The organism is Serratia sp. NPDC087055 (assembly GCF_044900985.1).
Taxonomy (GTDB): domain Bacteria; phylum Pseudomonadota; class Gammaproteobacteria; order Enterobacterales; family Enterobacteriaceae; genus Serratia.
This window is the reverse complement of sequence record NZ_JBJDOG010000001.1, coordinates 2,810,757-2,866,422: the sequence shown is the minus strand read 5'-3', so window position 1 is coordinate 2,866,422 and position 55,666 is coordinate 2,810,757. Positions and strand designations below refer to the sequence as shown.

Annotated in this window: 56 protein-coding genes and 1 tRNA gene (2 of these 57 only partly in view); 34 read left to right on the top strand and 23 right to left on the bottom strand. The window is 55.4% G+C overall.

Annotated features, from left to right (window positions below; genetic code table 11):
- On the bottom strand, window positions 1–676 hold the 5' portion of the coding sequence (yafC, locus tag ACI2J2_RS13610) for a DNA-binding transcriptional regulator YafC (protein WP_209636859.1). It extends 212 nt beyond the left edge of the window; the window shows 676 of its 888 coding nt (coding positions 1–676); the start codon lies at window positions 674–676; its stop codon lies beyond the left edge, outside the window.
- A gap of 105 nt (window positions 677–781) precedes the next feature.
- On the opposite strand from yafC, the gene ACI2J2_RS13605 reads away from it, so the two are divergent.
- Window positions 782–1,957 carry an MFS transporter gene (locus tag ACI2J2_RS13605; protein WP_404760248.1) on the top strand — a complete coding sequence of 392 codons (1,176 nt, stop codon included), beginning with the start codon at window positions 782–784 and terminating at the stop codon, window positions 1,955–1,957.
- Between the two features lie 234 nt (window positions 1,958–2,191).
- On the top strand, window positions 2,192–2,986 hold the full coding sequence (locus tag ACI2J2_RS13600) for an endonuclease/exonuclease/phosphatase family protein (protein WP_073963495.1): 795 nt from the start codon (window positions 2,192–2,194) through the stop codon (window positions 2,984–2,986).
- Between the two features lie 64 nt (window positions 2,987–3,050).
- On the opposite strand, the gene mltD is transcribed toward ACI2J2_RS13600, so the two are convergent.
- Together mltD and gloB are read right to left on the bottom strand one after the other, a co-directional pair.
- Window positions 3,051–4,439: a murein transglycosylase D gene (gene mltD, locus ACI2J2_RS13595; protein WP_209636928.1), complete on the bottom strand. Its 1,389-nt coding sequence runs from the start codon at window positions 4,437–4,439 to the stop codon at window positions 3,051–3,053.
- Between the two features lie 71 nt (window positions 4,440–4,510).
- Entirely contained in the window at window positions 4,511–5,266 is a 756-nt protein-coding gene (gene gloB, locus ACI2J2_RS13590; RefSeq protein ID WP_209636926.1) for a hydroxyacylglutathione hydrolase, read from the bottom strand.
- 170 nt (window positions 5,267–5,436) lie between these two features.
- Here gloB and ACI2J2_RS13585 point away from each other — a divergent pair, with 170 nt between their 5' ends.
- A complete protein-coding gene (locus ACI2J2_RS13585) occupies window positions 5,437–6,156 on the top strand; it encodes a class I SAM-dependent methyltransferase (RefSeq protein ID WP_265554833.1) in 720 nt (239 codons plus the stop codon).
- On the opposite strand, the gene rnhA is transcribed toward ACI2J2_RS13585, so the two are convergent.
- Window positions 6,153–6,620: a ribonuclease HI gene (gene rnhA, locus ACI2J2_RS13580; RefSeq protein WP_209636853.1), complete on the bottom strand. Its 468-nt coding sequence runs from the start codon at window positions 6,618–6,620 to the stop codon at window positions 6,153–6,155. The genes ACI2J2_RS13585 and rnhA overlap by 4 nt on opposite strands.
- A 72-nt stretch (window positions 6,621–6,692) precedes the next feature.
- Here rnhA and dnaQ point away from each other — a divergent pair, with 72 nt between their 5' ends.
- Window positions 6,693–7,433, top strand: coding sequence for a DNA polymerase III subunit epsilon (dnaQ, locus tag ACI2J2_RS13575; RefSeq protein ID WP_209636851.1), 741 nt, complete (start codon window positions 6,693–6,695; stop codon window positions 7,431–7,433).
- A 157-nt stretch (window positions 7,434–7,590) separates the two neighbouring features.
- Window positions 7,591–7,667, top strand: a tRNA-Asp gene (locus ACI2J2_RS13570).
- Between the two features lie 46 nt (window positions 7,668–7,713).
- Here ACI2J2_RS13570 and ACI2J2_RS13565 read toward each other — a convergent pair.
- Complete coding sequence (locus ACI2J2_RS13565) at window positions 7,714–9,174, bottom strand: NCS1 family nucleobase:cation symporter-1 (RefSeq protein WP_404760247.1); 1,461 nt, start codon at window positions 9,172–9,174, stop codon at window positions 7,714–7,716.
- 165 nt (window positions 9,175–9,339) lie between these two features.
- Between ACI2J2_RS13565 and ACI2J2_RS13560 the strand changes: the two genes are divergently transcribed.
- Genes ACI2J2_RS13560 through puuE form a run of 3 tightly spaced genes read left to right on the top strand, consistent with a single transcriptional unit; the run spans window position 9,340 to window position 11,787 of the window.
- Window positions 9,340–10,089: a GntR family transcriptional regulator gene (locus ACI2J2_RS13560; RefSeq protein ID WP_404760246.1), complete on the top strand. Its 750-nt coding sequence runs from the start codon at window positions 9,340–9,342 to the stop codon at window positions 10,087–10,089.
- Window positions 10,086–10,829, top strand: coding sequence for an allantoin racemase (gene hpxA / locus ACI2J2_RS13555; protein WP_404760245.1), 744 nt, complete (start codon window positions 10,086–10,088; stop codon window positions 10,827–10,829). Before ACI2J2_RS13560 ends, hpxA begins: the two co-directional genes overlap by 4 nt.
- A 19-nt stretch (window positions 10,830–10,848) precedes the next feature.
- On the top strand, window positions 10,849–11,787 hold the full coding sequence (gene puuE / locus ACI2J2_RS13550; RefSeq protein WP_404760244.1) for an allantoinase PuuE: 939 nt from the start codon (window positions 10,849–10,851) through the stop codon (window positions 11,785–11,787).
- Between the two features lie 60 nt (window positions 11,788–11,847).
- Here the strand turns inward: puuE and ACI2J2_RS13545 are convergent, their stop codons facing one another.
- The 5 genes from ACI2J2_RS13545 to ACI2J2_RS13525 form a co-directional block, all read right to left on the bottom strand.
- Complete coding sequence (locus ACI2J2_RS13545) at window positions 11,848–14,085, bottom strand: TonB-dependent siderophore receptor (protein ID WP_404760243.1); 2,238 nt, start codon at window positions 14,083–14,085, stop codon at window positions 11,848–11,850.
- A gap of 161 nt (window positions 14,086–14,246) precedes the next feature.
- Window positions 14,247–15,575 (bottom strand): lysine N(6)-hydroxylase/L-ornithine N(5)-oxygenase family protein, encoded by a 1,329-nt coding sequence (locus ACI2J2_RS13540; RefSeq protein WP_404760242.1) that lies wholly within the window; start codon window positions 15,573–15,575, stop codon window positions 14,247–14,249.
- Window positions 15,572–17,320 (bottom strand): aerobactin synthase IucC, encoded by a 1,749-nt coding sequence (gene iucC, locus ACI2J2_RS13535; RefSeq protein WP_404760241.1) that lies wholly within the window; start codon window positions 17,318–17,320, stop codon window positions 15,572–15,574. The genes ACI2J2_RS13540 and iucC overlap by 4 nt, the downstream gene beginning before the upstream one ends.
- Entirely contained in the window at window positions 17,317–18,267 is a 951-nt protein-coding gene (locus ACI2J2_RS13530) for a GNAT family N-acetyltransferase (protein ID WP_404760240.1), read from the bottom strand. The genes iucC and ACI2J2_RS13530 overlap by 4 nt, the downstream gene beginning before the upstream one ends.
- Window positions 18,264–20,009, bottom strand: a complete 1,746-nt coding sequence (locus ACI2J2_RS13525; protein ID WP_404760239.1) for an IucA/IucC family protein — start codon at window positions 20,007–20,009, stop codon at window positions 18,264–18,266. The genes ACI2J2_RS13530 and ACI2J2_RS13525 overlap by 4 nt, the downstream gene beginning before the upstream one ends.
- A 138-nt stretch (window positions 20,010–20,147) precedes the next feature.
- Between ACI2J2_RS13525 and ACI2J2_RS13520 the strand changes: the two genes are divergently transcribed.
- Together ACI2J2_RS13520 and ACI2J2_RS13515 are read left to right on the top strand one after the other, a co-directional pair.
- A complete protein-coding gene (locus ACI2J2_RS13520) occupies window positions 20,148–21,371 on the top strand; it encodes an MFS transporter (protein ID WP_209636832.1) in 1,224 nt (407 codons plus the stop codon).
- 4 nt (window positions 21,372–21,375) lie between these two features.
- Window positions 21,376–22,260 (top strand): siderophore-interacting protein, encoded by an 885-nt coding sequence (locus ACI2J2_RS13515; protein ID WP_265554811.1) that lies wholly within the window; start codon window positions 21,376–21,378, stop codon window positions 22,258–22,260.
- Window positions 22,261–22,269: 9 nt separating this feature from the next.
- Here ACI2J2_RS13515 and ACI2J2_RS13510 read toward each other — a convergent pair whose 3' ends face one another.
- The 7 genes from ACI2J2_RS13510 to ACI2J2_RS13480 all read right to left on the bottom strand — a co-directional run bounded on the left by ACI2J2_RS13510 (window position 22,270) and on the right by ACI2J2_RS13480 (window position 27,376).
- Window positions 22,270–22,437 (bottom strand): hypothetical protein, encoded by a 168-nt coding sequence (locus ACI2J2_RS13510; RefSeq protein ID WP_404760238.1) that lies wholly within the window; start codon window positions 22,435–22,437, stop codon window positions 22,270–22,272.
- Window positions 22,438–22,440: 3 nt separating this feature from the next.
- Window positions 22,441–22,812, bottom strand: coding sequence for a helix-turn-helix domain-containing protein (locus tag ACI2J2_RS13505; protein WP_404760237.1), 372 nt, complete (start codon window positions 22,810–22,812; stop codon window positions 22,441–22,443).
- Between the two features lie 104 nt (window positions 22,813–22,916).
- Window positions 22,917–23,177: a type II toxin-antitoxin system RelE/ParE family toxin gene (locus ACI2J2_RS13500; RefSeq protein ID WP_404760236.1), complete on the bottom strand. Its 261-nt coding sequence runs from the start codon at window positions 23,175–23,177 to the stop codon at window positions 22,917–22,919.
- A gap of 609 nt (window positions 23,178–23,786) precedes the next feature.
- A complete protein-coding gene (hpxZ, locus tag ACI2J2_RS13495; protein WP_265554807.1) occupies window positions 23,787–24,173 on the bottom strand; it encodes an oxalurate catabolism protein HpxZ in 387 nt (128 codons plus the stop codon).
- Between the two features lie 3 nt (window positions 24,174–24,176).
- Window positions 24,177–25,577 carry an AtzE family amidohydrolase gene (locus ACI2J2_RS13490; protein WP_404760235.1) on the bottom strand — a complete coding sequence of 467 codons (1,401 nt, stop codon included), beginning with the start codon at window positions 25,575–25,577 and terminating at the stop codon, window positions 24,177–24,179.
- Window positions 25,574–25,765, bottom strand: a complete 192-nt coding sequence (gene hpxX, locus ACI2J2_RS13485; RefSeq protein ID WP_209636814.1) for an oxalurate catabolism protein HpxX — start codon at window positions 25,763–25,765, stop codon at window positions 25,574–25,576. Before hpxX ends, ACI2J2_RS13490 begins: the two co-directional genes overlap by 4 nt.
- A gap of 24 nt (window positions 25,766–25,789) precedes the next feature.
- Entirely contained in the window at window positions 25,790–27,376 is a 1,587-nt protein-coding gene (locus tag ACI2J2_RS13480) for a gamma-glutamyltransferase family protein (RefSeq protein WP_404760234.1), read from the bottom strand.
- Window positions 27,377–27,646: 270 nt separating this feature from the next.
- Between ACI2J2_RS13480 and ACI2J2_RS13475 the strand changes: the two genes are divergently transcribed.
- The 10 genes from ACI2J2_RS13475 (at window position 27,647) to ACI2J2_RS13430 (ending at window position 36,536) form a co-directional block, all read left to right on the top strand.
- Window positions 27,647–28,486 (top strand): MurR/RpiR family transcriptional regulator, encoded by an 840-nt coding sequence (locus ACI2J2_RS13475; RefSeq protein ID WP_404760233.1) that lies wholly within the window; start codon window positions 27,647–27,649, stop codon window positions 28,484–28,486.
- Window positions 28,487–28,704: 218 nt separating this feature from the next.
- Entirely contained in the window at window positions 28,705–29,496 is a 792-nt protein-coding gene (locus ACI2J2_RS13470) for a transporter substrate-binding domain-containing protein (RefSeq protein WP_404760232.1), read from the top strand.
- 12 nt (window positions 29,497–29,508) lie between these two features.
- Window positions 29,509–30,174 carry an amino acid ABC transporter permease gene (locus ACI2J2_RS13465; RefSeq protein WP_404760231.1) on the top strand — a complete coding sequence of 222 codons (666 nt, stop codon included), beginning with the start codon at window positions 29,509–29,511 and terminating at the stop codon, window positions 30,172–30,174.
- Window positions 30,174–30,830 carry an amino acid ABC transporter permease gene (locus ACI2J2_RS13460; protein ID WP_404760230.1) on the top strand — a complete coding sequence of 219 codons (657 nt, stop codon included), beginning with the start codon at window positions 30,174–30,176 and terminating at the stop codon, window positions 30,828–30,830. Before ACI2J2_RS13465 ends, ACI2J2_RS13460 begins: the two co-directional genes overlap by 1 nt.
- Window positions 30,811–31,557 (top strand): amino acid ABC transporter ATP-binding protein, encoded by a 747-nt coding sequence (locus ACI2J2_RS13455; RefSeq protein ID WP_209636803.1) that lies wholly within the window; start codon window positions 30,811–30,813, stop codon window positions 31,555–31,557. Before ACI2J2_RS13460 ends, ACI2J2_RS13455 begins: the two co-directional genes overlap by 20 nt.
- 158 nt (window positions 31,558–31,715) lie before the next feature.
- Window positions 31,716–32,957, top strand: a complete 1,242-nt coding sequence (locus ACI2J2_RS13450) for an alanine--glyoxylate aminotransferase family protein (protein WP_265554791.1) — start codon at window positions 31,716–31,718, stop codon at window positions 32,955–32,957.
- Entirely contained in the window at window positions 32,957–34,231 is a 1,275-nt protein-coding gene (hpxK, locus tag ACI2J2_RS13445) for an allantoate amidohydrolase (RefSeq protein ID WP_404760229.1), read from the top strand. The genes ACI2J2_RS13450 and hpxK overlap by 1 nt, the downstream gene beginning before the upstream one ends.
- Window positions 34,212–34,712: a 2-oxo-4-hydroxy-4-carboxy-5-ureidoimidazoline decarboxylase gene (gene uraD / locus ACI2J2_RS13440; protein ID WP_404760228.1), complete on the top strand. Its 501-nt coding sequence runs from the start codon at window positions 34,212–34,214 to the stop codon at window positions 34,710–34,712. The genes hpxK and uraD overlap by 20 nt, the downstream gene beginning before the upstream one ends.
- Window positions 34,705–35,040, top strand: coding sequence for a hydroxyisourate hydrolase (gene uraH, locus ACI2J2_RS13435; RefSeq protein ID WP_209636794.1), 336 nt, complete (start codon window positions 34,705–34,707; stop codon window positions 35,038–35,040). The genes uraD and uraH overlap by 8 nt, the downstream gene beginning before the upstream one ends.
- Window positions 35,041–35,183: 143 nt before the next feature.
- Complete coding sequence (locus ACI2J2_RS13430; RefSeq protein WP_404760227.1) at window positions 35,184–36,536, top strand: nucleobase:cation symporter-2 family protein; 1,353 nt, start codon at window positions 35,184–35,186, stop codon at window positions 36,534–36,536.
- 33 nt (window positions 36,537–36,569) lie between these two features.
- Here ACI2J2_RS13430 and ACI2J2_RS13425 read toward each other — a convergent pair whose 3' ends face one another.
- Together ACI2J2_RS13425 and ACI2J2_RS13420 are read right to left on the bottom strand one after the other, a co-directional pair.
- The gene (locus ACI2J2_RS13425; RefSeq protein ID WP_265554779.1) at window positions 36,570–37,343 is read right to left on the bottom strand and encodes an amidohydrolase; all 774 of its coding nucleotides are present in this window, start codon (window positions 37,341–37,343) and stop codon (window positions 36,570–36,572) included.
- Complete coding sequence (locus ACI2J2_RS13420; protein ID WP_265554777.1) at window positions 37,331–38,491, bottom strand: pyridoxal phosphate-dependent aminotransferase; 1,161 nt, start codon at window positions 38,489–38,491, stop codon at window positions 37,331–37,333. Before ACI2J2_RS13420 ends, ACI2J2_RS13425 begins: the two co-directional genes overlap by 13 nt.
- 162 nt (window positions 38,492–38,653) lie before the next feature.
- Here ACI2J2_RS13420 and ACI2J2_RS13415 point away from each other — a divergent pair, with 162 nt between their 5' ends.
- Genes ACI2J2_RS13415 through ACI2J2_RS13405 form a run of 3 tightly spaced genes read left to right on the top strand, consistent with a single transcriptional unit; the run spans window position 38,654 to window position 40,493 of the window.
- Window positions 38,654–39,268: a methylthioribulose 1-phosphate dehydratase gene (locus tag ACI2J2_RS13415; RefSeq protein ID WP_209636786.1), complete on the top strand. Its 615-nt coding sequence runs from the start codon at window positions 38,654–38,656 to the stop codon at window positions 39,266–39,268.
- Window positions 39,265–39,954 carry an acireductone synthase gene (gene mtnC / locus ACI2J2_RS13410; protein WP_209636784.1) on the top strand — a complete coding sequence of 230 codons (690 nt, stop codon included), beginning with the start codon at window positions 39,265–39,267 and terminating at the stop codon, window positions 39,952–39,954. Before ACI2J2_RS13415 ends, mtnC begins: the two co-directional genes overlap by 4 nt.
- Entirely contained in the window at window positions 39,951–40,493 is a 543-nt protein-coding gene (locus ACI2J2_RS13405; RefSeq protein WP_209636782.1) for an acireductone dioxygenase, read from the top strand. The genes mtnC and ACI2J2_RS13405 overlap by 4 nt, the downstream gene beginning before the upstream one ends.
- A gap of 17 nt (window positions 40,494–40,510) precedes the next feature.
- Here ACI2J2_RS13405 and mtnA read toward each other — a convergent pair whose 3' ends face one another.
- Window positions 40,511–41,539 carry an S-methyl-5-thioribose-1-phosphate isomerase gene (gene mtnA / locus ACI2J2_RS13400; protein WP_404760226.1) on the bottom strand — a complete coding sequence of 343 codons (1,029 nt, stop codon included), beginning with the start codon at window positions 41,537–41,539 and terminating at the stop codon, window positions 40,511–40,513.
- A gap of 144 nt (window positions 41,540–41,683) precedes the next feature.
- Here mtnA and mtnK point away from each other — a divergent pair, with 144 nt between their 5' ends.
- Window positions 41,684–42,883 carry an S-methyl-5-thioribose kinase gene (mtnK, locus tag ACI2J2_RS13395; protein ID WP_404760225.1) on the top strand — a complete coding sequence of 400 codons (1,200 nt, stop codon included), beginning with the start codon at window positions 41,684–41,686 and terminating at the stop codon, window positions 42,881–42,883.
- 86 nt (window positions 42,884–42,969) lie between these two features.
- Here the strand turns inward: mtnK and ACI2J2_RS13390 are convergent, their stop codons facing one another.
- A complete protein-coding gene (locus ACI2J2_RS13390) occupies window positions 42,970–43,122 on the bottom strand; it encodes a Hok/Gef family protein (RefSeq protein WP_404760224.1) in 153 nt (50 codons plus the stop codon).
- Between the two features lie 408 nt (window positions 43,123–43,530).
- Entirely contained in the window at window positions 43,531–45,987 is a 2,457-nt protein-coding gene (fadE, locus tag ACI2J2_RS13385) for an acyl-CoA dehydrogenase FadE (RefSeq protein WP_209636777.1), read from the bottom strand.
- Window positions 45,988–46,232: 245 nt separating this feature from the next.
- Between fadE and lpcA the strand changes: the two genes are divergently transcribed.
- Together lpcA and ACI2J2_RS13375 are read left to right on the top strand one after the other, a co-directional pair.
- Window positions 46,233–46,814 (top strand): D-sedoheptulose 7-phosphate isomerase, encoded by a 582-nt coding sequence (gene lpcA, locus ACI2J2_RS13380; protein WP_404760223.1) that lies wholly within the window; start codon window positions 46,233–46,235, stop codon window positions 46,812–46,814.
- A 102-nt stretch (window positions 46,815–46,916) separates the two neighbouring features.
- Entirely contained in the window at window positions 46,917–47,723 is an 807-nt protein-coding gene (locus ACI2J2_RS13375) for a class II glutamine amidotransferase (protein ID WP_209636775.1), read from the top strand.
- Here ACI2J2_RS13375 and dpaA read toward each other — a convergent pair.
- Window positions 47,655–48,425 (bottom strand): peptidoglycan meso-diaminopimelic acid protein amidase, encoded by a 771-nt coding sequence (dpaA, locus tag ACI2J2_RS13370; protein WP_209636773.1) that lies wholly within the window; start codon window positions 48,423–48,425, stop codon window positions 47,655–47,657. The genes ACI2J2_RS13375 and dpaA overlap by 69 nt on opposite strands.
- Before the next feature lie 253 nt (window positions 48,426–48,678).
- On the opposite strand from dpaA, the gene ACI2J2_RS13365 reads away from it, so the two are divergent.
- The 8 genes in view from ACI2J2_RS13365 to ACI2J2_RS13330 are tightly spaced (at most 15 nt apart) and all read left to right on the top strand, a layout consistent with a single transcriptional unit that may run on beyond the window.
- Window positions 48,679–48,999: a hypothetical protein gene (locus ACI2J2_RS13365; protein WP_404760222.1), complete on the top strand. Its 321-nt coding sequence runs from the start codon at window positions 48,679–48,681 to the stop codon at window positions 48,997–48,999.
- A 5-nt stretch (window positions 49,000–49,004) separates the two neighbouring features.
- The gene (locus ACI2J2_RS13360) at window positions 49,005–50,354 is read left to right on the top strand and encodes a Na(+)-translocating NADH-quinone reductase subunit A (protein WP_404760221.1); all 1,350 of its coding nucleotides are present in this window, start codon (window positions 49,005–49,007) and stop codon (window positions 50,352–50,354) included.
- A gap of 3 nt (window positions 50,355–50,357) precedes the next feature.
- A complete protein-coding gene (locus ACI2J2_RS13355; RefSeq protein WP_209636769.1) occupies window positions 50,358–51,599 on the top strand; it encodes an NADH:ubiquinone reductase (Na(+)-transporting) subunit B in 1,242 nt (413 codons plus the stop codon).
- Entirely contained in the window at window positions 51,589–52,383 is a 795-nt protein-coding gene (locus ACI2J2_RS13350; protein ID WP_404760220.1) for a Na(+)-translocating NADH-quinone reductase subunit C, read from the top strand. Before ACI2J2_RS13355 ends, ACI2J2_RS13350 begins: the two co-directional genes overlap by 11 nt.
- The gene (locus ACI2J2_RS13345) at window positions 52,376–53,005 is read left to right on the top strand and encodes an NADH:ubiquinone reductase (Na(+)-transporting) subunit D (RefSeq protein ID WP_020825369.1); all 630 of its coding nucleotides are present in this window, start codon (window positions 52,376–52,378) and stop codon (window positions 53,003–53,005) included. Before ACI2J2_RS13350 ends, ACI2J2_RS13345 begins: the two co-directional genes overlap by 8 nt.
- Before the next feature lie 6 nt (window positions 53,006–53,011).
- On the top strand, window positions 53,012–53,608 hold the full coding sequence (nqrE, locus tag ACI2J2_RS13340; protein ID WP_012005400.1) for an NADH:ubiquinone reductase (Na(+)-transporting) subunit E: 597 nt from the start codon (window positions 53,012–53,014) through the stop codon (window positions 53,606–53,608).
- A gap of 15 nt (window positions 53,609–53,623) precedes the next feature.
- Window positions 53,624–54,847, top strand: coding sequence for an NADH:ubiquinone reductase (Na(+)-transporting) subunit F (nqrF, locus tag ACI2J2_RS13335; protein ID WP_037423058.1), 1,224 nt, complete (start codon window positions 53,624–53,626; stop codon window positions 54,845–54,847).
- Window positions 54,848–55,666, top strand: the 5' portion of a protein-coding gene (locus ACI2J2_RS13330) for an FAD:protein FMN transferase (protein ID WP_209636765.1). 213 nt of this gene lie beyond the right edge of the window; 819 of the gene's 1,032 nt are visible here — the first part of the coding sequence; it begins with the start codon at window positions 54,848–54,850; its stop codon lies beyond the right edge, outside the window.

Below are 55,666 nucleotides of genomic sequence, written 5' to 3'. Positions count from 1 at the left end.
GGGTTTCACCGCTGTTGGTGGTCAGACTCGGCGTAATTTCTAGCTGTCGACCGTCGGCGCAAGCGAGCGGCCAGCGGTTCAGGCTGGGCAGGTCGTTAAAACCTATGCAGCAGTGCTGCGCCAGATCCTCTACGGATTTTGGCGTGCCGTGTTGCGCTAAATAGGCAGGGGAGGCCAGTATGTGCCGATAGCTGGTCATCAGTTTACGTGCTTTCAGGCTGGAGTCGGTCAATTCGCCGACGCGAATAGCAATATCTACCTTACGTTCTATCAGATTGATAAAGTTTTCTGAGGACACCAGCGACAAGGACATTTCCGGGTAGAGCGCCCGAAACTCAGCCACCAACGGCGTTAATACGTGTAACACCACCGGTGTTGCGGCATCAACGCGCAGTAACCCTTGAGGGCGCTGGCGGCTTTCCATTAAGGCGTTTTCTGCCGCAGCCATATCACTCAGTACCTTCTGCACCTGGCGGAAATAGTTTTCCCCTTCCTGTGTCAGGCTGATCTGGCGCGTAGTGCGATTGAGCAACGTGACGCCCAGCTTGGTCTCCAGCTTCTTGACCGTACGACTGACGACCGAGTTAGCTTGGTCCAGCCGCTCCGCCGCTCGGCTGAAACTGCCGCTTTCAACCACGGTAACGAAGGTGATGAGCTCATCCGAGTTCGCTTTCACTATTGCTCCTTTGGCAAAATTAATTTGATATTTTGAGCATTTTTATCATTTAAGCACGGGCCGATAATAGCCGTCATCAACTGGAACGCTATTTGGAGTAAAAAGATGCCTCTCGCATTACTTGCATTGACCATCAGTGCCTTTGCTATCGGCACGACGGAGTTCGTGATTGTTGGGTTAATCCCGACGATTGCAGAACAACTTGGGGTGACAGTCCCTTCTGCCGGACTGTTAGTGACTATTTACGCTATCGGTGTGGCCATTGGTGCGCCGGTCCTGACGGCATTAACGGGTCGGGTTCCGCGCAAGCTGTTGCTGATCAGCCTGATGGTGTTGTTTACCTTGGGTAACTTATTGGCCTGGCAGTCACCAAGCTATGAGTCGCTGGTGGTGGCACGTCTGCTGACGGGGCTGGCCCATGGGGTGTTTTTCTCCATTGGTTCCACTATTGCCACCAGCCTGGTGGCGAAAGAGAAAGCGGCGTCGGCGATTGCCATCATGTTTGGTGGCCTGACTGTCGCGCTGGTGACCGGGGTGCCGTTGGGGACTTTTATCGGCCAGCACTTCGGTTGGCGTGAAACCTTCCTGGCGGTGTCGTTTATCGGTGTGATTGCGACCATCGCCAGCATTATTCTGGTGCCAAACACGATTAAAAATCAGGCCAGTGCCAGTATTGGTGAGCAGTTTAAAGTACTGACCCATCCGCGCCTGCTGCTGATTTACGCGATTACTGCATTGGGTTACGGCGGTGTGTTCACAACCTTTACCTTCCTGGCGCCAATGATGCAGGAACTGGCGGGCTTTTCCGCACCGGCGGTCAGTTGGATCCTGCTGGCCTACGGTATTGCAGTGGCGATGGGTAATATTTGGGGGGGCAAACTGGCGGATCGACACGGGGCGGTGCGCGCACTCAGCTTTATTTTTGCCGCACTGGCCGCGTTGCTGTTGGTGTTTCAGTTCACCGCTAGCCACAGCGTTGCTGCGTTGATGACGGTGATCGTGATGGGCGTATTTGCCTTTGGTAACGTTCCAGGCCTACAGGTGTATGTCGTGCAGAAGGCAGAGCAGTACACGCCAAATGCCGTAGATGTTGCTTCCGGTCTGAATATCGCGGCCTTTAACGTGGGTATTGCACTGGGTTCGGTGATTGGCGGCCAAACAGTCGCAAGCCTGGGATTGGCGCAAACGCCGTGGATTGGTGCGCTGATTGTGTTGGCGGCACTGTTACTGGTTGGCATTAGCGGACGCTTGGATAAGAAATACCGGCAGAAACTGGCCTAATCTCCCTTTCCATGGCCCGCATTTTGCGGGCCTTTTTGCATTTATGCGCCACCGTCACCAACCTTTACACACATATACTGTCAGAAGATTGAATTCCCCGCCTTACGCCCCTATAACTGAAAAGGGTATGCCCCGTAAAAGCCATGCCGTCATGTCAGGGCAGGCGTATAATCGAATTATTGTTGGCGGGAATGTCACCGCCAGTTTCATCCTAATGGGAAATAGGCGAATAGCGTGCCGAAACGAACTTATGCAATGAGGTATGTTGCAGGCCAGCCAGTTGAGCGAATTTTCCCTGGCGCCATTAATCAACCGCTGCCACCCGGGGCTGCATTGCCCACATCTGGTGCGTTACGGGTGATGGTGTGGAATATCTTTAAACAGCAACGGGCAGATTGGCTTTCGGTGCTGAAAAGTTATGGTAAGGATGCGCAACTGGTATTGTTGCAGGAAGCGCAAACGACGCCTGAACTGGTGAGTTTTGCCACCTCAAATTATCTGGCTGCCGATCAGGTTCCTGCTTTTGTGTTGCCACAGCACCCGTCCGGCGTAATGACGCTGGCGGCGGCGCATCCGGTCTATTGTTGCCCGTTGCGCGAGCGTGAACCCCTGCTGCGATTAGCCAAGTCGGCGTTGATCACCGTCTATCCGTTATTTAATGGCCAGCTATTGATGGTCGTGAATATCCATGCGGTGAACTTCAGCCTGGGTGTGGACGTTTATAGCAAGCAGCTGGGGCCGATAGGTGAACAAATTGCCAATCATCATGGACCGGTCATCATGGCCGGTGATTTTAATGCCTGGAGCCGTAAACGTATTAATGCGCTGTACCAGTTTGCCAGTGATATGGCATTGCGTGAGGTGAGCTTCACGGATGATCACCGCCGTAAGGCCTTTGGGCGTCCGTTAGACTTTGTATTTTATCGCAATATGGGTGTGGCTGAGGCTTCGGTGCTGGTGACCAGTGCGTCGGATCATAACCCGCTGCTGGTGGAGTTTCATCCTGAAGCCGATAAACCGCACTGGTAGGGCAGGGCCCAATATTCAGACAATAAAAAAGCACCCCGAAGGGTGCTTTTTTTGTGCCGGAAATTTAGGTGTCCGGCGACGTTTTATCGCTGACAAACAAGGTCAATTTCAGACCTGGTTGCAGACTGTTGTTGGCTTTTGCAAGCGTTGAGTTCCAACGCATCACGTCGTTAATATCGACGCCGTGACGACGTGCAATACTGGCAAGCGAATCACCTTTACGAACCTGATAGGTGATACTGCTGTTATTGCCAGTGTTGCTGGCCACTTGCAGGGTTTGCCCAACTTTTAAGGTGCTCTTGGCACGTAAGTTGTTCCAACTCTGCAAATCGCTGGACTTGATGTTCAACCGTTTTGCAATGCCCGATACCGTGTCGCCGGAGCGCACTTTATACGAACTTCCGCCTGTCAAACCGCTGTTCTTTGCCAACTGGGTTGTTGGCTGAGTCACTGCGATTTGGCCGTCGGCCAACGAGTCTTTCAGCTGATCGGCATGGCCTTTGGGAACCATAATGTAATGGGGCCCGTTGGGTGCCGTAACGCCTTTTTTGTAGCCTGGGTTGTAAGCTTTCATCTTGGTAAGTGAAAGCCCAGCCATCTCAGCCGCCTGAGTTAACTGTATCTGCTGCCCAACATCAATACGCGCCAGTGCACGGGTGTTATCAGTCTTAGGTAGATTGATACCGTACTTCTTGCTGTTTTTAATGATGTCGCTCAGTGCCAGCATTTTCGGGACATAAATTGACGTTTCACGTGGAAGCGACAATGCCCAGAAATTGGTTGGCTTACCCTGGCGTTTATTCGCCTTAACCGCCTGCATGACACGGCCTTCACCACTGTTATAAGCGGCAATGGTCAGTAACCAGTCACCGTTAAACATGCGGTTCAAATACTGCATCATATCAAGCGCAGCGGTCGTCGAGGCTACAACATCGCGTCGCCCGTCATACCACTGATTGTTTTTCAAACCATAGTTCCGACCCGTTTGCGGCACGATTTGCCATAGCCCTGCGGCGTTGGCATTTGACGTGGCGTGTGGGTCAAAAGCGCTCTCCACTATGGGTAGCAGTACCAGTTCCATCGGCATATTACGTTTCTTAATCTGCCCGACTATCCAGTACATGTACGGCTCTGCCCGTAATGTTACATCGTGGAGATAGCTCTTACTTTTTAGGTACTTTCTTTTTTGATCACGGATCCGGGAATTTTCCGGAACCTCCATCTTCAGCTCGTCGCTAATGAAGTTCCACAGGTTCTGTTGCGCGGCACCACTATTGTTATCTAGCCACCGCGCCGAGCTCGCTCGACCATTCGCTGTGTACTCTCCTGCTTCACCATCTTGACCTGCCGAAGACAAACTCTGTGCATGCTGTTCTGGGGCCGGTGCGTCCTGCCTGGACGACTGGCACCCCACTAGCAAGACTGAGGCGAGAAATATCGCTTTAGCCTTCATGTGTGTGTCAATGTAGTTGCTTAAAAGACGAGCAATCATACTTTGCTTCGTCAAATAACACAACTAAAAGCTCAGAAGTTGTCTTTCCGCAGGCGTAATTCGGAAAAAACTGAATGAAGGTGTTGCGGTGGCGTATGAAAGCCTAATTTCCTTTGTAAATCAGCGTCATGACAGCGTAAAAATACGTTAATTTTACGCTCTAATTGTAGCGTGGTGGGCACGCTGGGTTGGCCTTTTGCCCGTAACGCAGTGACTTGTTGCTGATATGTTTCAATCTCTCGATCTTCCGGCAAAATAGCCCTCGCAAACTTAAGATTTGAAAGCGTATATTCATGCGCGCAACAAATTAAGGTGTTATCGGGAAGTTGCGCGAGTTGTTGAAATGAGTCGAACATTTGCTCGGCGGTCCCTTCGAACAGCCTGCCGCAGCCAGCAGAGAAAATAGTGTCTCCGCAGAACAGATAAGGGGCGCTATAGAATGCCACATGTCCCAATGTATGTCCGGGAACGGCGATTGTGGCGAATTTTAGGCCGTCTATTTCGATGGTTTCGCCGTCATGAACGACGTGGTTGGCGCCTTTGTCGGCCGTTTCTTGTGGGCCATAGACTTTCAGCTCAGGATAGCGCGCCGTGATTTGCGCTACGCCGCCAACGTGATCGTGATGATGATGGGTAAGCAGAATGGCGTCAGGTACCAGATGCAGGCGATCAAGCGCGTCGAGCACCGGTTGCGCTTCGCCGGGGTCGACAATAATGCAATGGCCTTTCTGGTTATCCAATAACCAAATGTAATTGTCCTGGAAGGCGGGAATGCTGATAAGATTCATGTAAGACCTCTTGTTGGTAACGGCTTGATTTACCCGTCGTCTTTCAAAACGCAGCGTTATTTGTTGCTGCACGCGCTCCCCCAGTGACTGACGGGCATTCGCGCTTGAGGACGCACAAGTTAGCCGCCTGGCTGCAATTTGAATCCATTGGGTAGAGAAGACACTAAATCATGAAACCAGCCCATACTCTACAAAAGCTTACCGGCCCACAGTCTTGGGCAGAGTTGCCGTGGGGGGAATACTATCGTGAGGCGCTAGAGCGACAGTTGCAACCCTGGTGGCCGAAGCTGTTTGGTTTCCATCTGCTTAAGCTCGGTAATCTCAGCGCTAGCCTGGCCACCGACAAGTGCGCTATTTCGCATCAGGTGAATGTGAGTCTGGAAGGTGAAAACCTGCAGGTGATCGCGGACGCCTACCAGTTGCCCTTTGCCGCTAAATCCGTGGATGCCTGCTTATTGGCGCATACGTTGTCTTATGCTGACGATCCGCACCGTATGCTGCGTGAAGTCGATCGCGTGTTGATTGATGACGGTTGGCTGGTGATCAGCAGTTTCAACCCGTTCAGTTTGCTGGGCTTAGGCAAGCTGGTGCCTGGATTGCGTCGTCGTCAGCCCTATGTCAGCCGGATGTTCACCCAGATGCGCTTGCTGGACTGGCTGAGCCTGTTGAATTATGAAGTGTTATATCAGTCGCGTTTTCATGTGCTGCCGTGGCAGCGCAAAGGCGGGAAGTTTCTGTGTACACATTTACCGGCGCTGGGGTGCATGAGCGTGATCGTTGCGCGTAAACGCACTTTGCCGTTGACGCCAACGCCGATGAAGCTCGGGGCGAGAAAGCCTTCTCTCAGCCGCGCGGTTGGCGCGACCAAGAGTTATCGCAAGCTGCCTTAGTTTTCCGGCTTGTAACCCACGTCATCTTGGGTTGGGTTACCTGCCGCATCACGTGCCAGCACGTCACAACGTTCGTTTTCCGGGTGGCCGGCGTGGCCTTTAACCCACTCCCATTTGACGCTGTGGCGCTGAATAGCCAAATCCAGCCGTTGCCACAGATCGACATTCTTAACCGGTTTTTTGTCGGCAGTTTTCCAGCCGCGTTTTTTCCAGTTGTGGATCCAACTGGTGATGCCCTGGCGCACATATTGGCTGTCGGTACTGAGGATCACTTCACAAGGCGTTGTCAGAGCTTCCAGTGCGACAATGGCCGCCATCATCTCCATACGGTTGTTGGTGGTCAGGCGGAAGCCCGCGCTAAAGGTTTTCTCAGTTTGTTTATAACGCAATATTGCGCCATAACCACCGGGACCCGGATTGCCAAGGCAGGAGCCGTCGGTGAAAATTTCTACCTGTTTGAGCATCTCTGGTAGACTCTTCCTATCAGTTTTATAAAAGCCAAGTCTGACATAAACGAGCGCTGTGAGCACTGCAATATGATCTCTACAACCACCAGACAGATTGTCCTCGATACCGAAACCACCGGTATGAACAAACTCGGGGTGCATTACGAAGGCCACCGCATCATTGAAATTGGTGCCGTTGAGGTGATTAACCGTCGCCCGACGGGCCGTCACTACCATGTTTATATCAAGCCTGATCGCTTGGTCGATCCTGAAGCCTATGGCGTTCATGGTATCAGCGATGAATTCTTGGCAGATAAACCGACGTTTGACCAAATTGCCGATGAGTTTATCGACTTTATCCGTGGCGGTGAGTTAGTCATCCATAACGCAGCGTTCGACATCGGCTTTATGGATCACGAATTCCGCATGTTGCAGCAGGGCATTCCGAAGACCGATACCTTCTGCACCATCACCGACAGCCTGTTAATGGCGCGTCGTCTGTTTCCGGGCAAACGCAATAACCTCGATGCCTTATGCAGCCGTTATGAGATAGACAACAGCAAGCGTACGTTGCACGGCGCATTGCTCGATGCCGAGATCCTGGCGGAAGTGTATCTGGCGATGACCGGTGGTCAGACGTCGATCGCGTTCCAGATGGAAGGTGATACCCAGAATAACAACTCAACGCAGGACATTCAGCGTATTGTTCGCCCGGCGACAACGATGAAAGTGGTTTACGCCAGCGAGGCAGAAGTAGCCGCACACGAAGCTCGCCTGGATCTGGTGGCGAAAAAAGGTGGCAGTTGTCTGTGGCGTACTGACGTGGAGTAACGCTGTTTTTTGCGTATAAAAAGGCGGTTGAGTAGCCTTTGCGTCGTGTTAGCTGAAAAACTGCGCAAACGGTTCATTTGGTAAGAAAAAGGCATTGACGCAATACTGACTCAACCGTAATATGCGCCTCGTTCCTCTCGAAAGAGAAGAACGGCGCGGAGCGGTAGTTCAGTTGGTTAGAATACCTGCCTGTCACGCAGGGGGTCGCGGGTTCGAGCCCCGTCCGTTCCGCCAACATTCAGAAGCCCTGAGTTAGCAATAACTCAGGGCTTCGTTGTTTTTACTCTTTGCTCAATTCGGCTTTGGCAAAGGTGACCGCCTGATTGGCCGCCCATTCGCGGCGGGCAATGATTCGATAACATCCCCCACCCAATGCAGCACCAATAAACCAACTGAAGTTTGCCACCTCATGCAAACCCGGTGTGAAGCTGATCGCCAGTCCAATTATCACTGCGGGTACCAGCGCCCAGATAGCATTTGGATTGAACCCATTTTTGTACCAGTAGCGGCCCGTCGGTGTGGCGTTATACAAGTCATCGACATGCAATTCCCCCCGCTTGATGATGTAAAAATCCACCAACAAAATACCGAACAACGGGCCGATAAAGGCCGCCAGAACATCCAGCGTGTAATGAATCAACTCGGGCGACTGGAACAAATTCCACGGCGTGAGCAGGAATGAACCGACAGCGGCAATCATCCCGCCAGTACGGAAGCTGATCTTCTGCGGTGAGCAGTTAGAGAAATCAAACGCCGGTGACACAAAGTTGGCCACAATATTAATGCCAATAGTGGCCACTATCATGGTCAGCAACCCAAGGGCGACGGCAATATCACTGTCGAGGCGGGTGACCGTTTCGATGGGATCGGTGATGAGCTGCCCGAACAGCGGCAAGGTGCCGGAAACAATCACCACCGTCACCAGCGAAAATAACAGATAGTTGAACGGCAGCCCCCAACGGTTACCGCGTTGCACCTCGGCAAAGCTTTTGCCGTAGCGGGTAAAATCGCCAAAGTTAAGCAGTGGACCGGAAAAATACGATACCACCAGCGCAGTAGCCGTCAGCATTAGCCAGCCTTGTTCGCCGGCACTCAGGCTTTTACTTGTTAGCGTGAGGGAAAGGTTGGAAAAACCAACGCGGTAAATAATCCAGCCCGCCAGCGCGAACATCACCACATAAACGGCCGGCCCGGCGATATCGATAAAGCGCTTAATGGCCTGCATGCCATGCCAAAACACCATTGCCTGCAATAGCCACATGGTGATGTAACAAAACCATCCAAGTTGCGATAGCCCAAGAAAATGCGGCAGAGTCATTGGCTCCAGCGACGGGAAGAATTTAAGCAGCGTCAGCATCAGCGCGTTGGACGCCAGGTAGGTTTGGATGCCATACCAGGCGAAGGCAATCATGCCGCGGATTACCGCGGGAATATTGGCGCCAAACACGCCAAACGCCTGACGGCTTAATACGGCGTAAGGCACGCCGCCAAGTTGGCTGGGTTTGGCCACCAGATTAGCGCAAAACTGTACGATGCAAATTCCCGCCAACAGGCAAATCAATACCTGCCAGCTCGACAGACCCAGAGCAAAGAAGCTGGCTGCCACCACATAGCCGCCCATACTGTGTACATCCGACATCCAGAAAGAAAAGATGTTGTACCAGCTCCAGTTCTGGTCACGCGTGGGTGCCAGGTCATCGTTGCACAGCTTGGGACTGTAGTTTTCATTAGGGTTTGGCATAAATCGTGCTCCTCTCAAGAACGTCACCCGGATGTCGTTATCTGTTTTTGGTAAAGCGTGCTGAGAGGGCTTTTGCAGGATCCAGGCCAAACTGTGCTTTCTTGTATACAAAATATCTGTTTTTTGTATACGATTTGACTATCGAAGGGGACGAGGGGCAGAAAAATGATCGGTATGACGAAGGACGCCAGCGCCGTGTGGCACGGGCAACAGGCCACGTATTTCATTGAAGATAAAGACGATCATATTTATAACTCGCTGGTGAAAGCCATCGTCGAACACCGGTTGCTGCCCGGCAGTAAACTGCCGGAAGAGGCGCTGGCAGAAACCTTTGGTGTCAGCCGGACCGGCATTCGGCGGGTATTACAGCGCCTTGCCGCAGTGCAACTGGTTACCCAACTGCCCAAACGTGGTGCACAGGTGGCAACGCCGGGGCAGGACGAAGCCGCTCACGTTTTCCAAACGCGAAAAATGTTGGAGTGTGCCAACCTGCCGCAGGTGATTGCGCACTGCGGTGAAGCTCATGTGTTGGCGATGGAAGAGATCGTGGCACAGGAACAGCAGGCGCACCGCGATCAGGACGGGGCGGCGGCGATTCGCCTGTCGGCGTCGTTTCACGTGCAGCTGCAGGCCATTGCCGGCAATCAGGTGCTAACGGAGATGGTTTCGCTGCTCACACTGCGCTCATCCTTGGTGATCGCTGTTTACGGCTCTCCGTGGCAGCAAGGCTGTCGTTGCCATGATCACAGCGATCTATTGGCGTTGTTGCGTGCGAAGGACAGCGCAGCGTTGGTGGATCATCTGTCCCGTCATTTTGACGATATCGTGGCTAATTTACGCTTTGATCAAGGCACCCATGAGGTGCCGGATTTCGCCCATATTTTTGCTGCAACCGCATCACGGGAGGCGCGATGACCGTTCGCTGCATCATTCAGGTCATTAATCCGAATACCAGTCTGGCGATGACCGAAACCATAGCCGCTGCTGCCCGAGCGGCAGCGGCGCCGGGTACCGAGATTCAAGCAGTCTGTCCGCAAGCTGGGGCCCCGTCGATAGAAGGCCATTTTGACGAAGCTATCGCCGCCATCGGCGTATTGCAGCAGGTGAGGCTGGGCCGAGAAGCGGGTGTGAGCGGGCATGTTATCGCCTGCTTCGGCGATCCGGGCCTGCTGGCGGCGCGTGAATTGGCCAGTGCGCCAGTGATTGGCATCGCTGAAGCAGCAATGCATATGGCGACGCTGGTGGCGACGCGTTTCTCTATCGTCACCACGCTGCCACGCACGCTGGTCATTGCACGGCATCTGCTACATCAATATGGCTTTGAACGGCACTGCGCTGCACTGCATGCCATTGATCTACCGGTGCTCGCACTGGAAGATGGCAGCGGTCTGGCCCAGCAGAAAGTGCGTGAACATTGCATCCGAACAAAACAGCAGGACGGCAGCGGGGCGATTGTTCTCGGCTGCGGTGGTATGGCCGATTTAGCGCGAGAACTGACGCTGGAGTTGGGGATCCCGGTGATCGACGGCGTCAGCGCCGCGGTGAAGATGATCGAGTCGTTGAATGCACTCGGTCTAAGCACCAGTAAACACGGCGATCTGGATTTCCCACCGGCAAAATCTTTGTCCGGCATGTTTAGCAATTTTAACGGGTAATCAGCATAGGGAAACGGCGATGAGTGAACACCAGTTCAATAAAGATTACCCCCGTGATTTGATCGGTTACGGTGGGCAACCGCCCCATGCGCGTTGGCCTGGGCAGGCACGCATTGCAGTGCAGTTTGTCCTCAACTACGAGGAAGGTGCCGAAAACAACGTGCTGCACGGCGACGCCGGCTCTGAACAATTTCTCTCCGATATCATCGGTGCCGCCAGTTATCCCGAGCGGCATATGTCGATGGATTCGCTGTACGAATATGGTTCACGCGCGGGATTCTGGCGTATTTATAATGAGTTTCAGCGCCGCGGCCTGCCATTGACGGTATTTGGTGTGGCGATGGCGCTGGCGCGCAACCCATTGGTGGTTGAAGCGATCAAAAACGCCAATTACGACGTCGTCAGCCACGGCTGGCGCTGGATCCATTACCAGAATATGGACGAAGTTACCGAACGGCAGCATATGCAACAGGCCATCAGGGTATTGCGCGACCTGTTTGGCAAGGCTCCGCTCGGCTGGTATACCGGCCGCGATAGCCCAAATACCCGGCGGCTGGTGGTGGAACAAGGTGGTCTGATGTACGACAGCGACTATTACGGCGACGATTTGCCGTTTTGGACCGAGGTACAGTGTGCCAACGGAGAGAGAAAACCGCATTTGATCGTGCCCTATACCCTGGAGGCGAATGACATGCGCTTTGCCTCACCGCAAGGGTTTAACACCGGCGAGCAGTTCTTCACCTACCTGAAAGACAGCTTTGACGTGCTGTATGCCGAAGGGGCTGAGTCACCGAAAATGCTGTCGATCGGCATGCATTGCCGTTTATTGGGGCGTCCGGGCAAGTTTCGTGCGTTGCAGCGATTCCTGGATTATATCGAGCAATATGATCGCGTCTGGGTATGCCGGCGCCAGGATATTGCCGACCACTGGCTGGCACAGCATCCGTTCAAGAAGTAAAAAAGGGCCGATACGGCCCTTTTCGTTTTGTTTGAGCGCAGGATTGCGCTCGGGCAGAAATCAGAACAGGACGGAGTAGTTCAGACCAAAGGTGCGGCCGCGGCCTTTATAGCTGTACAGCTCTGGTGAGCCGTAGGTTGGGCTATAAAGGATAGGTGCACGTTGGCCCCATACCGTGGTGTACTCCCTGTCCAGCAGGTTCTCTACGCTGAAACTGAGTTTACCCACCGGCAGGGCATAGCTACCGAGGAAGTCGATGGTGTTGTAGCCATCAATTTTGCGGCCCTGGGTGGAGCCGGCTTTGGTGTAATCGCCGTCATCCGACACGTCAAAGGTCTGTTGTGATTGCAGACGCAGGTTCCAATCGCCCGGCGCCCAGCCGACATAGGCGGTCACTTTCGATGGGCTGGCGGTATCCACCACCAACTTTTTCCATTCGCCGTTGACCTTGGTCTCAGAGCGAATGACGTTGAAGTTGGTACCGGCACTCCAGTCGCTGTCTTCGAAGAAGTAATCGACGGCGCCTTCCACCCCGTAGATGCGGCGTTTGTCCGAGTTGACGTTAATCGTCATGTCGGTCTTGTTGATCGAAATGCTCTTATCGGACAGGGAATAGTAGCCGGCGATCTGCGTGCGCAGGTTATCACCGGTATAGCGCCAGCCAAGCTCATAGGAGTTAACCTTGATGCCTTCCAGCTTGGAATCACCCACGTTGACGCTTTTGTTCAACTGATAGTGGCCGTTGTTCAGTGAATAAGTGCCGTTGCCGTAATATTTGCCCGGATCCGGGATCTCGTAACCCTGTGAGAAGTTGACCCAGGTTTGTTGGCGTTCGGTGAGATGTGCCAACAGGCCGGCGTTGAACAGGGCGTTGTTATAGTCAGTTTTCCCTCCAGGGATCGCGTCCGCGGAGGTCGCACCGCCGGTGGCGATGGCCTGCTGTTGGCTATAACCGACAAAGTCATCAATCTTGTTTTCGGTGTACTGATAACGGACGCCGCCGCTCAGCGTAAAGATTGGGTTGATGTCGTAGCTGGCTTGCAGGAATGAAGCCAGGTTGGTGGTGCTGTAGCCAGGATAACGCCCGGTGTTATAAGCATTTTGCAGATCCATACCGCCGGACTGCTGCGCTTTTGCCAGATTGAAGAACTGCTGGTTGGAGTTGAACGTCTCATGCTCGGCGTCGATGCCGTAGGTCAACGTCAGGTCGTCGATTGGCTTACTGTTCAGCGTCAACTTGCCGCCGTAAAAGTCGGTCTTCTGCTGTGAAGCCCCAATGCTGCTGACGTAATAGTTTGGTGCTTTGCCCGCCAGCGTCGGGAACGGGTAGAAAGTCAGTGACTCATCGCGGTAATAGACCTGCGCAACCAGATCCTGCCCGAGGAAGTCGGTATTGGAGTATTGCAGGTTGATCAGATGACGTTCGGTACCCGGAATACGATCTGAATTGAGGTTACCGCTGTTGTACGCCTTGGCGTTGCCGGTTACCGCCGCGAAATTTTCTCCAAGGAACAGGCCGTGGTCGCCGTCGGACTGGCTTTTGTAATACTGAGTGGTCAGCTGCAACTGCTGGTGGTCGTCGATGTTAATGGTGCCGGTACCCATCACGTCGAGACGGTCAGAATACTGCAGGCCAGTCTGGGTATTGTCGATCAGGACTTCATTGCCCTTACCATCGTACCAACCGCCATAGCGCTGATAAGAAACCGACAGACGGCCCGAGGCATTATCATTGCCGCCGCTGACGGCCGCCGCTACGTTCTCGTCGTGGTCAGTATGGCCGCCAAAGCCGGTTTTGCCGCCGATTTGCAGCTCGACCTGCTGCTCTTTCTGGCCTTTTTTAGTGACGATGTTGATCAGACCACCGGTACTGCCGCCGCCGTAGAGCGAGGTGGCACCGGAGATGACTTCAATGTGGTCGATATTGAACGGGTCAATCGAATCCAACTGGCGGCTGTCGCTGCGTGAAGAGTTCAAACGCACGCCGTCGATCATCACCATCATTGAACGACCGCGCAGGTTCATGCCGTAGTTGGTGCGCCCTTGGCCGCTAACGTCCATGCCAGGGATCAACTGTGCCAGCATGTCCTTGATCTCTTTGCCACCCTGAACCTGCTGCTCAATTTCCTGGCTTTCAATCACCCAGGTGGTTTGTGCCATTTCTGCCACCGTACGGTGGGAACGGCTGGCTGAGACGACCATTTGCTCTTCGTTTTTTTGTTCTTCTGCCCAAGCCGCCGTGGGTGCGAGCATCGCCAGCAGGCAAGGATTTAATACCCAGAGGTGTTTGCGTTTCATCGTTATGGACCTGTGTTTCCCGTATTGGTGTGTATACCCGTCATCTTTCAAGCTGCTGCGTTGTTACCTGCACTCACTCACCCCAGTTACTTACCTTTAGTAAGCGCCTGGGGATGAGTGAGCTGGTCGCCTGGCTGCAACTTGAAAGCTATAAGGTAGAGTTAAAACTCGGTGTAATTGAGCATGACGTGATCGGCGCGGGCTGGTGTGCCCGGCTGCCGACTGCGCCATTGGATCACAGCCGGGGTGGACGTTAAATCGAACTGGTCGCGTCCTAAAGCCCGGTTGAGAATACGAGCCGATCGCCAGGCCATCAGGCTGAGCTGGGGTTCGGCGATGCCGTGACTGTGCATACCGGCGTTAACGGCAAACAGGCAGTTTTCCTTGGGGCCTTCCCACTCCAGGCTGAAGTCTGGGGCCACAGAGTACTGGTCATCGGCGGTGGTCAGTAGGCGGTTTGCCAGCGGTTCAAGGAACGCAGGGCGATCCTGCTGGTAGCCGGTGGCGAAGATCACCACGTCGGTATCGAAGGTTTCCCGGCCCTGATCGAGATGGTGATGCGTGACCAACTGCCAGCCGTTGCCTGCGGCCTGTATCGCTGCCAGAGAGCGGCTTGGCAAAAGATGTGCCCAAGGTTTTTCACGCAGCACTTCAAACTGGTGATACATCGCACGGTAAATCGCTAATAGCGAGTCGCTGGTGATGCCGTCAGAGGTCATCTTCTGCTCGGTCAGCATGCGTTGCTTGGCGCTGTCGTTTAGGCCGTAGAAGCCGTCAACGTAGTCTGGGGTGAAGTACTCGTTGGCGAAGGCGGCTTCGTCCAAAGCGTTATAGTTGTTGCGGCGTGAGATCCAGTTCAACTGGGCTGGCTGGCCCCACTCGGCGCGAAAAATATTGAGGAACAGATCCGCACCGCTCTGGCCACCGCCGACGATGGTGACACGCTTGCCGGTCAAGTCTGGATTGCGCAACGTCATCTCACTGGCGTGGAAGCAGCGGTCGTTTTGTTCGGTGACACAGTCCGGCAGCCTGATGCGTTTGCCGATGCCCAGACAGACGTGGCGTGCCCGATAGGTTGCACGTTGGGTGGTGACGACAAATTGGCGCTGCTGGTCGTCAAAGTCCACGCTTTGAATGTCTTGGCTGAACTCAAGCGACTTTAAACCATTGGCGGCCCAGTCCAGGTAGTCGGCGAACTCTTCACGCGATACCGTGCGCATCTCGGTGGTCAGGAAACGGTAAAATTTCTTCCGCTTTACCAGATAGTTAATAAAGCTGTAGGGGTTGGTCGGCGATACCGCACTGACCAGGTCTTTCAGGAAACTGGTCTGCATATGGCAATCAGGCACCATCATGCCGGGATGCCAGGAAAAATGAGGTTTACGCTCGAGGAACTTAGCGTTAAAACCGGCGATTTCACTGCCGAGCGCGGCAATGCTGAGGTTGAACGGGCCGATGCCAATGCCGATGAAATCCAGGGGCTGATTCATTGGGCAAACTCCTTGGTGACCAGGTAAAGAGGGTTATCCAGATCCTGCAGATAGTTTGGCAACATGCGGCTGCCACCGTCCTGTTCTGAATAGGTGAGTTTCACCGGGTTGAGCACCACGCGAATGATTTGTGGCTTAAACAGATCAAAGAGAGCAAAGCGTTCTGCCATGTCGGGGTGTTGAGCCATGTAGCTGTTCAACACCTGCGCCAGCAGTTGATAGAAACGGGTTTCACTGATCCCGCAGGCTTGCATCAGCGGCGAAATAAAACGCAGCACAGTGACGAAATGCCCGGTTTGCAAGTCATGGATCAGGTAGTCGGCAGACAGACGTACGGTGACATCCTTCACGACGTTTGGTAGCGATGCCGCTTCAGGGAAGTCTTGATCCACCAGGCGCATATCGCCCTGGAAGTCTTTTAACAGCACGCGCTGCGGCACATGGTCCTTCATCACCAGCGTGATATTCTGGCCGTGGGCGATCAGCGCCACGCCGTAGCGGCACATCAGGTGATACATAGGCACCACCGTCACACTGAACATTTGCTGCAACCAAGCCTCGGCGCTCAGGCCGGAACGGGCGATATAGGCGGCGATCAGTGGTTGGCCGTGGTTGTCCGTTTCCATCAGCGTCGCCATCAAAATGGCTTGTTCGCCTTCCTGCAGATAGCAAGACGGGTTCTCACGCCAGATCACCCCAAGCATTTCCTGATACCGATAGGGGGCTTTGGCCAAAGAGGCGTAGGTTGGGTGTGTCATATAGCCTGCCGCCGGTTCGCCAAGGATCTCGGCGCCGCTGCCCTGCAGCGTGCTGTCTTCGGTAAATATCTGCTGTAACCAGCGCGAGGCGGCGGGTCCGGCGCTGATGTATTTACCCGGGATCCCGCGATAACACGAGGTGTTGTAAATGGTCAGCGGCAACTTAATGTCGAATGCGGAGCGGCGGCTGATGTTGGTCAGGGTACGCAACGATTGCTGTGCCAAATAGCGGTCGCCGAATTCACCCAGCTCCACCAATTCGCCTTCGGCCAACTGCGGCAGGAAGTGCAGGGCAATCTTTTGCTGCCACTGCCATGGATGCAGCGGCACCGGGATCCAATCATGGGTCAGTCTCAGCTCGCGCCAACGGCGGTCAAAGCGCTGGCGTTCAGCGTAATCCATCGCACTGCCAAGCAGATTTTCCAGTGGATACTCTTCATCAGCACACCAGACGAAGCTACCACGCTTGGCTGCAACCCAGTGCAGGCGGAACTGCCCCTGATACTCGGGCGCATACTGCTGTAAGGCGGTCAGCCCCCAGCCGCGGCGACCTTTGTTAAACACAAACTTGGGATGCCCGGCCAGCAGACATTGCAGCGCATCGGCGTCCAGCGCAATCAAATCCTGTGCGCTCATGCCATGACGGGCGGAGAGTAACTGCATATCGCCGCGCAGCGTGGCGTACAGATCTTCCAAATGCTCGGCGATCTGCGCATCGTCCATTTTTAGCACCTGCGCTAACTGACGCAGCGTCTGGTCGGCAGCTAACGGCGTTTGATCGCAAACCAGCGTAGCCGGATCGATATGCAACCAACCCCAGATACCGCGTTCAGCGCTAAAGCTATAGTGGGCGTCGCCTAACGTGATGTGCCATTGCCCGTCGTGCTGATTGGCATGCAGCGTGCGCTCGTATTCCAGCTCGGCAAGGATCTTGGCGATCATTTGGCGGTTAACGCGCTGCCAGTCGACATAATCTGTGGTGATCATACTGAACCCCCCCGAAAGAATTCATCACGCTGATTTATGATCAAGCGTGAACGCTTATGCGGGAAATCAAACTCTTTGACGGTGTGGTAACCCGCGGCCGGCAGATGACGGAACAGGCGCTGGTTATCCGCGCGTGGCTCCGCAACGACCCTTGTGGTGCGTGGCTCGTCCAGATAGAGATAATGCGTCAGGCCACGTAGCCAACTGCGGATGTACTGCGCGCCGCGGCAGTCTTCTTCACCGACCAGCATGTGCAGCCCGCGGTCGAACGGCTGCCAGCGGTAGTGACGCCCGATACGGTCCTCCGGCGCCCAATAGACTTCGAAATAGCCGAATGGGCGATCGTCAAAGCAACCCAGTAGTGGGTAACAGTAGCTGGAGTCCAGTTGACGCTGCAGGTAGGCAGCCTGGGTTTCCAGTGGGCCGCTCATTTCCCAAAATGCGTCGACGCGAGGTGAGTTCATCCAGCGGGTGAACTGTTCGGCGTCGCGTTCCACTTCTGGCAGGCGGAAGCTCAACGTTTTCTTCAACTGCGGATCGTAACGGCGATACACCTCGCCGCTGGGCCGTGCCGGGCGTTGCGGGAACCACAGGGCACGTTCGGCGTCATACTGCATCTTCCCTGACGCAGCATGGCGTTCGGCACCTAGCCACAATGGCAGTTGATAAAAGGTGTCGCGATCCAGGTAATCACTGCTTGCCAAGGTAAATAGCGCCTGAGCCTGCGGTTCTTCGCACCATTGCGCGTAGGGCAGGGTAATACCGCTAAGTTGGGGGGCCGCGATCAGTAATTGATCCAGCGCCTGCACTAACCAGCCCTGCGGCAGTGGCCCCGGGTAGTGCAGCACGGCACTGCCGTCCAGCCCCAGCCCGAGTTGCAGCTCCTTTTCCAACTGCTCGCAGCGAAAACCGCTGCCGGCATGCATCAGTTTGGCGTGCGGCATCATTGGGTAGCCCCCAGGTGCAGCGGGTTGACGAAGTCGAAGTAAATCACCGCCGGATCGACGATGGTATTTTCGTTATGGTCGTGCAGGTAACAGAAGAAATTGCCTTTGCAGTTCCAATGGCTGCTGTCGAGCACGTAGTCAAGGCACAGGGTATTTTTGGCGTTGGCCCGCAGGCCGCTCAGTGCATCGCGCACCCGGGCCATCAGCTGTTCTTCACTATCGAAACCGGCCGCCGCCAGCGCAGCGGTGACCGCCAGGCTGGAGTTCACCAGGAGGTAGTAAGGGAAGTAACGCAGCAACTGCTGTTCGCTGAAGCGGTTTTCCGCATCGGCCTCGCCAATCTCTTCCAACCACGGCCCAGCGTCGCGGGTAAAGCCGCTGCCCTGACAGTCGCGGTACAGCATCCCGATCGGCAGGTCCTGCTGCATCTCTACCAAAATGTTTTGCTGGTGGGCCAAAAGCACCAGTCCGTAATCGGCTTCGGTGCTGAACAGCGGCAGTAAGACGTGTTGGCAGTAAGCATCCAGCCAGGTATGGGCAGCCTGCTGCAGTGGCAAGTTCAGGCGAGTGGCTAAACGGCGCACTGCCGCAGCCAGCAAGCTGTCGCCGCCGTCCGGTGCCGCTTGGGTCAAGGTCACCAGCACATTGGTCTGGTTTTTTGGTTGGTCGAACAACAGATTATCGCGCAGTGCCATCAGGCTTTCTTCCTGAATCGTCCCGTCCGCAGAGCGCAGACCGGCCCAGCCGTCTTCCTGCATCACACGGAAGGTTGGGTAACGTGCCTGCAATTGCTGCCAACGTGGCGTTTGTGCCAAACGGGCCAAACGGATGCCGCGTTTCACTTCTTTTACCGACAGGGTTCGCACCGAGTTGGTCAGGCGTACGCTGAGGGAGAACTTGATCATGTCGCGGTTGCTGGCGCTGTACAGCGAGCGCGAGGAACTGGTTGGTAACCAGCGTTCACCGGCTTCGCCCAGATCGCGCAGCAGCCCCTGAGCCACCAGATCCTGGCACCAGACTTGCGTCAGCAAATGGTCGGCTTGCCACGGATGCATCGGCAACAACCAGACGTCATCGGTAAAGTGCGCCAGCAACTGCGGGGCACTTTCGGCAGCAAAACGCTGCAGGCGTTGTTGCAGTGTCAGATTAAGACTATCACCGCACAGGTGGCGTTTATCGACAGCAAACCAACGTAGCGGGAAACGGGCACCAAAGTCTGGCAGATAGCGGCGCGCCTGCTGCTCATTGAATGGCTCGTGGGATTTTGGTGCCGGGTGGAAGGCGTGGCCGACCAGCAGGCCCTGTTCCGCTTGGGCAAAATTCAATGGCTTGTCGCGCAGCGCAGGCCAGTCCAGGCGAACAGTGATCGCCTGTTGGGTATTATCATGACTTTCCAGCACACGCTGGCGGAAGCGGGCTACCACGTCATCCGACAATTCACCTTTCACCGCCGGTTTCTCCAGCAACAGAGTGACCAGTTGCTCCATGCTCAGCGCCACGCCAGCCCCATCGTCCTGCTGATGCAGACGTGCCGGGAACAGATATTGGTGATGCTGAGTGGGGGAGGTATGGCGTAACGCGATGCGAATAGCCTGAGAAGACGAAAGTGGAATGTGGAGTTGTGGATACTGTTGGTGGCTGGCTGGCGGAACGATTTGCCAGTCCCGAGTTTCACGCATCAATGCGTTGAGAAAACATTGTGCAGCCACGTCGGTCGTCGCGGTTTCAAACTGGATTGTCATGATCCCATTTCACTGTTTGAATCAATTGAGAATGATTCTTATATCAATAATATTTATTGTTATCAATCGTCCTATGATACAATTTTTCAATGAATTGAACATAACCTTATAATTTTATTAACGGTAAATTTACGTTTGATGCCTATTTACTCTCCCCCTAAATCACCGACAATTGGGAATACGTCTCCTTCCAATTGGCCTTTGGCGCTGTGTGCCGGGCTGTTGGGCATCGGGCAAAACGGCCTGCTGGTGGCATTGCCGGTGTTGGTGAGCATGACTCAATTGTCGCTTTCAGTCTGGGCCGGGCTATTGACGCTCGGCTCAATGCTGTTTCTGGTTGGTTCGCCGTGGTGGGGTCGGCAGTCTGAAATACGGGGCTGCAAGTTTGTGGTAACCATGGCATTAGCAGGGTATTTGTTCAGTTTCGCTTTACTGGCATTGGCCGTTTGGGGGTTGTCTGCCGGTTGGCTTTCACCGATGGTGGGGCTAGGTGGACTAATCGTGGCGCGGATTATCTATGGGCTGACGGTATCCGGCATGGTGCCTGCCAGCCAGACCTGGGCTTTGCAGCGTGCAGGTTATGAACAGCGCATGTCGGCGCTGGCGACCATCAGTTCTGGCCTGAGTTGTGGGAGACTGCTTGGACCATTGTGCGCGGCATTGGCGCTGTCGATTCATCCTATGGCGCCGCTGTGGCTGATGGCGATTGCCCCCTTAATCGCCTTGCTGGTGGTGTGTCGCCAGCAAAACGATCCTCCGTTGCCGCCGGTTGCGCATCAGCAAAATCGGCTGCGTCTCAATATGGCACCTTATTTACTGTGCGCGTTGTTGTTGGCCGCGTCGGTTAGCCTGATGCAATTGGGGCTTGCACCGCATTTGACGCGTCTGTTTAGCCACTCCGCCACGACCGTCAGCCATCATGTGGCGGTATTGCTGAGCGTAGCGGCAGCCTGTACGTTGTTGGCGCAGTTCTTGGTGGTGCGTCCACAACGCTTTAGCGCACCGCAGCTACTGCTGATTGCGGCAGTATTGATGGTGGTGGGATTGGGCTTGATGTGTGCTCAACCCTTGGCACTATTTTACACCGGCTGCGCGCTGGCCTCTTTTGGTGCAGCGATGGCAACGCCGGGCTATCAGTTGATGTTGAACGACAAATTATCCACCGGCAAAGGATCTGGCGCGATCGCGACCAGTCATACGTTGGGTTACGGTCTTAGCGCACTGATGGTTCCGGTAGTAGCAAAGTTTTATGGTGAGTCGCAGCTGATCGCGGCGGCTCTGACGATGGCGGTTCTGCTGGGTGGCATCAGCGGCTGGCTGTGGCGCCAGCATCGCATCAGCGTAAAGTCTGCGGGAGAGTAAAGACATGTCCGGCGTATCAAGCTATAGAATTTTTGATATCACACTGAAAGTAAAAGAGAACGTATCGCCTTCCTTGCTGCGCTGCGTTTTCGAGGGACCGGACGTCCATCGCATGAAGCTGGAAGCGCCGGATCAGCGCATCAAACTGTTATTCCCGGCGGAGGAGGGGCAGATCTTGCGTCTGGAAAACAGCGACGACTGGTATCGGGACTATATGGCGATACCGAAAGCGCAGCGCCCGGTGATGCGCACCTATACGCTGCGTGCCTTACGCGTCGAACAAAATCAAATGGACGTCGAATTTGTGCTGCATGGTGTGAATGGGCCAGCCTCTGCCTGGGCGACGCAGGCCAAACCGGGAGATACTCTTCAGACGGTGGCACCCAATGCTGATTTTGACGGTGACAGCGGTGGCTACGAATGGTCACCGCCGAGTGCGTTACAACAGGCTCTGCTGATTGCCGACGAAACGGCTGTGCCGGCGGCGATGGGCATTCTGGAACAGTTGGCGCAACGGGCCAATCCGCCGCGAGTGCAGGCGTTCTTCGAGGTACCGGTGGCGGGCGACTGCCTGAACATGGACCGTTTCCCCTTTGCCGAGGTGTACTGGTTGCCGCGTGACGTCGGGCATCAGCAGGTGCAGGGTACGCTGCTGGTGGAGTCGGTGCGCCAGCGGGTGAATATTCCTGAGTCGGCACGTGAACAAGCGCAGTCGCTGGCGGAAAATAGCCTGGGAGGCGATTTGTTGTGGGAACGTGCAGAAGGCGCGAAAAGCTTCTATGCCTGGGTCGCGGCGGAGTCTTCAGCGGTGAAGGCTTTACGCCGTTACCTGATTGGTGAGCGCGATTTGGATCGATCCACCGTTAACTTTATGGCGTATTGGTGTTGAGTTAATCCATCAATAACCGGCTTCACTTTGGTGACGCACCGTCAGCAGAACTGCGGTGCGACCATCAAAATGATACAACGCGATATAGCCGCTGCCGCCGAAGCCGATCGGCCATTCCCTAAATTCAATATCCATACCGCCATAAAAAACACCCTCACTCAGGAAGGTGTTAGACAAGTCTTATCGGAGCTGAGCAGGCGTGCAGTTGTAGATTTCCGCCAGCTTGGCGAGTGTGGCGGCCTGCGGGCGCTTAGAGCTTTCCAATTGAGACACGGAAGCCTGGGTTACACTCAGCTTTGCGGCAACATCCGCTTGGGATAAGTTGCGATAGATACGCCATGCAGCCAGCAGGCTCACGCCTTCTTTGACCTTGATACTCACGACAGCATGTGGAATTACGTCATCGTCATTGCTATCTGCTGAGTATGGGACATCTTCAAACGCATCATCATCCTCATTCCCGGCCGCTGCTATAAGACGCCTATAGTCATCGATCGGTATGACGGCGTAAGCAACGTTGTCGTTGCTATCTTTGAGAAATTGAACGGACATATTGTGATCCTCGACTTCAGGGATAGTTCATAAATCTAACTTAAGAAATCATACTTCATACTTATTAATTCAAAGGTTAGAGGGGGAATTTCCCCCTGACTTGCTCAGCTGTAGGTGTTTGTTGCCCGGCGCTTGACCATCAGTATTTTGATGACCGTTGGCACCCCATCGATAACTTCAAACAACACTCGGTAATCACCCACCCGCATCCTGTATTCGTTATCGCCATCTTTCATCTTTTTGATATCGAGGTTAACGGTGGGAAACCCTGTCAACTGGTCGACTTTCTCAACGATTTTTCGCCTATACCGCGCATCTATGCTATCCAACTGCTTCTCAGCGCGGCGTGACCAAACTATCTCCATGCGCCTTACCTTTCCCGTCCTTGAAGAACATCGCCTTGCGAAAAATATAAGATTTTTTATCAATTTTCACAAGAGTTTACTTATTATTATTCTTATATTAATCTTATGTTAAATGTGCGAGTGTTCGCCAAGGCAAGTGTTGTGAAGATTGGCTTTATAGCTCCGGCTAAAGTTAAAATCGTTGTTTACTGATTGTCATTCATTGGCTATTTTCGTGAAAAGCATCAACCTAACGATCAGAGAACAAAAGCAATGCACATTACCGTTACAACACAGAACGTACACCAACATAAGAAAAACATCAGGCGTGATGATCTAAAAGGACTAACCTGCTTTATGCAAATGGCACACAGTGTGCGCGTTACGGCATCCTTAGATCATCAGACGATAGTTCGTGGCGTTTTGGGCGAACCTGACAGCCAAGAACATCATCAATTAGCATCTTATTGGCGCTGGGAAGATGTAGACGCAGTAAAGCTGGTAGATGTGCTATACGCGGTCGCTAATGTATAGAAAATGTGGGGGGGCTGGGGTTGTGGTATATAGCCACGAATAGGAAAAGCCCAGATCGCTGGGCTTAATTATCATCCAATTTTTGGGCGATGTGATTTAACTGGCCATCACACTCACGTGCGCTGCTACAATACGCCATCCGCAGGGCAGTTTGGCCCAGGTTTGCATTTGGCGGCCGATGCGTTCGCTGCCTGGACGGCGGAATTCGGTGCTGGCTACCGCCATATCGTCACCGTAGGTGGTGATGACGGTGTTTTCCAACACGCGATCCAGCCCTTTTGATGGGCGCTGCAGACGGAAATCACGGATCTGATCGATGCCGTACAAATTCTCCGTCGCGCCATAACGGACGGTGCGTCCATCGTGCCAGAACAGCTCATCCAATACGTCAATATCATTGCTAATCAACGCCTGCTCATAGCGATAAAAGGCGGCGTTCACCTCTGCCAATACCGCTGGGCGATCAATATGGTCACTCTTCATCTGTTAATCCTGTTTGCCCGGTAAAACACAGGCCGCCACGCCGCGTTGTTCCAGCGCGTAGGCGGCGCGCAGTGCCAGATCCTCCCGCCACGGCGGGGCGATCAACTGCAGACCAATTGGCAGGCCAGAGGCCGTTTTCAGCGGTACTGTCACCACCGGCAAGCCAAGGAAGGAAATAGGTTGTGTCAGCATCCCCATATTGGCACGAATGGGCAGATCGGTTCCGTTGATGCGCATGGTTTCCTGGCCAATGAGCGTGGCGCTGCACGGGGTTGCTGGGGCAATCAAAATGTCCCAGTGTTCAAACAAGGGCAATACCTGCTGCTGGAAATGGGAGCGGAAGCGTTGTGCCTGCACATACCAAGCGGCAGGCAGCATAGCGCCGGCCAACAAGCGCTCACGCGACAATGGCTCAAAGCGTTCAGGTTGGCTACGCAGCAGTGGCAGGTAGTGATTACCGCCCTCGGCTGCGGTGAGTATAAACGCGGCAGAACGTGCCAGTTCAGCCTGTGGCAATTCGACGTCGGCGATGGCTTCAAGTGCCTGAGCGACCTGCTGAACCGCCGCTTTTGCGTCGTCATCGCACCAATGCTGGAAATACCCTGCCAGCACTGCGCAACGTAGCCCTTGTTGTCCACGCGACAGCAAAGACTCGGTTTGGGTGATCGGTTTATCCGCCTGGAAGCGATCGTCGATGTCGGTGCCTTGCATGACGTCATACACCGTTGCCAGATCGCGGACCCGGCGTGCAAAGGGGCCAACATGATCCAGACTGGCGATAAAGGGTTGGCTGCCACTCCGCGACAGGCGACCGAAAGTGGGTTTCAGGCCAAAGATACCGCACAACGAGGCGGGCACACGTATCGAACCGTTGGTATCGCTGCCGAGCGAAAATGTCACTAACCCGGCCGCGACTGCCGCCGCTGAACCGCCGGAGGAGCCGCCGGCAATGCGTGCGGTGTCGTGTGGGTTGCGCGTCGCGCCGTAGTGGCTATTTTCGGTGGTGAAGCCGTAGGCATAGGCGTCCATATTCAGCATGCCGGAGAGCAGCGCACCTTGTGCTGCCAGTTTACTCACCACCCAGGCATCCTGTTTTGCGGGCGGGTTATCGCTGAACAGGCTGGCGCCCGCTAAGGTGGTTTCTCCAGTGACATCGAACAGGTTTTTCACCGCATAGGGGATGGCTGCCAAAGTCGGCAGTACCTGGCCTTTGGCACGAATGCGATCAATATGATCGGCTTCGCTCAGCATTCGTTCGCGGGTGATGTGGGTGTAGGCGTTCAACGAAGGATTGAGAGCATCAAGACGTTCCAGCGTGTGCTGGGCGATCTCACGGGCAGAAATCGCACCCTGATTCAGAGCGGCGCGGATCTCGGCGATCGACAGTTCGCTTAACGGATTCATGCTCGATATACCCCGGCAATTTCCAGACGCTGATCGAGCGGCAAAGCCATCAGCGGTTCGGCCATCGCCGCGATGCGGTTGTACTGGGTCAACAGTTCCTGGCGACGCACGTCATCCAGCTCCAGGGCCAATACGGCTTCCATCTGGCGGATATAGGCTGCCCAGTCTGTGGGGAGTGAGTTGTTCATTGTGTCCTCTTCTAGATAGAGCGGTTAGAAGCCAGCGGCGCTGCCGTTGCTGCGTGGATCAAAAGCGCCTTCAAGCATGCCGTTAGTATGGCGAACAATGGCCCCGGCGTGGCCGACGGCTTCGCTAAAATCAGGCAGCAGTTCCACATCGTGTCCGCGTTGGCGTAAATAGGTCAGGGTTTCCTCAGAGAAGCGTCCTTCAAGCTTCAACGAGTCGGAGCTTTCGCCCCAGGTGCGGCCGAGTAGCCAGCGTGGCGCACTGATCGCTTGTTGCAGCGGTAAACCCTGCACTACATGGCGGACAAATACGGCCGCCTGAGTCTGCGGTTGACCGTCTCCGCCCATGGAGCCGTACACCAGGGTGCGCCCGTCATACAAACGTGCAGCCGCCGGGTTTAAGGTGTGGAAGGGTTGTTTGCCGGGGGCCAGTGCCAACAGGTGGGCCGCATCCAGACTGAAAGAGGCCCCGCGGTTTTGCCACAGCACACCACTTTGCGGCAGCACCACGCCACTGCCGAATTCGTGGTAAATGCTTTGGATAAAGGACACCGCCAGACCGCTGCTGTCCATCACGCCCATCCAGACGGTATCGCCGGGGCCTTTACCTTTCCCCCAGAGAGCGGCCTGCTGGGGATCGATGCGTTGGGCCAGCGCATCCAGATGCTCGTTTGTCAGCAATGCTTGTGGATCTTGCGTCATATGCCGCGGATCTGTGATGAATTGATCGCGCAGGCCGAATGCCAGCTTGGTGGCTTCAACAATTCCATGCACGACGGCCCCTTCGCTGCGGCTGGCAAGCGGTAGCCGGTCGGTTAGCCCGAGGATCGCTAACGACACGAGACCCTGAGTCGGCGGCGTCAGGTTAAAGATCTCGCCTTTCTGATGCTCCAGCCGCAAGGGGGTACGACGGTGTGGTCGATAATCTGCTAGATCCTGCGCGGTGAGTGGCATGCCGAGCTTAGCCATATCCGCCGCCATACTCTGTGCCAGTGGGCCGCGATAGAAACTGTCCAAACCCTCTTCGGCCAGCGTAATCAGCGTGTCCGCCAGCTGCGGCTGGCAAAAACGTTGCCCGGCGTGAGGTATTTCGCCGTGCGGCAGGAAGGTGCGGGCAAAGTGCTCAAAATCCGCCAGTTCGTGATATTTGCTCCGCGTGGCAGCCTCTTGCGAGGCGGTGACCGGAATGCCATCTGCGGCATAGCGAATGGCATCGGCCAGCAGGCGTGGGAGCGGTAATTGTTCGCCGCCCAGTTCGACCGAATAATCCAACGCTTCCTGCCAGCCGCCAAGGGTCCCCGCGACAGTCAGTGCCGCTTTGGGGCCTCTATGCGGAATGTGGCTTTCGCCGGCGTAAAAATCCAGCGTCGCCAAAGAGCCGGCTGCACCGCTGGCATCGATCGCCACCGGATCGCCCTGTGGCGGGACGATCAACCAAAAACCGTCACCCCCCAAACCGTTCATATGTGGGTAGACCACGGCGATAGTGGCGGCAGCGGCGACCATCGCTTCAATTGCGTTTCCGCCTTCACGCAATACCGCCAGTGCACTTTCGCTGGCGAGGTGATGCGGCGTGACGGCCATGCCCAATGGCGCAGTGTTGCTGTTAATCATTTCTTGGCCCTTGTTTGAAGTCAGCATCTGCCTTAAACACAAGCAAGAGACGTTCCATGTTTTCGTGAAGGGCAATAATCGCTTGCCAGCAGGTAGCTTGAGCGTGCTATGTTCCGCTGAAACAAAGGTTACAACCCCCGTCCTATTTCACATTACCGCGGCGTTGACTTCTGCGCCCACCCCCAGTCACTTAACTGACTGAGCTTCTGGGGGTTGCTCGGTTGCCACCGGGCTGCACGTTGATAATTATGGGGGACAGCAGGAGCAGCAATGAAGCAGATAGACGAACGCTTGCGCGGTGAATATCCGCAGCTCACGCCGCAGGAACAGCGGGTGGCTGACTTTATTTTCGATCACTTTGATGACCTGATCAGCTACAACAGCGCTGAGCTGGCGCGCCTGAGCGGCGTGTCCAAAGCCACGGTCAGCCGCCTGTTCAAACGCCTGGGCTACCCGAGCTACCGTACTATGCGCGACGAATTGCGCACCTTGCGCCAAAGCGGTATGCCCTTGACGGATAATCGTGATGCGGTACAGGGCAACACCTTGTTGGCGCGGCACTACAAACAGGAAATGGCTAATCTCACCCACTGGGTGAACCACATGGATACCCATCAGTTCACGGCGGTGATCGCCGCTTTGGTGCAGGCGCGGCGAGTAGTACTGATGGGGTTTCGCAACAGCTACCCGGTCGCGATGCACCTGCGCCAGCAGCTGATGCAAGTCCGTGAGCAGGTCCTGCTGGTGCCGCAACCTGGCCAGACGCTGGCAGAAGAGCTGGTTGATTTGGATAAACGGGATGTGGCCGTGATGGTGGCTTTCCGCCGCAGGCCGCGGCAGCTGCGGGCATTGCTGACGCAGCTGCAGGGGCAACAGGTACCGACGCTGCTGGTGTGCGAGCCTCAAGCACAGGCGTTGATCCCGTTGGCGAGCTGGCATCTGGCGACGCCACTTGATAGCGTTTCTGCTTTCGACAGTTATTCCGCAGCCATGAGCCTGGCGAATCTGCTGAGCAACGCCTTGCTGCACGAGACGCTGGCGCAAGGGCGTCAACGCATTCACCAGATCGCAGATCTGTATAGCGATTTGGACGAGCTGGAGCAGCGCTGATCTCAGCGCTATTTTGGTGCTTTCGCACTTTGATGGTGCGTTATTTTCCCGTTTGATGGATGAGCCTTGCCCTGTCCATGGCAGGCTAATCCCCCTCCTGATGCCCTCACTGACGGGCAGTCATACCAAACATTCCCAATACCGTGAATTGGCACATTAGTTGCAAAGTGATAATCAAAGAATCTTTTGTTTCATCATTTCACCATCGGGGATAATCTATGAACTTCAAGAAAATCGGGGTAGCGGCGTTAGGTGCGGTGTTGTTGATGGCGCAGGCCGCAACGGCGATGGCGGATCAACTGCAAGAAATCCAGCAGCGCGGCGTGTTGCGGGTCGCAGTACCTCAGGATTTTCCGCCGTTTGGCTCGGTGGGTACCGATCTGCAGCCTCAGGGTTATGACATCGATATGGCGCAGTATCTGGCCAATAAGATGAAACTTAAGTTGCAGCTGGTGCCCGTGACCAGCGCCAACCGCGTGCCCTATCTGCAGACCAACAAGGTCGATCTGGTGATCTCCAGTTTGGGGAAAAATGCAGAGCGTGAAAAGGCCATCGCTTTCAGCCGCACCTATGCACCCTTCTTCCTTGGGGTGTTTGGCCCTAAAGACACTGCGTTGGGCGACGCTGCACAACTGGACGGTAAAACCATTGGCGTCACGCGCGGAGCGGTGGAAGACATGGTGCTGAGCGACACTGCGCCCAAGGGCGCGCAGATTAAGCGATATGAGGATAACAACACCACGCTGTCGGCCTATCTTTCCGGGCAAGTGCAATACATCGCCACCGGGAATTTGGTGGTGAGTGCGATTGCGCGGCAGAACCCGACCAAAGCGCCAGTAGCCAAATTCATGCTTAAAGATTCCCCGTGCTACGTAGGCCTGCGCTTGGGGGAGCCGGCCCTGAAAGCAAAAGTGGATGAACTGATTGAACAGGCGTTGAAAGACAACACCCTGAATGGCCTGTCGGAAAAATGGCTGAAAGCGCCGTTGCCTGCCAACTTTGGCGCATAACGGGGGCACCTGATGACCTATCAGCTTAACTTTCCTGCTCTGTGGCCTTACCTGCCTGAGTTGCTGGCGGGTCTGCTGACCACCATTGAACTGACGGCCATGGCTACGGTGCTGGGGGTCACACTGGGTATTTTTGGCGCGGCGCTCCGCAGCGGCAAGGCTAACCTGCTCAGCCATGTTTGGGGTGTTTACGTTGAGATTGTGCGTAATACGCCGTTTGTGGTGCAGCTGTTCTTTATTGTATTTGGCCTGCCAAGTCTGGGATGGAAGCTGACCGCCGGGCAGGCGGCATTGCTGGCGATGGTGGTTAATCTGGGCGCGTACAGCACCGAAATCATCCGTGCAGGTATTCAGGTCACGCCGAAAGGCCAGTGGGAGGCGGGGCGAGTGCTCGGTTTCAGTCGAAGCCAGACGTTTTTACGCATCGTGCTACCGCCGTCGCTTCAACGGATTTATCCGGCGCTGGTCAGCCAGTGCATCATTGTCATGCTGGGTTCATCGGTGGTGTCACAGGTGTCTTTTGAGGAGCTGACGTTTGCTGCCAACCTGATCCAGTCGCGCACCTTCCTCAGCTTTGAGGTGTATCTGGTGACGGCGCTGTTTTACCTGCTGTTATCCATATTGATGCGCCAACTCTTGCTGGCCGCCGGACGCCGTTTTTTAGGGAGCCAAGGCTGATGCTGACATTTACCGATTGGGACATTGTGCGCAATTTGCTGTTGGCGGCGCGCTGGACGCTGTTGTTATCACTAACGGCATTTATTGGCGGTACTTTGGTGACCTTGCCGCTGTTACTGCTACGCCTGAGCAAGCGTAAGTGGGCACTGCGTTTTGTTCGCGGCTATACCGAATTGTTTCAGGGGACGCCGCTGCTGATGCAGCTGTTCCTGGCATTCTTTGGCCTGGCACTGTTCGGCATTGATGTTAGCCCCTGGACAGCCGCCGCGTTGGCATTGACGTTATTCACCAGCGCATTCCTGGTGGATATCTGGTCCGGCAGCATTGCTGCATTACCGAAGGGCCAGTGGGAGGCATCACGCTGCCTTGGGCTGAGTTTTGGTCAGACACTGACGCGGGTGGTGGTGCCACAGGCAGTACGCATTGCCATCGCACCGACCGTCGGTTTTTCCGTTCAGGTCATTAAAGGCACTGCACTGGCGTCGATCATTGGTTTTGTCGAACTGACCAAGGCCGGCACCATGCTGAATAACGTCACGTATCAACCTTTTAAAGTTTTCGGTCTGGTCGCACTGGGGTATTTCCTGATGTGCTACCCGTTGTCGCGCTACAGCCATTATTTGGAGAAGAAATTCCATGCCGCTCATCACAATTAATCAGGTTCAAAAGTATTACGGTCAGAACCATGTGCTGAAGGGCGTGGATCTGGATATTGATATGGGGCAGGTGATTTCAATCATCGGTCGCAGCGGTTCCGGTAAAAGCACGCTGTTACGTTGCATCAATGGGCTGGAAGGTTATCAGGAAGGCAGCATTAAACTGGGTGGCATGACCATCACCGATCGCGATTCACAGGCGCGAGAAATCAGTAAATCCGTAGGCATGGTGTTCCAAAACTTCAATTTATTCCCGCACATGACCGCGCTAGAGAACGTGATGCTTGCACCTCGGCGGGTGCTGAAAAAAAGCCCGGCTGAATGCCGCGAGCTGGCGGAAGAGATGTTGAACAAGGTTGGGCTGAGCGAACGTATGCATTATTCACCGGCGAACCTTTCCGGCGGGCAGCAGCAGCGTGTGGCGATTGCCCGCGCTTTGGCGATGAACCCGAAGGTGTTGCTGTGTGACGAAATTACCTCCGCGTTGGATCCCGAGCTGGTGGGCGAAGTGCTGAAAGTGTTGGAACAGCTGGCCAAAGAGGGCATGACGCTGATCCTGGTGACCCATGAAATGAATTTTGCCCGTGAGGTCGGTGACCGGGTGGTGTTTATGCACCAGGGCAAAGTGTGGGAGCAAGGCGACAGCCGCACGCTGTTTGCCAACCCGCAAACGCAGGAATTAAAACAGTTTATCGCGTCGGTCCGCGGTTTGTCCGAGAACGGATAAACGTAAATCTCTACCCAATAGATTTCAAGATGCAGGAAGGCGGCAACGCAGTGAGTCCTTGGGAGCGTACAAGTAGTACGTGACCAAGGCGAGCGAGGAAAGCCAACGCATCTGCAACTTGAAAGATGAAGGGTATATTAAGTTGGCAAGGAATGAACATGTTAGATATCGCAAAATTCGATCAGATTAACCCCCCCGCCCGCCTGCTGATGGGGCCGGGGCCGATCAACGCCGATCCGCGTGTGTTGCGTGCCATGTCGAGTCAATTGATTGGCCAGTACGATCCCGCGATGACGGGCTACATGAATCAGGTCATGGAACTGTATCGCGCGTTGTTCCGCACCGAAAACCGCTGGACCCTGTTGGTGGACGGTACTTCCCGTTCGGGTATTGAAGCGATGCTGGTTTCCTCAATCCGCCCAGGGGACAAGGTGCTGGTACCGGTATTTGGCCGTTTCGGTCATCTGCTGTGTGAGATTGCCCGCCGTTGTCGTGCTGAAGTGCACACCATTGAGGTTCCCTGGGGCGAGGTGTTCAGTGCGGACCAGATTGAAGATGCCATCAAGAAGGTGCGCCCGCGCCTGCTGTTAACGGTGCAGGGCGATACCTCCACCACCATGTTACAGCCACTGGAGGCGTTGGGGGATATTTGCCGCCGCCACGGTGTGCTGTTTTATACCGATGCGACCGCTTCGTTTGCCGGTAACCCGCTGGAAACAGATGCATGGGGGCTAGATGCAGTCTCCGCCGGGTTGCAGAAATGCCTGGGTGGCCCGTCCGGCAGTTCGCCCATCACCCTCAGCCCGCAATTTGAAGAGATAGTTCGCCGCCGTAAATGTGTGGAACAGGGCATTCGCACCGCAGACCATGCCGATGGCGACGACGAGATGATCTACTCCAACTATTTCGATCTCGGCATGATCATGGATTACTGGGGGCCAGAGCGCCTGAACCACCACACCGAAGCCACCAGTATGCTGTTCGCCGCGCGTGAGTGCGCCCGGGTGATCCTGGAAGAGGGGCTGGATAACACCATTGCCCGCCACAAGCTGCACGGTGCCGCAATGTTGGCCGGCATTCAGGGTATGGGGCTTGAGGTCTTCGGCGATCTCGATAACCGGATGAATAACGTGCTTGGCGTGGTGATCCCGCCACAGGTGCAGGGCGAGCAGGTACGTCAGATGATGCTGAATGATTTTGCCATCGAGATCGGTACGTCCTTTGGCCCGCTGCAAGGCAAGATCTGGCGCATCGGTACCATGGGTTACAACGCACGTAAAGACTGTGTGTTGCAGACGCTCACCGCGCTGGAAGCCGTGCTGAATCGGCTGGGCTTCGCCAGTAAACAGGGGGAAGCGCTGCAGGCGGCCTGGAACACCTACGACGACGGGAGCCGTTGATGACGGCGTTGTTAACCGCCCAAGCGGCGGAGCTGGCGGCGGCGCGGGTGATGGCCCGTTGTGACGAACTGGCAGCGATCAGTGCGACGCCAGGCGAATTGACGCGGGTTTATTTATCGCCGGAGCATCGACGCGCCAACCTGTTGGTAGGCGACTGGATGCGGACTCTCGGCATGACGGTCTGGCAAGACAGCGTTGGCAATATTTGTGGCCGTTATGAAGGCCAAACGCCGGGCGCTCCCGCGCTGTTGCTCGGGTCGCATTTGGATACGGTGCGCAACGCTGGGCGTTATGACGGCATGCTCGGCGTATTGACTGCGCTGGAAGTGGTGGCGCATTTGCATCAGCAGCAACGGCGTTTACCGATCGCCGTTGAAGTGATTGGCTTTGCCGATGAAGAAGGCACGCGCTTTAGTATCGCCCTGTTGGGTAGCCGGGGCATTACCGGCCAGTGGCCGGCAGACTGGCTGGAAAGGACTGACGACGAGGGTATCAGCGTGGCGCAGGCACTGCGTGATTTTGGTCTTGATCCCGCGGCGGTCGGTGAGGCGCGGCGCGCGCAAAGTGATATCTGCGGGTATTTGGAAGTGCACATTGAGCAGGGGCCATGCCTGGAAGCCGCCGATCTGGCGCTGGGTGTGGTAACGGCGATTAACGGTGCTCGGCGTCTAAACTGCACCTTCACCGGCGAGGCAGGCCATGCCGGTACCGTGCCGATGGGGCAACGTAAAGACGCCCTGGCGGCAGCGGCGGAGTGGATGGTGGCGGTTGAGGCGATAACCTGCGCCAGCGATGGGCACTTGGTGGCGACCGTGGGGCAGATAGAAAGCCTGCCGGGAGCGGTCAATGTGATCCCCGGAGAGGTCACATTGTCGCTCGACGTGCGTGGCCCGGAAGACGGCCCGCTGGCGGTGCTGCTGACGCAACTATTGGCGCAGGCAAACGCGATTTGCGCACGTCGGGGACTGCGTTTTTCCAGTGAGGAGTTTTACCGCATAAATGCAACAGAGTGTGATGCAAATTTGCAACGTCGCTGGCAACAGAGCGTGGTCGCGGCGCAAGGGCGCAGCATCGCGTTGCCGAGCGGTGCCGGGCACGACGCGATTGCGTTAGCGGCCTGTTGGCCAGTGGGTATGCTGTTTGTTCGTTGCGATCGTGGCATCAGCCACCATCCGGCTGAAGCCGTAAGTCAGGCAGATGTGGCGTTGGCCATACAGGCTTACTGCCAAACGGTAGCCAGTTGGGAGTTTCCTGATGAACCTGCAACAGTTTAACCAATTATCCGTGGCGGAAGCCGAGCTGCGGCTGCGGCCCTGCGTAAACATTGCCGCCTGGATAGCCGCGGTGATCGCAGCGCGGCCATTCAGCAGCAGTGATGCCGCGCTGGCTGTCGCCTGGCAGGCGGCACAGAACTGGCGGTCTGAAGAGGTCAGCCTGGCCTTGGCGCAGCATCCGCGTATCGGTGAGCGTGCGAAAGGCATGGAGCAGGACGCCCAGTTTTCAGCGCGTGAGCAAGCGGCGGTCAACGCACAGGATACTGAGCTTGCCCAAGCGCTGCAGGCAGGTAACCAGCGTTATGAGGCGCAATTTGGGCAGGTATTTTTAATCCGTGCCGCCGGTCGAGATGGGTTCGCCATCCTGCGTGAGCTGGAAAGACGATTGAAAAACAGTGCGGAGCAGGAACGGCAGGAAACCGCCGAACAGCTGCGTGAGATCGTGATGCTGCGTTTTAAGGAGTTACTGAGCGATGAGTAAAATAAGCACCCATATTTTGGATACGTCACTCGGTAAACCTGCTGCAGGTGTACGGTTGTGGCTGGAGTTCGAGCAAGACGGGCAGTGGCAGACATTGGCCGAAGGCCATACGGATACCGATGGCCGCGCGCGCGATCTGACCGCTGACAGCCTGGCCACCGGACATTACCGCCTGTCTGCCGATCTTGGCGCTTACTTTGCTGCCGATCGGCGTGCGACGCTGTACGCGACGGCAATTATCGATTTTGTCATCAATGATGATGCCCAGCATTACCATTTGCCGCTGCTCATCAGCCCGTATTCCTACTCAACCTACCGGGGCAGCTAAACGCCGTGTTTAATGGGGGCCATTTTGGGTTGGGGCAGTGCTCGGCCTCCTCACGGACTTCATGTATGCCCTGGGGATCCCCACACTGACGGCGACAATAACGCCAATTGACGTTGTTCTACATGCATATTGACGAGGTTCTTATGGCTCTGTCTCAGGATAAGGGTGCGGCTTCGTGCTGCCCGGAAAATGAAAAATTGCCGTTGGTAAAAACGTTCGCCTACGGTCTGCAACATATTCTGACGATGTACGGCGGGATCATTGCGCCGCCGCTGATCATAGGTTCAGCCGCAGGATTAAGCGCACCACAGATTGGCATGCTGGTGACGGCGGCGTTGTTTGTCAGCGGGTTGGCTACGCTGTTGCAAACGCTTGGTGTGCCCGGCTTCGGTTCTCGTCTGCCGTTGGTGCAGGGCGTTTCCTTTGCGGGTGTTGCGACCATGGTGACCATCGTCACCGGCGACGGCGGCCTGCCCGCGGTATTTGGCGCGGTGATCGTCGCTTCTCTGGTGGGGCTGCTGATCGCGCCATTTTTCTCGCACATTATCCGCTACTTCCCACCGGTGGTGACCGGCACGGTGGTGACGGTGATCGGGTTGTCATTGATGCCGGTGGCGGTACGTTGGGCGATGGGGGGGAATGCCAAGGCGGCAGACTGGGGATCAACCGGAAATATTGGTCTGGCGGCGTTCACACTGGCGGTCATTTTATTGCTCAATAAAGTGGGGTCACCGGCGTTGAAACGCTTATCCGTGCTGTTGGCGATGGCCGTCGGCTGCGCGGTGGCGGTGCTGGTGGGCAAGGTCAGTTTTGCTGCTGTGGGGACCGGGCCATGGGTGGCATTCCCCGAGCCCTTCGTGTATGGCTGGCCCACCTTCGAATTGAGCGCAGTGTTATCCATGCTATTGATCGTACTGGTGCTGCTGACGGAAACCACGGCGGGGCTAATGGCGGTGGGCGAGATTGTCGGTTCACCGGTCAATGCGCGCCGGATCGCCAATGGCTTACGTGCCGATATGCTGTCGAGTGCGTTGTCGCCGGTGTTCAACTCATTCCCGCAAAGTTCGTTTGCCCAGAACATTGGGCTGGTGGCAATCACCGGCGTGAAGAGCCGTTTTGTCGTCAGCGCCGGCGGTGCAATTTTGGTGCTGCTGGGCGTTTTGCCGGTGCTGGGTCGGTTAGTCGCCTGCATTCCGTTACCGGTACTGGGCGGTGCCGGCGTGGTGTTGTTTGGCTCGGTGGCTGCCAGCGGCATTCGTACCCTGGCAAAAGTGGATTATAAGGACAACATGAATTTGGTGGTGGTGGCGACGGCGATTGCCTTCGGCATGATCCCGATAGTGATGCCGACCTTTTACGATCAGTTCCCAAATGGGGTGCGTACCTTGCTGCATTCCGGCATCAGCGCTTCGTGCCTGGTGGCGTTACTGTTAAACCTGCTGTTTAACCGTATTGAGAGCGCAGAAGAAAAAACGGGCGAGGAAGAACTGTCTTGACGTTACGGGCGTAGAGGACCACGCCCGTCATCATTAATCGTGGCGCAGGAAGCTGTCGGCATCACGCCAGGCCGGGAAGGCGCTGCGGTAGTTTTGCAGGGTTTCCAGCGACAATTCTGCATCCAACTGTGCGGCGGCGAATGGCTCAACGTGCGCCAGCGTCTCTCCCTGCGGGCTGATGATCAGGCTGTCACCGCTGTAGTTTAGCCCATTGCCGTCCTCGCCAACGCGATTGCAACCCGCCACGTACACCTGGTTTTCAATGGCGCGTGCTGCCAACAGTGTTTGCCAGTGTTTGCTGCGCGGCGCTGGCCAGTTGGCGACGTACAACGCCAGATCGTAATCTTGTTGATAACGGGACCACACCGGGAAGCGCAAGTCATAACAAATCTGCGGCAGAATCCGCCAGCCACGCCATTCAAAAATTTCACGCCGTTTGCCCGCCTGATAATGCAGGTGTTCGCCAGCCATGCGGAATAAATGGCGCTTATCGTAGGCATGTACCCGACCGTTCGGCTCAACCAGCAGGAACCGGTTTACCGCGCCTTCGGGGGTTTTTAGCGCCACGCTGCCACCGACCAGCGCGTTGCTTTTGCTCGCCCAGCCGTGTAGCCAGTCGATCACCTGCCGTTCCGGCAGTGCACTTTCCCCGGCATCCATAGCAAAACCGGTTGTGAACATTTCCGGCAGCACAATCAAATCGCGTCCACTTAACGGTGCCAGCAGCGTATCAAAATGACGCAGGTTGGCCTCACCGTCGCGCCAGACCAAGGGGTGCTGCAACAGGGTAATTTTTAAAGTCGACATAACCGCTCCGCAGCTGCATCCAGCGTGGCATCTTGTTTAGCGAAGCACAGCCGGATCAATTTATGGGGGAAAGGATCGGCACAGAAGACCGACAGCGGGATCGCCGCCACGCCCACGTGCTCAGTTAACCAATGGCAGAACGCCACGTCGTCCAGATCGGAGACGGCGCTGTAATCTGCCAACAGGAAGTATGTACCTTCACAGGGGAGAATTTCCAGTCGGCTGTTTGATAATGCCTGTACAAAACGATCGCGCTTGGCGCGGTAAAACGCCGATAACTGCTGCCAATGTTCTGGTTCGCTGCGCAACATATCCGCCAGTGCCAATTGCGCCGGGGTGTTGACGGAGAAGGTCAGGTATTGATGCACTTTACGTACTTCAGCACTCAGCGCTTCCGGGGCCACGCAGTAACCCACTTTCCATCCGGTCATGTGGAAGGTTTTACCGAAAGAGGACACGGCGATCGCACGCTGACGCAATTGTGGGTGAGCTAATACGCTGGTGTGGCCACCTTTGGCGAAACAAATGTGCTCGTAGACTTCGTCGCTGAGGACATAGATTTCGCGATCGCTGATTGCGCGCCACAGTTGCTGCATATCCTCCGCTTGCCAGGCTGTGGCGGACGGATTGTGTGGCGTATTGAGGATCACCAGACGGGTGCGTGGCGACAGTAATTGAGAAAACTGTTGCCAGTCTACGCTGAACGCCGGCGGTTGCAGCGCAATGCGTTGTAGCGTGCCGCCAGACAAGGCCACCGCCGGAGCATAGCTGTCGTAGCTGGGATCAAAACAGATCACTTCATCGCCGGGGCGTACTAACGCGCTGATGGCGGCAAACAGGGCTTCGGTGGCACCGGCCGTGACGGTGACTTCGGTGGTGGCGTCTGGCAGCCAGCCATACAAAGCCGCCGTTTTTTCAGCGATGGCCTCGCGTAAAGGGGCGACGCCGGTCATTGGCGCATATTGGTTAGCGCCCTGGCTGACATGCCAGGCTAAGCGCTCTTTCAGGTAATCGGGGCCATCGAAATCGGGAAAGCCCTGCGACAGGTTGATCGCCTGATGCTGCGCCGCCAGTGCGCTCATCTGGGTGAAAATGGTCGTGCCCAGTGCGGGCAATTTACTTTCGGGGATCCATGCTGAAGTGCTCATAGCAGGCTAATACTCCTGGCGCTTATGTTGCCGTCAATATAACACGATGTTAGTATTTGGCAATCAAGACGCTTAGATGGCTAAATGAAGAAAAGATCTAACCATCAATCAAATCATTCTAAGCTTCATCTGCTGGACGACCTTACAGACCGGGAAACGATAATGACCGAAAATCCGCAACTTACAGCGCTATTGTCTGCGTGCCACTGGATTGGTGAAAGGGGTTGGTGTCCGGCGACGGGCGGCAACATGTCGTTGCGTCTTGACGATCGGCACTGTCTGGTAACCGAATCCGGCAAGGATAAAGGCAGCCTGACTGAAACGGATTTCCTGCTGGTAGAAACGGACACCAATCACGTACCCAGCGGCCGCACGCCGTCGGCGGAAACCGGCCTGCATACCCTGATTTACCGCCTCTATCCGCAGATTGGCGCGGTGTTGCATACGCATTCAGTGAATGCGACGGTGTTGTCACGTGTTGAACCGGGTGATGGGCTGTTGTTGCAGGGCTATGAGATGCAAAAATCACTCAGTGGACAACGCACGCATCTGGATAGCCTGGTTATCCCTATTTTCGATAACGATCAGGACATCCCGCGCTTAGCGGCGCGCGTGGCGGCTTATGCTGAAGTGACGCCGTTGCAATATGGTTTTCTGGTGCGGGGCCACGGTTTGTACTGCTGGGGCAGCCAGGTCGCAGAGGCTCGCCGCCATCTCGAAGGACTGGAATTTCTGTTCCAGTGCGAACTGCAACGCCGCTTACTGGAGGCAAAATGATCCGCGCTATCGTCACCGACATTGAAGGCACAACCAGCGATATCCGCTTCGTACATCAAGTCTTGTTCCCTTATGCACGAGAAAGGTTGGCGGCGTTTCTTCGTCAGCACGCCGCTGATGCCGAAGTGGCCGCGCCGCTGAACGACTTACGCCAGGAAATTGATCGGCCGCAGGCGGACATTGAACAGCTGATTACTACGCTGTATCGCTTTATGGACGAAGATCGCAAATCTACCGCGCTGAAGGCACTGCAAGGCATCATTTGGCGCAGTGGCTACCAGAACGGTGATTTTCGTGGGCATTTGTACCCCGAAGTGGCCGAACAATTGGCGGCCTGGCAGCAGCAAGGGCTGAAGCTGTATGTCTACTCATCCGGTTCGGTAGAGGCGCAGAAACTGTTGTTCGGATACAGCGATGCCGGGGATCTTCAGCCGCTGTTCAGCGGTTATTTTGATACCCATGTGGGTGCCAAGCGCGACGTTGCTTCGTACCGCAATATTGCCCGTGAAATCGGTATTGCTCCCGACGCGCTGTTATTTCTTTCTGACATTCACCAAGAGCTGGACGCCGCGCGTGCTGCCGGTTGGCATACCTGCCAACTGATCCGCGATGATGCCGATGAGCAAAGCCAGCATCTGCAGGTTAACCGGTTTGATCATATCGATTTAGGGGAGTTTGCCTCATGAGTGGATTAACCATTTTCAGTGATAAAGAGCCGCAGCAACCTTTGTGGCAGAGCAACGATGCGCAGGCGATTCAGCAGCAATTGGCGCAGATTGGCGTACGCTTCGAACGCTGGCAGGCGGATCGCGAACTGGGTGAAAACCCAGAACCAGCCACGGTGATTGCCGCCTATCAGCAGCAAATTGATCGGCTGGTGGCAGAAAAAGGCTACCAGAGCTGGGATGTGATTAGCATGCGTCCTGACAATGCGCAGCGCGACGTGTTACGCAGCAAGTTCCTCTCCGAACACACACACGGCGAAGATGAAGTGCGTTTCTTTGTCGAGGGAGCAGGGCTGTTCTGCCTGCATCTGGAGGGAAAGATCTTCCAGATCCTGTGTGAGAAGAACGATCTGATCTCGGTACCGGCCGATACCCGCCATTGGTTTGATATGGGCTCGGCACCGAATTTCACGGCGATCCGCGTATTCGATAATCCCGAAGGCTGGGTGGCACATTTCACCGGCGACGACATCGCCGATGCGTATCCACGTCTCGACTGACCGCAATGATGCGGGCGTTAACCTAACGCCCGCGTGAATATCCCCTCATTGACTTGTTGCGGTGTGATTACGCCGCTGTCGAATACCCAACCGCTAATCAGTGCCGCTGGCGTCACGTCAAATGCCGGGTTATAGACCGGGGCATCAACAGGCGCCCACTGGCATGAACCAAAGCTCCCGGCGACGCCGGTCACCTCAGCCGCAGCCCGTTGCTCAATCGGGATTGCCGCTCCATTGGGACAGTGCGGATCCAGGGTGGTGTGCGGCGCAGCGACGTAGAACGGAATGCGGTGATAATGCGCCAGTACCGCCAGGCTATAGGTGCCAATCTTATTGGCGACATCACCGTTGGCGGCGATGCGGTCGGCACCTACCCACACGGCATCTACCTGGCCCTGTGCCATTAGGCTAGCGGCCATGGCGTCGCAAATCAGCGTATATGGGATACCCCGTTCGCCCAGTTCCCAAGCGGTCAGCCGCCCTCCCTGTAGCAGCGGACGGGTTTCATCGACCCATACCTGTTGTACCTTGCCTTGCTGATGAGCACGCAGCAGCACGCCAATGGCTGTGCCAATACCCGCGGTTGCCAAACCACCGGTGTTGCAATGTGTCAGCAGGCGGCTGCCGGGTTTCACCAATTCGGCACCGTGATCGGCAATGCGGTCACACAATTTGCGGTCTTCATCCACTAATCGCAATGCCTCTTCCACCATCGCGGGTACCCAGTGAGGTTGCGCCAGCGCGAGCTTCATGCGGTCCAGATTGTTCATCAAGTTGACCGCTGTCGGCCTTGAGGCACGTAGGGTCATCAGCGCTTGCTCCAGCTCTTCACGCGGCAGGCCGCGCTCTGCCAACAGGGCCAACAGCAGGCTGGCGGACAGGCCGATCAGCGGTGCGCCCCGTACTCGCAGGCTGTGAATATGCCCCACCAACTCTTCCACGCTGTCACAGGGACGCCATTGTTTTTCCTGCGGCAGAGCCTGTTGATCGAGGATCCAAAGTCGGTTGTCTCTCAGGGTCAAACTGGTGGTGTTAAGCGCTTGCATCGGCGGTTAATTCCTTGTTGCGTAGTTATTGCATCTGGAAAGCTATTCTGCCAACATGACTTCCAGATGTATAGACGTCCAAATGCTTTTACGTCTAAAAAATAATAATCGCTGTGTCAGAGAGACAGGAAAGAGGGGTTGGGAATGTCGCACTATCGTACGTTTACTGCTGCCGATGCCGTTGAATATGCCCGCCAATATGGGCAGTTGGCCGATCCTCACGCGCTTGTTAGCGCCGACGAGATTGGCGACGGTAACTTAAACCTGGTGTTCAAGATCCGCGATCGTGACGGCTTAAGCCGGGTGATCGTCAAACAGGCGCTTCCGTACGTGCGTTGTGTGGGTGAATCTTGGCCATTGACCCTGGATCGGGCGCGTATTGAAGCGGAAACCCTGTTGATCCACGGTGGTTTTTGCCCACGGCATACGGTAAAGGTGCTTCATCACGATCCCGAGCTGGCCGTGATGGTGCAAGAAGATCTCTCTGACCACCACATCTGGCGCAGTGAATTGCTCAAGGGCAAGTATTATCCGTTGGCGGTTGGGCAATTGGCGGAATATTTGGCCCAGACCCTCTTCCATACCTCCGACTTTTATCAGTCGGCACAGCAGAAAAAGGCGGAGGTCAGCCGCTTTACCAATCCTGAACTGTGCCAGATCACCGAAGATCTATTCTTTACCGATCCTTATATTGATCATGAGCGTAATCAATTCGATGCGGCGTTGTTGCCGCAAGTAGTTGAACTGCGTAACGATGCACCGCTAAAACTGGCGGTAGCCGGGTTGAAGCATCGCTTCTTGAGCAAGGCAGAAGCGCTGCTGCATGGCGATATTCACAGCGGCTCGATTTTTGTCGCAGAAGGTAAACTGAAGGCGATAGATGCCGAGTTTGGTTTCTACGGCCCGATCGGCTTTGACGTCGGCAGCGTGCTGGGGAACCTGTTGTTGAATTACTGCGGTTTGCCGGGACTTCTCGGGGCGCGTGACGCCGCCGCAGGGCGCGAGCAGCGTTTACAAGATGTGCGCGAGCTTTGGCTGATTTTCTCCGATCGTTTCCTGGCATTATGTCACCAACAGACCCGTGAACTTGCGTTGGCGGTACCAGGCTATGCCGAACAGTTCCTGCAACAGGTGTGGACGGATGCGGTAGGTTACTGTGGCAGTGAGCTGATTCGTCGCACTATTGGCCTGGCACATGTTGCCGATCTGGACAGCATAGACGATACCGAGATGCGCATTGAATGTCAGCGGAATGCCTTGGGGTTGGGCCGTGCGTTGATCGTGAACGCGCCACAGATTGAGCATATTGATGCCTTACTGGCGCGTATCCGCCAGAACGGTTAGAAGCGTGGTGGATGCCGTGGGGGAGGGTGCTCATGGATCAGTCGTCAACAACCAACAGGCGGGGCGAGCCCCGCCGTTGGGTTGCCTTACCTTTCGGGTTCGTAAGCCAAAATGGCTGCAACCTCCGTGCCCCCCAGTTTGATGCGCAATTCGCATAGCGAACCGCGGGTAATCCACATCAGCGCTATCAACGTGATGCAGATAATCATCAGCCTGAGAACGACCCGTTCTTGCTGCATTTTTGACCTCCTTGTCCTTGCCTTGCGGCGGGTAAGAGGCTAACCTGATGTTGCTTAGACATGAGAGTGGCCTCGGGTTGATAATATCGACTCGGGGCCTTTCTCTTTCTTCCCCTTCGTCTTTCAAGCTGCAGCGTTGTTGGCTGCATTCGCTTACCCCGGTCACTCACCAAAGTGAGCTCGCGGGGATGCCCGAACTTGCCGCCTAGCTGCAACATGAAATCCATTGGGTTAATCCGTTGCCAAGGCTCCGGACAGAAAGATCCAGAGCACCCATCCGCAGCCTATCCAATTATTCCCAAGATTAAATTAGTCGTTTTTCAATGTTGCGAATTGCTGCGCATTTTCTAGCGGCAATAAAAAAGGGGCGATGAATTATCGCCCCCTGAGGAAATGTGATTATTGCAGTTACGCGGCTTCGGTCTGTTTCTGGCGCTTATCCAGCTTTAGCGACTTTTCCGGCTTATTGGCCGCCAGCGCATCCGGCTCGAAGTCATCAACGTTAATGGAACGCAGGCGGCTCTCTTCGGCTTTCACCAAGATCTTCGCTTCATCCGCGTTAATCTTGCCTTCTTCCAGCGCACGTTGCGCCAGGCGATCCAGTCGGGTGAACGGCAGATTCTTGCCTGCTGCCTTGCACAGACGGTCGTGAATCGGTTCGGCGGCGATCACATCAACCAGCGCGGCTTCCATCAGGCCAATTGGGTTATGCTCGCTTGGTGTCAGATACTGGCCACGGCCCAGGCGGCTACGGGTGGCAGACGGCTGTTGGAGGATCTTGGCCAACTGGTGATCCAGGCGGTCGGACGGGGCGGTATGCACACGGCCGAACGGGAAGATCACGAAGCGCATTGCACCGGCGATAAAGCGGTTCGGGAAGTTACGCAGCAGATCGTCCAACGCTTGCTCTGCCTGGTGCAGGCTGTCCTGAACGCCCCAGTGAACCAGCGGTAAATCTTCTTTTTGACGGCCTTCATCTTCAAAACGTTTCAGCGTAGCGGATGCCAGGTACATTTGGCTGAGGATATCCCCCAGACGGGCGGAGATACGCTCACGACGCTTCAGGCTACCCCCCAGAACACCCATGGATACGTCCGACAGCAGTGCCAGGTTCGCGCTCAGACGGTTCAACTGCTGATAATAGCGGCGAGTTGCGTCTTTGGTTGGTGTGCCACTGGTGCGGCCGTTCGTCAGGCCCAGCCAGAAACTGCGTACCTTGTTGCTGCCCACGTGGCCCAGGTGGCCGAACAGTGATTTGTCAAAGGCGTTCAGATCGTTCTTCTGCGCTGCTGCCATTTCGTCCAGAACGTATGGGTGGCAGCGGATAGCGCCCTGACCGAAGATCATCATGGTACGGGTCAGGATGTTCGCCCCTTCAACCGTGATGGCGATAGGTGCACCTTGATAGGCACGGGCCAGGAAGTTGGATTTGCCGAGCATGATCCCTTTACCGCCGGCGATATCCATTGCATCAATGATTGCCTGCTGGCCACGGTGGGTACAATGGTATTTCACGATAGCTGAGAGGACAGCCGGTTTTTCGCCCAGCATCAGGCCGCTGGTGATCAACGTAGCTGCTGCATCCATCACATAGGTGTTACCGGCGATGCGTGCCAACGGCTCTTCGATACCTTCCATCTTGCCAATAGAGAGTTTGAACTGACGGCGGATATGCGCGTAAGCACCAATCCCCAGCGCCATGGATTTCACGCTGCCGGTGGAGTTGGAAGGCAGCGTGATACCGCGACCGACAGACAGGCACTCAACCAGCATACGCCAGCCCTGGCCGGCCATTTTTGGCCCACCGATGATGTAATCAATGGGGACAAACACGTCATTACCGCGAGTCGGACCGTTTTGGAAGGGGACGTTCAGCGGGAAGTGACGGTTACCGATTTCCACACCTGGGGTGCTGGTTGGGATCAGCGCACAGGTGATGCCCGGAGATGCATTATCGCTGAGCAGATGGTTCGGGTCATACAGTTTGAACGCCAGGCCAAGCACAGTAGCAACCGGAGCCAGCGTGATATAGCGTTTGTTCCAGGTCAGGCGCATGCCCAAGACCTGTTCGCCTTGCCACTCGCCCATACAGACGGTGCCGACATCTGGAATAGCGCCGGCATCGGAGCCTGCTTCCGGGCTGGTCAGGGCGAAACAAGGGATCTCATCGCCACGAGCCAGGCCTGGGAGGTAGTGATTTTTCTGCTCATCAGTACCGTAGTGCTGCAACAGTTCACCTGGGCCGAGGGAGTTAGGCACGCCAACGGTGATGGCCAGGATACCGGAAACGCCGGACAGTTTTTGCAGCACGCGTGCCTGTGCATAAGGAGAGAAGTCCAGGCCGCCGTATTCTTTCTTGATGATCATCGCGAAGAAGCGGTGTTCTTTCAGATATGCCCACAGTTCCGGCGGCAAATCGGCCAGTTCATGGGTGATCTGGAAGTCGTTCGCCATACGGCAGGCTTCTTCCACTGGGCCGTCAATAAACGCCTGCTCTTCGGCGGTCAATTGCGGTTTCGGGTAGTTATGCAGCTTGTTCCAGTCCGGCGTACCGCGGAACAAATCGCCTTCCCACCAGGTAGTACCGGCTTCGATAGCTTCCTTTTCGGTGGTGGACATAGGTGGCATTACCTTGCGGAACGCACGCAGCGCCGGGGCAGAGAGCATGGAACGACGCAATGAGGCGACGTTCAATGGCAGCAGGATAATCGCCAGCGGCAGCAGCATCCAAAAGGTCCACAGACCAATGGCGCCCATAGCAGCGGTGTATGCCAGAAGAATAAGGCTACTGAGGGTGAGGTTCACTCGGTGATAAAACACCACACCAATGAGTGCCAGCAAAACAACAATACTAAGAACCATCATAAGAAGCTCCAAAGTGGCAAGAGGTCTGACCTGTTGTGTGTATGTAATAGGTTTTAGTACAACGCCATATTTTTATCAATGCATTTACAGTTTAATTACAACTTAAGTCACAAACTGACCGCATCAATAATCAAAAACCTCATTGGTGCCTCAACCGCGGTGCTGTTTAACTCACAGTGCTTCTCGGTTTTTCCCCGATCCGTTACACTGCGGGGCGGAAGATTGACGATAACAAGAGGTTCCTCATGTACCACGACCTTATTCGTAGTGAACTGAACGAAGCGGCCGATACCCTGGCAAAATTTATCAATGACGACGCCAATATCGACGCGATTCAACGTGCAGCGGTGCTGCTGGCCGATTCCTTTAAAGCCGGTGGGAAAGTTATCTCCTGCGGCAACGGCGGCTCCCACTGTGACGCCATGCACTTTGCCGAAGAGCTGACGGGCCGCTACCGTGAAAACCGTCCGGGCTATCCGGCGATTGCCATTTCCGACGTTAGCCACTTGTCCTGCGTCAGCAACGATTTCGGCTATGAGTACGTGTTTTCACGCTATGTGGAAGCGGTAGGCCGTGAAGGTGACGTATTGCTGGGCATTTCCACCTCCGGCAACTCCGGCAATATCATTAAAGCTATCGAAGCGGCGCGTGCGAAGGGAATGAAAGTGATCACCCTTACCGGCAAAGATGGCGGCAAAATGGCGGGTTCCGCCGACGTGGAAATCCGTGTGCCGCACTTCGGCTATGCCGACCGCATTCAGGAAGTCCATATCAAAGCGATTCACATCTTGATTCAACTGATCGAAAAAGAGATGGTTAAGGCGTAATAGCTGCTGAGGGGCCCCTGGTCCCTCATTAATTATAGTACGGGTGCCGCCTACTGCACCCGTATAGATAGACGGTGTCAGTGTGGTTAAGGAGTGCTGGCGATGTGTGAACTGCTCGGGATGAGCGCAAACGTACCGACCGATATTTGCTTTAGCTTTACCGGGTTGGTTCAGCGCGGTGGCCGTACAGGGCCACATAAAGATGGTTGGGGCATTACCTTCTACGAAGGGAACGGTTGCCGCACGTTTAAGGATCCCCAGCCGAGTTTCGACTCGCCGATAGCACGCCTGGTGCAAGAATACCCCATCAAATCCTGCGCGGTGGTCTCGCATATCCGTCAGGCCAATCGCGGTGAAGTTTCGCTGGAAAATACCCACCCGTTCACCCGTGAACTCTGGGGACGTAATTGGACCTACGCACACAATGGCCAGTTGAAAGGCTACCGCCAGCTGGAAACCGGCACTTTCCGCCCGGTTGGTCAGACCGACAGTGAGTACGCTTTCTGCTGGTTGCTGCACCAGCTTTCACTTAAATACCCGCGCACCCCTAGCCGCTGGCCACCGGTCTTCCGTTATATCGCTCTGCTGGCGGATCAACTGCGTCAGAAAGGGGTATTCAATATGCTGCTGTCGGATGGGCGCTTTGTGATGGCCTATTGCTCCACCAATCTGTATTGGATTACGCGTCGCGCACCTTTTGGTAAAGCGACGCTGCTCGATCAGGATGTAGAGATTGATTTTCAGCAGCAGACCACACCTAACGATGTGGTCACGGTGATCGCCACCCAGCCACTGACGGCGAATGAAACCTGGCACAAGATTGCACCAGGCGAATTCGCGCTATTTCACTTCGGTGAGCGGCTTGGCCTGAGCGAAGGGATTGGTACTGACAGCGGGAGCCGTGGTTGACGCATATTGCGTCATCTGGCTGCTGCTCAGCACGGGTTGGCCCAGCACGTACTGACCGTTGGCTACGCTGACCATCGGCGGCTGATGGTTTTTGACGAAGTAGTCGTAGCCTGGCTTCAACTGACGCCAGAAGGCGATGTAGTTGGATGAGCCGTGGCGTTTCAGGTTCTGATCGGTCATGCGGAACGGATAGATACTGATATCAATCCGGCTCTGGCCGTAAGCGAATGCAGCTTCGACGTAACGGTAAATCTCGTCCATATACGTGTTGGTCATCGCATAACAACCAATCGATTTGCATTCACCGTGGATCATCAGATAAGCGCCGGAATACCCCTGTGATTTATCGTAATCATTAGGGAAACCGATATTTATTGCCCGATAATACTTACTGTCGGGTTTCAGATGACGTGCGTCAACGCTATAAAAGCCTTCTGGACTTTTAAAGTCACCTTCACGGCGTTTTGGGCCGAGGCCGCCGGAGAAATTACAGATTTGGAAAGACTTTACCAAGCGGAATTCGTTGCCCATTTTGGCATACAATTCCAGCGTGCGTTCTTCTTTGAAAATCTGAATATAGACCGGTGAACCGACTAATTGCTGTTTAACTACCGGAACCTCGGGAACCTGCTCGCTGGCGCTGCAGGCCGTGATCATCGGCATAGAAAAAAGCATCGCAAACAACAGTGCGATTTTTCTCATTATTATTCCTGCTTATATTTATCTGCTGGCTCAATGTTCATGGCCAACATGCCACTGATTATTGTTTTACGGTCTTAAAACACCGTCAGATTACCAGTGTGTTCTATTTTAGCAATATGCGATATGTATAAAAAAACTACAAACTTCGATAAAAGTGAATCGACAGGCAGATTTTAACGATTAGTGATGTAAAAGGGCCAAAATTTAATTGCGTTTGCTTGACTCAGGTCACTGCCCAACGCAGAAAAATGTTGTGGAAAATGTTAATATTCCGTCTCGAATAAACCTGCTGTTAGGGTCGCAGAGCAGAGGTGTTGATGTTATCACCCTGTCTAGTATGTGGACATTCGGCGGCAGCAAAATATTAACAGCGTTTTTATCGCGCCAAAAATGGATGCAGGAGTTAATCGACGGAATGTACGTGACCCCATTTTGTCAGTGCGCAATATTTCATGTTGAGCGTGATGCCGTTGCGCCCAACCCAGAGGCTGTTGATGCAGCCTCATCATCCAGGCATCGTCAGCACCAGCCTCTGGGGCCGGTAAGACGTGTGAAACTAACCAACATCGTATAAATCCTATGATTAAAATCAGAAAAGGGTTAGATCTGCCCATTGCCGGAGCACCGATTCAGGCGATTCAGGACGGCCCAATAATTCAGCATGTCGCCCTGCTTGGGGAAGAGTACGTCGGAATGCGCCCGTCCATGCTGGTGCAGGAAGGCGATACCGTGAAGAAAGGTCAGGCGCTGTTCGAAGATAAAAAGACCCCCGGGGTTTTCTTCACCGCGCCCGCCAGTGGCCGTATTGTGGCCATCAACCGTGGTGAGCGGCGCGTATTGCAGTCGGTTGTGATCGCTGTTGAAAACGGCGGTGATGATCAACTGGCGTTTGCTCATTACCCCGCAGCTGAGCTGGCCATGCTGCCGCGTGAACAGGTCGAAAGCGAACTGCTCGCCAGCGGTTTGTGGACCGCGCTGCGCACCCGGCCGTTCAGTAAAACACCGGCTCCCGGTACCACCCCACGTGCAATTTTCGTCACCGCAATGGATAGCCAGCCGCTGGCTGCCGATCCGCAGGTGATCATTGCCGAGCAGCTAGCGGCGTTCAACGCTGGGCTGGCGGTATTGGCGCGTATGACCGACGGCAAGGTGCATGTTTGTCACGCCGCCGGCGCGAACCTGGGTAAACAGCCCGATGCGCAGGTCACCTATAACGAGTTCGCCGGCCCGCACCCTGCGGGGCTGGTGGGGACCCATATTCATTTCCTCGAACCGGTCAGTTTGAAAAAGACCGTCTGGCATATCGGCTACCAGGACGTGATTGCCATTGGCACGTTGTTCACCACAGGCAAGCTCGATACTCGTCGAGTAGTTGCGTTGGCTGGACCGCAGGTGGAAAACCCCGTGCTGCTGCGTACCCGTCTGGGCGCCAGCCTCGATGAACTGACAGCAGGCCGTTTGAAAGCCGGTGAAAACCGCGTGATTTCTGGCTCAGTGTTAAGCGGGACGCATGTCGCCGGGCCGAACGACTACCTTGGCCGTTTCCACTCGCTGGTTTCTGTACTGCAGGAAGGGCGCGATAAAGAGTTATTCGGTTGGATCGCACCGTCGCCGGATAAGTTTTCTATCACCCGCACCACGCTGGGCCACTTCCTGAAGAACAAACTGTTTGCCTTCTCGACCACCACCCACGGCGGTGAGCGTGCAATGGTGCCGATCGGTAACTATGAGCGCGTCATGCCACTGGATATCCTGCCGACGCTGCTGCTGCGTGATCTGTTGGCGGGTGACAGCGACAGCGCACAGGCGTTGGGGTGTCTGGAACTGGACGAAGAAGATCTGGCGCTATGCACCTTCGTTTGCCCCGGCAAGTATGAATACGCTCCGGTGCTGCGCGATGTGCTGACCAAGATTGAGCAGGAAGGATAACCGATGGGCCTGAAGAATTTTTTTGACAAGATAGAGCATCACTTCACTCCGGGCGGCAAGCTGGAGAAGTGGTACCCGTTATTTGAAGCGACGACGACGGTGTTTTACACCCCAGGTCTGGTAACGCGCGGCGCTTCACACGTGCGCGATGCCATCGATCTGAAACGTATGATGATCCTGGTGTGGCTGGCGGTATTCCCTGCGATGTTCTGGGGTATGTACAACGTCGGTCAACAGGCCATCCCGGCCCTGCACCACCTTTACAGCGGCGATCAGCTGCAACAGGTGCTGGCGGGCGATTGGCACTACCGGCTTGCACAATGGCTGGGGGCGTCCCTGGCGGCGGATGCCGGCTGGATCAGTAAAATGGTGCTGGGTGCCTGTTACTTCCTGCCGATCTATGCCGTGGTGTTTCTGGTCGGCGGCTTTTGGGAAGTGCTGTTTGCCATCATTCGCAAGCATGAGATTAACGAAGGTTTCTTCGTCACTTCGATTCTGTTTGCGCTGATCGTGCCACCAACGCTGCCCTTATGGCAGGCCGCACTGGGTATTACCTTTGGTGTGGTGGTCGCGAAAGAGATATTTGGCGGCACCGGGCGTAACTTCCTTAACCCGGCGTTAGCAGGGCGTGCGTTCCTGTTCTTCGCTTACCCGGCACAGATTTCCGGGGATTTGGTGTGGACCTCCGCTGACGGCTTCTCCGGCGCGACGCCGCTCGCGCAGTGGAGCGTGGGTGGGGCGCATAGCCTGAGCAACGTGGCGACCGGCCAGTCTATCAGTTGGATGGATGCTTTCCTCGGTAACATCCCCGGTTCAGTTGGTGAAGTCTCTACGCTGATGATCCTGCTTGGTGGCGCAATCATTCTGTTTGGTCGCGTGGCGTCCTGGCGCATTGTCGCCGGCGTGATGCTGGGCATGATGGCGACGGCCTTCTTGTTCAATTCCATCGGTTCTACCACCAACCCGCTGTTTGCCATGCCGTGGTACTGGCATCTGGTGTTGGGCGGTTTTGCTTTCGGCATGATCTTTATGGCCACCGACCCGGTTTCTGCCTCGTTTACCAACAAAGGCAAATGGTGGTACGGCATTCTGATTGGCGTGATGTGCGTGCTGATTAGGGTTGTCAATCCAGCCTACCCGGAAGGCATGATGCTGGCGATTCTGTTCGCCAACCTGTTCGCGCCGCTGTTCGATTATCTGGTGGTGCAGGCCAACATCAAGCGGAGAAAAGCCCGTGGCGAATGAATCTAAAAACGACAGCATCGGTAAAACGCTGCTGGTGGTACTGCTGCTGTGCCTGGTGTGTTCTGTGGTGGTGGCGGGTTCCGCTGTCGGCCTGAAGTCCAAACAGCAGGAACAGAAGTTGCTCGACAAACAGCGCAATATCCTTGACGTGGCAGGCTTGCTGCAACCGAAGATGGAAGGTGAGCAGGTTAAAGCGTTGTTCACACAACGTATCGAACCACGTTTGCTGGATTTAAACAGCGGTGAGTTTGTGACGGGCAAGGCGGCTGCGTTCGATTTGGCTGCGGCATTGCGTGACGACAGTAAAAGCGCGGCACTGCCGGCAGCTCAGGATCCGGCAGGTATCAAACGCCGCAGCAATCAGGCAGAGATTTACCTGGTGCGTGACGATAGCGGTGCGGTGAATAAAATTGTCCTGCCTGTCTACGGCACTGGCCTGTGGTCGATGATGTACGCCTTTGTTGCGTTGGATAACGACGGCAACACGGTGAAAGGGATTACTTACTACCAGCAAGGGGAAACTCCGGGGCTGGGTGGTGAGGTTGAGAATGCCAGCTGGCGTCAGCAGTGGATCGGTAAAAAGCTGTTTGATGACAACGGGCAGCCGGCGATCCGCGTAGTGAAAGGCGGGGCGCGTCAGGGGGATGACCACGGGGTGGACGGCTTGTCCGGCGCCACGCTGACTTCCAACGGTGTGCAGCATACTTTTGACTTCTGGTTGGGCGAGCACGGCTTTGGCCCGTTCCTGAAAAAAGTTCGTGAGGGAGCGCTGAAAAATGGCTGATTCCAAAGAGATTAAACGGGTCCTTTTGGGGCCGTTGTTCGACAACAACCCGATCGCCCTGCAGGTGCTTGGGGTCTGTTCTGCGTTGGCCGTGACCACCAAGCTGGAGACGGCCGTGGTGATGACCATTGCAGTGACGCTGGTAACGGCGTTCTCCAGCTTCTTTATTTCACTGATCCGCCACCATATTCCAAACAGCGTGCGCATCATCGTGCAGATGGCGATTATCGCGTCATTGGTCATTGTGGTCGATCAGCTGTTGCGTGCCTATGCGTTCGAGATCTCCAAGCAGCTGTCGGTGTTTGTCGGCTTGATCATCACTAACTGTATCGTGATGGGGCGCGCCGAGGCCTATGCCATGAAGTCGCCGCCCATCGAGAGTTTCATGGACGGTATCGGCAACGGGCTGGGCTACGGCGTGATCCTGGTGTTGGTCGGTTTCCTGCGTGAGCTGTTCGGGTCTGGCAAGTTGTTTGGCATTCCCGTGCTGGAAACGGTGCAGAACGGCGGCTGGTATCAGCCAAACGGCCTGTTCCTGCTGGCACCGAGTGCGTTCTTTATCATCGGCCTGCTGATTTGGGCGCTTCGCACCCTGAAACCAGCGCAGATCGAAAAGGAGTAATGGCCGATGGAACATTATATCAGCCTGTTTGTACGCGCAGTGTTCGTTGAGAACATGGCGTTGGCGTTCTTCCTGGGGATGTGTACCTTCCTGGCCGTGTCGAAGAAGGTATCGACCGCTTTTGGTTTGGGCATCGCGGTGACCTTGGTGCTCGGGATCTCCGTACCGGTGAACAACCTGGTCTACAACCTGATCCTGCGTGACGGCGCGCTGGTGGAAGGTGTTGATCTGAGCTTCCTTAACTTCATCACCTTTATCGGCGTCATTGCAGCGCTGGTACAGATTTTGGAGATGATCCTCGATCGCTTCTTCCCGTCGCTGTACAACGCACTCGGTATTTTCCTGCCATTGATCACAGTGAACTGCGCCATTTTCGGTGGCGTTTCCTTTATGGTGCAACGTGACTACAACTTTGCCGAATCGGTCGTGTACGGCTTCGGCTCCGGCACTGGCTGGATGTTGGCGATTGTCGCGATGGCGGGTATCCGCGAAAAACTCAAGTATGCCAATGTCCCCGCTGGGTTACGCGGTCTGGGCATTACCTTTATCACCACCGGGCTGATGGCGTTGGGCTTTATGTCCTTCTCCGGTGTTCAGTTGTAAAGGCGGGAAGAAGATATGGAAATTATTTTAGGCGTCGCGATGTTTACCGGCATCGTCATGGTGCTGGTGCTGCTCATCCTGTTCGCCAAATCAAAACTGGTGAACACCGGTGACATCGCGGTGGAAGTTAACGGCGATCTGGACAAAAGCTTTACCGCTCCGGCGGGTGACAAGCTGCTGAATATGCTCTCCAGCCAGGGGATCTTCGTTTCGTCCGCTTGTGGCGGCGGGGGATCTTGCGGCCAGTGTCGTGTCGTGATCAAAGAGGGCGGCGGCGATATCCTGCCGACCGAGCTGTCACACATCAACAAGCGTGAAGCGAAAGAAGGCTGTCGATTGGCCTGTCAGGTGAATGTGAAGCAGAACCTGAAAATCGAGTTACCGGAAGAGATCTTCGGCGTGAAGAAATGGGAGTGCGAGGTTATCTCCAATGATAACAAAGCCACCTTTATCAAAGAGCTGAAGCTGAAAATTCCTGACGGTGAAGACGTGCCGTTCCGCGCAGGTGGGTTTATCCAGATTGAAGCGCCGGCACACGACATCAGCTACGCCGATTTTGACGTACCGGACGAGTACCGTGGCGACTGGGACAAGTTCAACCTGTTCCGCTACCGTTCGGTGGTGAATGAAACCACCGTGCGTGCCTACTCGATGGCGAACTACCCGGACGAAAAGGGCATCATCATGCTCAACGTGCGTATCGCCACGCCACCACCGCGCGATCCGGACGTGCCACCGGGCATCATGTCTTCCTACATTTGGTCGTTGAAGGCCGGTGACAAGGTGACCATTTCCGGGCCGTTCGGCGAGTTCTTCGCCAAGGACACCGACGCAGAAATGATCTTCATCGGTGGCGGTGCGGGTATGGCACCGATGCGTTCGCATATCTTTGACCAGCTCAATCGTCTGAAGTCGAAGCGCAAAATTACCTTCTGGTACGGTGCGCGTTCACTGCGTGAAATGTTCTATGAGGACGATTTCAATCGGTTGCAGGAAGAGAACGAGAACTTCACCTGGCACGTGGCACTTTCCGATCCGCAGCCGGAGGATAACTGGACGGGTTACACCGGCTTTATCCATAATGTTCTGTTGGAAAACTATCTGCGGAATCACCCTGCGCCGGAAGATTGCGAATTCTACATGTGCGGTCCGCCAATGATGAACGCTGCGGTGATCAAGATGTTGAAAGATCTGGGTGTCGAAGACGAAAATATCATGCTCGATGACTTTGGTGGCTAAATGCGTGGATGGGCAATGAAGGGGTTAATAACGACGGTGGCGCTGAGCGCCACCCTGTTATTGACTGGCTGCGGGCCGGAGCAGGTGAATCTCGACGGTAAAACCATGGGGACGTCTTATTCGATCCGCTATGTTACCGGCGACGACACGCCGTCTGCCGCTAAAATACAGGCGGAGATCGACAAGCGGTTAGAGTTGGTCAACGATCAAATGTCTACCTACCGGCCGAATTCCGAACTGAGCCGCTTCAATGCCAGCCGCGTCGTGGATAAGCCTTTCCCGGTCTCTGCCGCGACGACCGAAGTGGTGCTGGAAGCGCTACGGATTAACCGCGTCACCGATGGCGCGCTGGACGTGACCGTCGGGCCGTTGGTCAATCTGTGGGGGTTCGGGCCAGAAGGGCGACCGGAAAAGGTACCGAGTGCTGCGGCACTGGAACAACGTCGCGCCTGGACGGGGATCGACAAGCTGTCGGTGCAGGGCAATGCGTTGGTTAAGCGCATTCCAGAGCTATATGTGGATCTCTCTTCGATCGCGAAAGGCTATGGTGTGGATGTGATTGCCCAATATCTGCAATCGCAGCAGGTTAAAAACTACATGGTGGATATTGGCGGTGAGGTGCGTACCCGTGGCCATAACGGCGAGAAAAAACCATGGCGTATTGCCATTGAGCGACCAACCGCCGGCATGGAGCAGAAAGCGCAACTGGTGATCCAACCGGGTGAGATGTCGATCGCCACTTCGGGCGATTACCGCAACTACTTCGAGCAGGGCGGCGTGCGCTATTCGCATACGATAGATCCCATCACCGGCCGGCCG

Bases quoted from the DNA above. Each gene is read 5' to 3' on its own strand.
- ACI2J2_RS13605 (WP_404760248.1), top strand. From the start codon at position 782: ATGCCTCTCGCATTACTTGCATTGACCATCAGTGCCTTTGCTATCGGC.
- mltD (WP_209636928.1), bottom strand. From the start codon at position 4,439: ATGAAGGCTAAAGCGATATTTCTCGCCTCAGTCTTGCTAGTGGGGTGC.
- gloB (WP_209636926.1), bottom strand. From the start codon at position 5,266: ATGAATCTTATCAGCATTCCCGCCTTCCAGGACAATTACATTTGGTTA.
- ACI2J2_RS13585 (WP_265554833.1), top strand. From the start codon at position 5,437: ATGAAACCAGCCCATACTCTACAAAAGCTTACCGGCCCACAGTCTTGG.
- rnhA (WP_209636853.1), bottom strand. From the start codon at position 6,620: ATGCTCAAACAGGTAGAAATTTTCACCGACGGCTCCTGCCTTGGCAAT.
- dnaQ (WP_209636851.1), top strand. From the start codon at position 6,693: ATGATCTCTACAACCACCAGACAGATTGTCCTCGATACCGAAACCACC.
- ACI2J2_RS13565 (WP_404760247.1), bottom strand. From the start codon at position 9,174: ATGCCAAACCCTAATGAAAACTACAGTCCCAAGCTGTGCAACGATGAC.
- ACI2J2_RS13560 (WP_404760246.1), top strand. From the start codon at position 9,340: ATGATCGGTATGACGAAGGACGCCAGCGCCGTGTGGCACGGGCAACAG.
- hpxA (WP_404760245.1), top strand. From the start codon at position 10,086: ATGACCGTTCGCTGCATCATTCAGGTCATTAATCCGAATACCAGTCTG.
- puuE (WP_404760244.1), top strand. From the start codon at position 10,849: ATGAGTGAACACCAGTTCAATAAAGATTACCCCCGTGATTTGATCGGT.
- ACI2J2_RS13545 (WP_404760243.1), bottom strand. From the start codon at position 14,085: ATGAAACGCAAACACCTCTGGGTATTAAATCCTTGCCTGCTGGCGATG.
- ACI2J2_RS13540 (WP_404760242.1), bottom strand. From the start codon at position 15,575: ATGAATCAGCCCCTGGATTTCATCGGCATTGGCATCGGCCCGTTCAAC.
- iucC (WP_404760241.1), bottom strand. From the start codon at position 17,320: ATGATCACCACAGATTATGTCGACTGGCAGCGCGTTAACCGCCAAATG.
- ACI2J2_RS13530 (WP_404760240.1), bottom strand. From the start codon at position 18,267: ATGATGCCGCACGCCAAACTGATGCATGCCGGCAGCGGTTTTCGCTGC.
- ACI2J2_RS13525 (WP_404760239.1), bottom strand. From the start codon at position 20,009: ATGACAATCCAGTTTGAAACCGCGACGACCGACGTGGCTGCACAATGT.
- ACI2J2_RS13520 (WP_209636832.1), top strand. From the start codon at position 20,148: ATGCCTATTTACTCTCCCCCTAAATCACCGACAATTGGGAATACGTCT.
- ACI2J2_RS13515 (WP_265554811.1), top strand. From the start codon at position 21,376: ATGTCCGGCGTATCAAGCTATAGAATTTTTGATATCACACTGAAAGTA.
- ACI2J2_RS13505 (WP_404760237.1), bottom strand. From the start codon at position 22,812: ATGTCCGTTCAATTTCTCAAAGATAGCAACGACAACGTTGCTTACGCC.
- ACI2J2_RS13500 (WP_404760236.1), bottom strand. From the start codon at position 23,177: ATGGAGATAGTTTGGTCACGCCGCGCTGAGAAGCAGTTGGATAGCATA.
- hpxZ (WP_265554807.1), bottom strand. From the start codon at position 24,173: ATGAAGAGTGACCATATTGATCGCCCAGCGGTATTGGCAGAGGTGAAC.
- ACI2J2_RS13490 (WP_404760235.1), bottom strand. From the start codon at position 25,577: ATGAATCCGTTAAGCGAACTGTCGATCGCCGAGATCCGCGCCGCTCTG.
- hpxX (WP_209636814.1), bottom strand. From the start codon at position 25,765: ATGAACAACTCACTCCCCACAGACTGGGCAGCCTATATCCGCCAGATG.
- ACI2J2_RS13480 (WP_404760234.1), bottom strand. From the start codon at position 27,376: ATGATTAACAGCAACACTGCGCCATTGGGCATGGCCGTCACGCCGCAT.
- ACI2J2_RS13475 (WP_404760233.1), top strand. From the start codon at position 27,647: ATGAAGCAGATAGACGAACGCTTGCGCGGTGAATATCCGCAGCTCACG.
- ACI2J2_RS13470 (WP_404760232.1), top strand. From the start codon at position 28,705: ATGAACTTCAAGAAAATCGGGGTAGCGGCGTTAGGTGCGGTGTTGTTG.
- ACI2J2_RS13465 (WP_404760231.1), top strand. From the start codon at position 29,509: ATGACCTATCAGCTTAACTTTCCTGCTCTGTGGCCTTACCTGCCTGAG.
- ACI2J2_RS13460 (WP_404760230.1), top strand. From the start codon at position 30,174: ATGCTGACATTTACCGATTGGGACATTGTGCGCAATTTGCTGTTGGCG.
- ACI2J2_RS13455 (WP_209636803.1), top strand. From the start codon at position 30,811: ATGCCGCTCATCACAATTAATCAGGTTCAAAAGTATTACGGTCAGAAC.
- ACI2J2_RS13450 (WP_265554791.1), top strand. From the start codon at position 31,716: ATGTTAGATATCGCAAAATTCGATCAGATTAACCCCCCCGCCCGCCTG.
- hpxK (WP_404760229.1), top strand. From the start codon at position 32,957: ATGACGGCGTTGTTAACCGCCCAAGCGGCGGAGCTGGCGGCGGCGCGG.
- uraD (WP_404760228.1), top strand. From the start codon at position 34,212: ATGAACCTGCAACAGTTTAACCAATTATCCGTGGCGGAAGCCGAGCTG.
- uraH (WP_209636794.1), top strand. From the start codon at position 34,705: ATGAGTAAAATAAGCACCCATATTTTGGATACGTCACTCGGTAAACCT.
- ACI2J2_RS13430 (WP_404760227.1), top strand. From the start codon at position 35,184: ATGGCTCTGTCTCAGGATAAGGGTGCGGCTTCGTGCTGCCCGGAAAAT.
- ACI2J2_RS13425 (WP_265554779.1), bottom strand. From the start codon at position 37,343: ATGTCGACTTTAAAAATTACCCTGTTGCAGCACCCCTTGGTCTGGCGC.
- ACI2J2_RS13420 (WP_265554777.1), bottom strand. From the start codon at position 38,491: ATGAGCACTTCAGCATGGATCCCCGAAAGTAAATTGCCCGCACTGGGC.
- ACI2J2_RS13415 (WP_209636786.1), top strand. From the start codon at position 38,654: ATGACCGAAAATCCGCAACTTACAGCGCTATTGTCTGCGTGCCACTGG.
- mtnC (WP_209636784.1), top strand. From the start codon at position 39,265: ATGATCCGCGCTATCGTCACCGACATTGAAGGCACAACCAGCGATATC.
- ACI2J2_RS13405 (WP_209636782.1), top strand. From the start codon at position 39,951: ATGAGTGGATTAACCATTTTCAGTGATAAAGAGCCGCAGCAACCTTTG.
- mtnA (WP_404760226.1), bottom strand. From the start codon at position 41,539: ATGCAAGCGCTTAACACCACCAGTTTGACCCTGAGAGACAACCGACTT.
- mtnK (WP_404760225.1), top strand. From the start codon at position 41,684: ATGTCGCACTATCGTACGTTTACTGCTGCCGATGCCGTTGAATATGCC.
- ACI2J2_RS13390 (WP_404760224.1), bottom strand. From the start codon at position 43,122: ATGCAGCAAGAACGGGTCGTTCTCAGGCTGATGATTATCTGCATCACG.
- fadE (WP_209636777.1), bottom strand. From the start codon at position 45,987: ATGATGGTTCTTAGTATTGTTGTTTTGCTGGCACTCATTGGTGTGGTG.
- lpcA (WP_404760223.1), top strand. From the start codon at position 46,233: ATGTACCACGACCTTATTCGTAGTGAACTGAACGAAGCGGCCGATACC.
- ACI2J2_RS13375 (WP_209636775.1), top strand. From the start codon at position 46,917: ATGTGTGAACTGCTCGGGATGAGCGCAAACGTACCGACCGATATTTGC.
- dpaA (WP_209636773.1), bottom strand. From the start codon at position 48,425: ATGAGAAAAATCGCACTGTTGTTTGCGATGCTTTTTTCTATGCCGATG.
- ACI2J2_RS13360 (WP_404760221.1), top strand. From the start codon at position 49,005: ATGATTAAAATCAGAAAAGGGTTAGATCTGCCCATTGCCGGAGCACCG.
- ACI2J2_RS13355 (WP_209636769.1), top strand. From the start codon at position 50,358: ATGGGCCTGAAGAATTTTTTTGACAAGATAGAGCATCACTTCACTCCG.
- ACI2J2_RS13345 (WP_020825369.1), top strand. From the start codon at position 52,376: ATGGCTGATTCCAAAGAGATTAAACGGGTCCTTTTGGGGCCGTTGTTC.
- nqrE (WP_012005400.1), top strand. From the start codon at position 53,012: ATGGAACATTATATCAGCCTGTTTGTACGCGCAGTGTTCGTTGAGAAC.
- nqrF (WP_037423058.1), top strand. From the start codon at position 53,624: ATGGAAATTATTTTAGGCGTCGCGATGTTTACCGGCATCGTCATGGTG.